The following is a 48,593-nucleotide window of genomic DNA, read 5'->3' on the forward strand; positions in this document are numbered from 1 at the left end:
AGGTTGCTGGGCCGCCGTCATGTAGTAGTTGGTGAGTTGTTCTGGGCTAGGCTTCGCGCAACCACGCGGCGTTGGCCAGGAACTCTGTCACATCGTCAATCGCTGAGTCACTGAAAGAAGCGCGGGGCGAGTGATTTGTCTCTGTTGCGTCGCCTTCTGGCTGGGCGCCTACCAAAGCGAAAGTTCCCGGGACTTCAGCCAGAACGTGAGAGAAGTCTTCCGACCCGGACATCGGTTCGTCGAGCTCGCGAAGTCTGTCGTCTCCGAACACAGATGCGATGACTGACTTCGAGTAGACTATTTCCTTCTCGTCATTGACCGTGACTGGGTAGTCGGGCATGATCTCGATTTCTGCAGTCATGCCGTATGCCTCAGCAATCGACCGTGCCATTTGTTGGACCGCGTCGAGAAGGCGATGCTTCACTTCGACAGAGAAGCTGCGCAGAGAGATCCGCATTTCCGCCGTCTCCGGAATGATCACTGAGTTGTTTCCTGCTTGAATCGATCCCAAAGTGGCGACAACCGGTTCGAAAGGACCGAACTTTCGGGCGACGAGGGTATTGAGACCCAGCCCTATCTCACAAGCAACCGGCACCGGATCAAGCGTCTGGTGAGGGACAGAACCATGGCCACCGATTCCGCGAATGACAATCCTCACTTCATCGCATCCAGCCATCACCGTACCTGGTCGGAGATGCCACACTCCTGGTTCAAGCATTCCGGAGAACACATGCACTCCAAAAGCCGCAGTCACCGGGCGGCCCGCGCTCTCCAGCACGCCATCTTCAACCATCCATTTCGCACCGACGAATTCCTCCTCAGCCGGTTGAAACATGAACACGATGTCGCAAGCCAGTTCGTGTCGGTGCGAATGCAGGAGATGTGCCGCACCGACTAGCCCAGCGGTATGCACGTCGTGACCACAAGCATGCATCTTTCCGGGTACTTTGGACGCATAATCAACCTCGACCTTTTCCTCTACAGGCAGCGCGTCCATATCGGCTCTCAACAGGATGACAGGTGAATCCGGAGTCGAATGCGGGGACCGTAGGACTGCGACGACTGAGGACTGGCGAGTCCCAGTCGAAATCTCCAGCTGTTCGAGACCTTCGAGGGACTTGAGGACTTGAGCCTGAGTTCGGGGCAGATCGGTGCCGGTTTCAGGGTGTCGATGAAGATCACGGCGAAGCTCGCGGGTGAGCTCTTTAACGTCGGGGGTTACATGAAGCGGTTTGCGCAATTCGGCTCCTTCGAATTCAAAGTACGGATCATTGGTGCCAATTCATCACTAGCCGTCGTGACCTGGCAGACGATGACTGGTGAAACGAAAGCCGGATCAAAGCGTGCTCATGAGTATCGACGCAACCACAACAGATCCCGTTGTGACTGTCGTGAAGCCACCGATCAACAGCGGCGGGAAAATATGGTTGAGAACGGCTTTTCGTTCAGCTTCGTTCTGCGCAACTCCTCCGGCAACTTCCTGACAGATGATGAAATCTCCAGGGAAGCCGAACAGTGCGGTCAGAGCAACCGGTGTTGCCAGTCTCTTATCCAAACGAAGCAGCTTCGCAGTGATGGAGCCGCCGATCATGATGCCGATCGGGCCAAGAACCAGGATCACGAGAGTCGGAACCAGTGCTTCGAGCAGATTCTGAGGAGTCACGGCGCCGACGGCAACGATGACAACCAATGTCACGGTCGTGGTCGCGAAACCGAAACTGCCTGCGTGATCGAGTGACCGGGCAGGAAGCAGACGGCAGGCCCGAAGCACAAAACCGATGACCAGGCACCACAGGGTGTAGCTGACGCCGGTGGTTTCGCCGATCCACATCGCTGCCAATGTGCCTGCTGTCAGGATGACGAGGATGACTGCAGGGGAATAGATCTGTACAGGTAGAAAAGGCGGAGGGCCGTCGTGCTCCGGCTCAAACTCATCTGCAGATGTGCCGGCGGAAGCAGGTGCAAGGCCGTCTTCTGCAGCTCTCGCGCCAACGGACGCACCGACGGGTACGGACTTAGACTGCGCGTTAGCGACCCATTTGAGTGCGTATCTGCGAAGGAAGAGCATTGCGATTGGAAGTCCGATCAGCTGCTGAAGACCGAGAATGAGCGCAGGAATCGGCACCAAGTTGTCCATTCCGATTTCTGTCAGCTTGTTTGTCGAAATCAGTGTGGCAATGAAGCCGCCGGCGATCGGACCTGCTCCGGCAACAGAAGCGTGATAGCCGATGACGAAGGACCCGACTCCGACGACCAATGCAACGGCGCCGACCATTCCTGCCAGCGCTACCAGCACGTATTTGTATTGGACCTTGAGAGTCCGCAGAGGCATCATCGTCCCAAGATGCATAACAAGCAGCCCTGTGAGCAGGTTTCCAACAGCAACCAGTGTGTGCTGGTCGACCGCGTCTTGGCTGAATAGGCCGGACCAGACAGCAGCAAGGTATAGAGCCATGCTGATCAGCAGGGACGGCACCCGTGCGCGGGTGATAGTGGCGAGGACTTCTCCGACTGCCATGCATGCGAGCAGGCCGAGGGCGAGAACGACAGGTTCGTACATGGCACTCCTTTGTGGTGGTACTCTCTCAAAGGCCAATCATGTGGTCGGCTTTCCCGGGTGCTCAAATGCAATTCTCAGCGCGTGGGAACGCCCTGGTTTGCTCGAGGGTGGGGGAGTGATGGCGGTTGGAACCATCGGGGTATCCGGCGTTCAGAAACGCAGCCCTCGTCTTCGGTGCCGCAGTCGTCCACGTGCACTCGCAGGAGGCCATCAACACCGTGGCACGCAATGAAATGCCCGAGGCCTTGAGGTGATGCTGCGTTAGGCTCACAAACATGTGCCGCCGCATCGTCATCACCACTGACTACCTGGGTCCCGGCGACAGTATCGACCACCTGTTGCGGGAGCATGGACTCGACCCCGTATACTCCCCGGCCGCCGGCCCGCGCACTAAGGCGGAGCAGCGACAGCTGCTTGCCGGTGCGGTCGGTGCGATCGTCTCCAGCGAACCGATCACCCGCAACATGCTCACCGAGGCGGCCGACCTCCGGAGCGTCGCCCGCAGCGGTGTCGGATACGACTCCGTCGACACCTCCGCAGCCCGGGAGCTGGGTATCCGTGTGGCGAATACTCCCGGGGTGAATCACCATGCCGTCGCCGAGCTCACCCTCGCACTCATGCTCAGCTGCGCAAAGCATTTGAGCGACGTCATCAACGGTGTCAATGCAGGTCAGTGGCCACGCACCGCTGGCACGGAGCTGCGCGGAAAAACACTCGGCGTCATCGTCTACGGTCCCAGCGGCAAGGCGACCGCGCAGATCAGTGCAGCCTTGGGCATGAACGTCATCGTCGGCACATCCCACCCCGACACCGAGGCGGGACGGACCATCGAATTCGCTGACCTCGATGACGTCGTTAGGTCTGCTGACTTCCTCACCCTCCATGCGCGAGCAACCGGCACTCCGATCATCGACGCCGAACGACTCGCTGCGATGAAGGAGACTGCGTTCCTCATCGACACCGCGCGGGGATCACTCGTCGACGAAGCAGCTCTCGTCACTGCGCTCGAACAGCGGCAGATCGCGGGCGCCGCCCTCGACGTCCTCGAGACCGAACCGATGCAGGCGGACAGCCCGCCGCGCAACTTCGACAACGTCTGGATCACCTCGCACCTGGCCGGCCAGACAGTCGAGGCCCGCGAACGCGCAGGTCTCGCCGCAGCTCAAGCGGTCATCGATGAGCTCGAGGGGCGGCAACCTGTCGGGCTGATCGTCTGACTATGACAGCAAATGGCTATGATCGCTGTAGTAGCGGGCGCAGAACCTGAACGCTCACTGAAGACATGAGGTCCCGATGCCAGAGCCGCCAAATAACGACAAGAGGGCGAATACAACAAGAAATCCTCAAGCAGCTCACGACGATGCTGGACGCGATACGTCGCTGGAACGTGGTCTGCGGATCCTCTCCGCCGTCGCCGAAACCGGGGAGACCAACGCCAAGAGCCTTGCCGCCGCTCTGGGGCTGCCTCTGTCAACGACATACCGCTATCTCAAGACTCTGCGCAGCTTCGATCTCGTCGAAGAATATGACGGGCGGTATCAGCCCAGTTCCCGGCTGAGTTCGTGGTCGGGTGGTGCGACCACTCGGTCGCACTTGCTTGATGTCGGCAATAAATTTCTCAGAGAACTGAGCGCCCGCAGTGGCCGCACATCGGTGCTCGCGGTGCGCGAAGGGCGGAACGCCGTGTGCTTGCGCCAGGTCGCCCCGGATGAAGACGCGGAGATCGCTTTCCGAACCTACGAGGTCCTGCCCCTGGATAGGGGAGCGGGGCAGAGAGTTCTGCTCGCTCATGCTCCAGCCCAAGTGATCGCCGAGGTGATCGCCGAGTCCCGGCTTTCAGAAGAGACTCTGTTAGCGTCGCTGCACAGGATCCGTGTGGACGGGTTCGCCTATTCGCAATCCGAGCTTGGCACTGGCGCAAATGCACTGTCCTACCCGGTCACTGTGCGCGGCGAGGTTCTGTGCTCCCTCACGTTGGCGGGTCGATCTGAACGCTTCGGAAACGCGACCGCGGCCTCACTCAAGCCGGTTCTTCTCAAAGCTGTCGAGGCACTCCGCGCTGAACTGCTTGAAGTCTGCTGAAGTTCGACCGACCGATTCCCGCAGGCTGAGAATTCGATTCGCCGGATGTCACCGGAGTTCCTAGTCTGCAGAGAAAGCACCCGTACGTGCCGAGGCCGCTCGCAGACGAGCGACACTGGTGCGGTGCGGTTCGCCCCAGAAAGAGCAACGGAGGTCATTCATGGTGAACTCAGCAACGGACTCTGTCACTGCCGGGACCGACACCTCGGCCAGTCAGATCCCAGGTATCCCCGTCCTTGAAGAAGACCCGTACTCACTGGAAAACCTCTCGGACCCCTACCCATTCATGAACAGACTGCGAGCTGCTGGTCCCGCTGCCTGGCTGAAACAGTATGGCGTGCCCGCTTTCGGTCGAGATGCCGAAGTGCGCGAGATTCTAGAGGACTATCGCACCTTCATCTCCGGAGCAGGCGTCGGCAGTGTCAACATCCATCACAACCCGCCACTGAGGCAGCCGGGGATCCTCGAGGTCGACCCGCCGCTGCATACACGGATGCGATCCGCCATGGACGGTGTCATCACCCCGCGGCGTCTGCGTCCGAGAAGGAAAGACTTCGCTACCTACGCAAAGACCGTCATCGATGAGATCCTTTCGACTGCTGATGGGGAATTTGATGCTGCACGTTTGGCAGAGCAGTACGTGCTGCGTGTATTTGGCGACGCAGTCGGTATTCCTCGCGAAGGACGAGCCGAGAATCTCATCGTTCAGGGAGCAGCGAATTTCGCGACCTTCGGTCCGCAGAACGAAATAGCCAAACGATGGATAGAAGAATCCGCCGGTACCTACGACTGGGTGCTGGCCAACTGTGCTCGCGAAGTCCTCGATCCTTCAGGCATGGGCGCCCAGCTTTGGGAGTTCGCCGACTCTGGCGAAATCAGCCCCGAGGAGGCGACTCTGCTGGTCAGAGCGCTTCTGTCTGCAGGACTGGACACAACGATCTTTGCGATTACCAATACTCTCAATACGTTGGCTCGTCACCCGGAGCAATATGCGAAGGTCCACGCCGACCCGCGGCTGGTCCGATTCGCCATTGACGAATCCTTCCGACTGGAGAGCCCTTTCTACGCGTTCTACCGGACCACGTCGAAGGACACGGTTCTCTCCGGCGTCGAGATCCCGGCCGAAACGAAAGTGCTTGTGTTCCCCGGCAGTGCCAACCGGGACGAAGGCAAATGGGGCGACGATGCCGATGTCTATCGGTTCGACAGGGACTCAAGCGGACACCTGACATTCGGGATGGGGATCCACCAGTGCGTCGGCCAGCCGATCTCGCGAATGGAGATGGACGCCTTCCTCTCCGCCTTTGTCACCCGCATCGCACGACTCGAGCCGACAGGGCCTTCAGAACGACTCATTCATACAACGCTGCAGAGCTATGCCAAGGTACCGCTGAAAGCACACGCCGCCTGACATCCTGCCGTCAAAACGGCAGCAGCTCTGAATGCCGCCACCGATGATTCACCACTACAACAGACACGCACGGACACCAGTGCCGCCAAACCGAGAGGACTCAATGTGATCGATACCGCCACGGCCTGCACACGGGAGGAATTCCCCGGAGAGGACCTCGTCATCGGCCTTGAACCTGCCACACTGGATCAGCTCATCGACGTAGCGAGGTTCCGCCGACGCATTCGTCTGGCCCCCGAGGTCGAAAGCCATTGTGCAAAATCGCGTGCATGGCTCGACGACGTCATTGCCCGGATGCGCGCAGGTGAACCCGTCGAAGCGATCTACTCCGTCAACACAGGTTTCGGCTCACTGGCCGGACGCCAGGCCTTCCCCTCGGCCGATGATGCCGCCGAACTCTCCCGGCGCCTCATCCTCGCTGATGCTTCCGGCGTTGGCCGAATCGTCGATGAAGAGGTCGTGCGAGCGACGATGTTCATCCGCATCGTCTCGCTCACTCAGGGCTATTCGGCCATTCAATGGGCACTCGTCGAAGGCTTCGTCGCTATGCTCAACGCCGATGTATGGCCAGCCGTGCCCGAATACGGATCGCTCGGCGCCTCAGGAGACCTCATCCCTCTGGCTCATATCGCACTCGTGCTCACGACCGCCCCTGACGGCAGTGACGAACCGGAGAACTCCGGAGAAGCGATCCTCGACGGCCGCGTCGTGTCTGGGCATGAGGCAATGGCCGCAGCGGGAGTCGCGCGCATCCCCGTCGGAGCCAAAGACGGGCTCGCACTTCTCAACGGCACCTCCTTCTCGCTGGCCCAAACCGCGCTCGCCGCGTGGGATGTGCAAGGTGCTCTCCACACTGCCGAAGTGACTGCCAGCCTGTCGATCGAAGCACTGCTTGGCTTCGGGGACGCCTTCATCGCCGAACTCCACGAAGCACGTGGACAGAAGGGACAGATCCAAGTCGCCGAAAGGATGCGCGAGTACATGAGCGACTCGCAGCTGACGACGGGGGACAGGGACAGCGACCCGCAGCGCCAGCCTCCCCAAGACGCGTACTCATTGCGATGCGTTCCGCAGGTATTCGGACCGATCGCTGACACCCTCGATTTCGCCTTCGGGATCATTGAGCGGGAGATCAACGCGGCGACCGACAACCCGCTGGTCTTCCCTGACCTCAACCGTGACCTCAAAGCGGTCTCGGGCGGGAACTTCCACGCCGAATACGTGGCCTTCGCTGCGGACTTCCTGTCGATCGCGGCCACCGAGATCGGAAACATCACCGAGCGTCGGATCTTCCGCCTCGATGACGGCACACTCAGTCGGGGGTTGCCGGACATGTTGGTCGACTCTGAGCAGGTCGGTCTCGACTGTGGCTTCATGCTCCCGCAGTATCTCGCTGCTGCGCTGGTCTCTGACTGCAAGACTCTGGCCCACCCGGACTCGGTCGATTCGATTCCCACATCAGCGAATCAGGAGGACCACGTGTCGATGGCGAACAACGCCGGCCGGCACCTGCGTCAGATCGTGGCCAACGTGGAAGTTGTTGTCGGCGTTGAGCTCCTCATGTCGGTGCAGGCGCTCGAGCTGAGGGTGCAGGCAGGCCGACCTGATGGCACTGCGGTCTCGGAATCCGAGCTGTCGACCACGGCGCAGAAGGTCTCGAAGGTGCTGCGGTCGACTTCTGATGAGCAGGGCAAGACGATTGCCCATCTCACTCGCGATGTCGTTCTCTATCCGCAGGTGCGCACCGCTGCATCGTTGGTCAAACAGCGTGCGGTCCTGACTGCTGCTCGCAGCTGAGACACGCACAGTGCCCGGTGACGGCTGATGATCACAGCCATCACCGGGCACTTTTCTGTGCAGAAACCCGGTCCACAGTCTCAGAGGTCCAGCGCGATGCGTTTGCCGCAGGCGCGGGAGACACAGATCATCATCGTCTCTTGCGCCGCGTGTTCTTCGGCTGAGAGCACGGAATCACGGTGGTCAGCCTGTCCATCGAGGATGACGGTTTCGCAGGTGCCGCAGGTGCCCTTCTGACACGAACTCAAGGTGCGGATCCCTGCCTTGTTGAGCGCATCGATGATCGTGCAGCCCGCTGGCACATCGATCTGGGAACCGTCCCCGAGCTCGACGACGAAGTCCTTGTCATTTCCCGACGTCGCAGTTTCGGCTGTGACATCCGAGGCCGAGCTCAACCCCTTTAACCCCGCCGAAGTGGTGCCACCGGAACGAGAGATGGAGCGAGTCGGTACAGCCGCCTCGTCGTCGAATTGCTCACTGACCACGGAGACGTTGGGGTGGTGTTCGAAGCCGACCTCGAGAGCTCGCATCAGCGGATTCGGACCGCATGTGTACACGGTGGTCGGCTCTGTGCGGACAGACGCCCAGTCGTCGACGACGGACACCACATCGGGCCGTCCGGCAGTCTCCGTGATGTGGATCGTCACCTTTTCTGGTCCGTACTCTACGACGAGAGCTTCCGCGAATGCCATCGATTCCTGCCGACGCCCGATATAGAGCAGATGCCAGTCCCGATTCGAGGCGACGGCCGCTGCGATCATCGCGGTCAGCGGGGTGATGCCGATGCCGCCAGCGACAAAATACGCGGGGCCGTCTCCGTCATAGCCGAAGGTGTCACGAGGGCCGCGGACGAGGAGGGAGGTGCAAGAGGCGAGGTTGTCGTGCAGCCAGGCGGACCCGCCTCTGCCTTGGCTCTCCCGCAGAATCGCCACTCGCATATTGCGCGCAGGGTCAGCCAGAATCGAGTAGTGACGGATCGCAGGACCGCTCGGCAGAGGGATGGCCACCTCGATATGTGAACCCGGAACGAAGGCTTCATCTGACTCGGCAGGAGCCAGATCGATTCCGATGACCTCGGCAGTCAGTGAACTGATGCCGCTGACAGGCACGGGACGAAAACCTTGACGGATGAGCATGTCGAGGTCGACGCCGTCGAAATCACCGAGCGCCGGGCTGCCGTTCATGGTCACCGTCATTGGTCCTCCAGACGTCTAGGGGCCTAGAGCATCTCCGCTCGAGCCAGATCTGGTTCCAGTGTGGACAAGGCGATGGGTGACACGCGATCTTCATTCTCAGTCGCTGGGAATCGCAGTTGAGGGAACTGCGGCGACGACAGAACAGTAGTCCTCAACCGTAGCGGCGAATGTAGTGAAGCGAAGAAGCGGCTGCATTTCGTTTCACGGTGAAAGAACTGTCTGCGGAAGGAAACAATGATGTCTCCCCTTTGGCTCATAGGCGCTCTCGCCGCCTACTTTCTCATCCTCCTCGGCGTATCGGTGTACAAGCGACGGACCAACACCGAAACCGACTACTTCCTCGGCGGAAACTCAATGCCGGCATGGATGCTCGCCATGGCGTTCGTCGCAACGTGGTACGGCGGAAATTCAGCGCTGATCTCTGTCGATGAGGCGAACACCCAAGGCATGGGCTCATGGTGGGTCCTCGGCGGTCCGACTGTCATTGCTGTCATCGCGCTCTTCTTCTTGGGCCCGATCATCCGTCGTGCAGGAATGCTGTCCCAAGACGGAATCATGACGTCTCGATACAACAAAGTCGCCGGAACCGTCCTCTCCATCGTCACCGCGATCTACCTCATCGTGTGGGGTGCAAGCCAGATGGTGGCCCTCGGACTATTCTTCATGGTCTTCTTTGAGATCAGCTTCATCTGGGGCGTCGTGGTGGCGATTGCGTTCTCACTGGCGTATGCGATGATCGGCGGTTTCCGAGCGGTTGTGCTCACCGAGACAGCACAGTTCGGATTCTTTATGCTGGGTCTCATCGTCACCTTCGTCGGTGCCGTGATCGTCTCCGGTGGTCCTGACGCGATCATCCAGACGATCGAAGCCAAGCGTGACGCGGCCTTCCTCAACCTGTGGGAAGGATTCGGCCCGAACCTCGGCTACATCATCGCCTTCGGCCTGGCGTTCACCATTGACCCCGCCGCTTGGCAGCGTCTGCAGGCGACGAAGTCTCCACGGGAAGCCCGCAACGTCACGGTGCACGCGATGATCTACTTCCTGCCCCTGTACTTCCTTGTGGTCTTTGCCGGTATTGCTTCGATCGCAGCGTTCAATGAGCCACCGGAACAGGGCCTGGTTGCGACCTTGGCCACCAGCCACTTCCTGCCGATCTTCGGCGTGATCGTCTTCATCGGCATCGCTGCCGCGATCATGTCGACGATCTGCACGACGCTCAACCTGTCATCGCTTTACCTCACCGAGCTGACGACTAAGGCTCTGCACCGTGACTTCGAAGAGAAGCAGAAGGTGTGGATCGCTCGCGCAGCCACTCTGCTCGCTGCCCTTATCGGATTCATCGTCGCAGTCCAACTGCCGAGTGCCTTGAAACTGCTCGCTCTGGCCTCTGAGATGTTGGCGGCAGGAGTGTTCTTCCCCTTGGTTCTCGGATTCTTCTGGCGGCGAGGAAATTCGGCAGGTGCTATTGCTTCGATCATCGGCGGCGGAGGATTCATCATCTATGGATTCCTCATCGAACTGGGAATTGCTCTGCCGTCGTTCTGGGGCGAAGGATCGGTGACTCGAGTGCTGATCGGTCTGGGTATCAGTCTGGTGCTCTACCTCGGAGTCTCACTGGCCACTCCGGCTGAGTATGAGAAAGCGAATGCGTTAGTCGGCCGCAGCCGCAATCGCTTCGCTGATTCTGGAACCGGAGTGGCCGGCACGAATGAAAATCCGAACCCAACCGAATCGGATGAGTCTGGTGCAGTGAACCTCAACTGACGATCCTGCACTAGCTGAATCGCGTCTGGCCCAATCGAATGAACCGATTGGGCCAGACGCGTATTTCCGTCTCGTGCCACCCCACCACGGCGTACCGTTGACTCATGGCGCATCCGCAGATGTTCGATGATGACGATCCGATGCTCGAGCGGGTCCGCGCGGTCGCGCTGGGCCTGCCCGAAGCCGCCGAGAAGATCTCGCACGGCAGACCGGCCTTCTTCACGAAGAAGATCTTCGCTCACTACGGCGGCACCGAGAAGCACAACTCGGGAGAGATGGTGCAGCACCCGCAAGCGCTGCTCGTCCTGCTCGACCCCATGGACGCCGAGGTGGTGCTCGAGCGCCCGGACTCCTTCGTTCCCATGTACCTCGGCCCCTCCGGCTGGGTGGGTCTCGCCCTCGACGATATCGACGACGAGGAGCTGCGCGAACTGATCATCGATTCGTACCGCAGCACCGCCTCGGCGAGGTTGGTCAAGGCCCTCGACGTTCAGGAATGAGCGCTCGATGTTCCCGCTTGGCGATCAGTCTCGAGCGGTCCACGGACGCTGCTGGTCAGCTTCGACCCGTGGGCGCCGTTTCCTCGCGATGATGAGCAGGACCAGTCCCGCAACGGCGACGATCACTCCACCGAGGAACCCATAGAAGGGGAACCCGTACTGCGTCACCGAGAACTCCTGACCGGTGACGGAGTCCCCGCTGCAGGTCAGGGCCGGCGGCAGATAGTCGGCCGTGACCGAGAAACCCAGCACATCGTCACCGCCGACGGATTCCGGGCAGATCTCAAAGCCGTCCGATTTCGAGTACCACTGAAAATACTGGCCGAGCATCATCACCGGCAGCATGAAGACCCCGATCCCGATGAGCCGCAGCGGCCACCGATCTCGACGCGGTTCGGCCAGCGGCGACCGGTACAGCCCGAGCAACCGGGTCTCCATGAACGCGATCAGCACCCCGAGTAGCACCGCAACGCTGAGAGCGGCGAGTGCCATCGAGACCATAAACAGCGCCGAGGTGGCTCCGGGGTACTCGACCATCGCCGAACCGCTATCGACCGAAGCGCGGCAGACGAACCCGGACGGTGCGCGATCCTCGATGGCGATCGCATCGGGGTCGACGCCAAGGGTATCGACCAGATCGGAACAGGCATCGGCGGCACCCTGCGTACGGGCGACCGCTGTTGAAATCCACGACGTCACCCACTGGGCGGCGTGGAGCAGCGCGGCGACCACCAATCCGGCGCTCGGCAGGAGAAAGGCCACCCGCCACCGCGAAAGCCTGCGAATACGGCGAAGGAATCCCCGCTCCGCAGCTCGCGCGTTCGTCTCCATGCGTCCACGCTAGACCAAGCCGCATTGTGAGAATCCCGCGTCAGTGCTTCCTCGGAGGATCTCACAGGAAGAGTTCACCCACGACATCCTGCTCGAACTCAAGGAGAATGCTCTGGCCAGCAATGCCTCGGCGGTCATAGGGTGAAAACATGACGACCCCAGCGAACACCCCCGCACAGAACTCACCGATCCCCACCCTCGACCTCAACGACGGACGCGCGTTCCCGCAGCTCGGGCTCGGCATCTACGCGATGAAGGGCGACGAGGGCGTCGATGCCATCGTGGGCGCCGTCGACGACGTCGGCTACCGCCTGCTCGACACCGCGGTGAATTACGAGAACGAACACGAGGTCGGTCAGGCCATCGCCGACTGCTCCGTCGCTCGCGAGGACCTGTTCGTCACGAGCAAGATCCCCGGCCGTCACCACGGATTCGACGAGGCGATCGCGAGCACCGAGGAGTCCCTGGCCCGGCTCGGCCTCGACTACCTCGACCTCCACCTCATCCACTGGCCCAATCCCAGCGTCGGCAAGTACGTCGACACCTGGCGCGGGCTCATCGAACTGCGCGAGCGCGGGCTCGTGAAGTCCATCGGAGTCTCGAACTTCACCGAGGACATGCTCACCGAACTCATCGACGAAACCGGGGTCACCCCCGCCGTCAACCAGGTCGAGCTCCACCCGTACTTCCCGCAGGCCGATCTCATCGCCTTCCACCGCTCCATCGGCGTGCAGACCGAGAGCTGGTCCCCGCTCTACCGTGACCAGGGCCTGTTCGACGAAGCCCCCATCGCCGAGGCGGCCGCCGCCCATGGCGTGACCCCGGCCCAGGTCATCCTGCGCTGGCATGTCGAGATCGGCAGCATCCCGATCCCGAAATCCGCGAACCCCGAACGTCAGCGGTCCAATGCCGATGTTTTCGACTTCGAACTCACCCCCGCCGAGGTGGCCGCGATCTCCGGACTCGAGCGCGGTCGCATGAAGGACCGGGAGCCGCTCACCCACGAGGAGATGTGAGTGCCATTTGCAATGAAATGGCGGTGTCGTTGGGCTGATTAGGGCATCGGCAGGCGGATAGCATCAATTCACATCGCGCGAGTTTCATCCATGCCCAAAGTGCGGTTGCGTATGCTTGGGTAAGGTGTTCATATGGCGAATTCCAAAGATGTGGCCTTGGCCGCGGGGACGTCTCAATCGACTGTGTCGAGGGTCTTTCGTGGCGAACCGAACGTTGGCCCTGAGCTCATCGCTCGGGTAAAGGCCGCGGCCAAATCGCTAAACTACGTACCGAATGATGCTGCGCGTTCGCTACTTCAAGGAAAGACTCGGCGAATCGCGCTTGTCGTCGAAAAGCTCACCCAGCCAGCATTCGCCCTGATGGCCGATATCACACACGATGAGTTACTGAAGAGGAACTATCGGGTGGTTGTACTTGAGGCCGATTCGCCCGGCGGCGGCGTCCGTGATGGTTCGAGAGAAATCTTCTCAGCCGTTGACGGTGTCCTCTACTGTTCTGCGGACAGAACGACTGACCTTACTGGGTTCGTTGAGGAGGTGAGCAAGCCAATTGTTCTGGCGTTGCGCGCTGGCCATCCTGAAACTTCAAACCTCGTCAATCACGGTGTTTACCCAGACCACCGGCAGGGTGTGCAGTTGGCAGTGGACCACTTCCGAAGCAATGGGCATTCTCGGATTTCGTTAATAGGTGCGACCCCCAGAGTGACCGGCGGCTACTCGACAGAACTTGCGTTCGTTGACTATATGAGAAATATGCAGCTCGATGCGTCCGACTTGCAGATTGGACGCAATGAAATGACGTACGTCGGCGGCTGGGACTCTGCCCATGAGTTCCTATGTGGTCCGCATCCGCCTACCGCGTTCTTCGCGACTGAGGACAGGAGCGCATACGGTGCGATCGACGCAGTCCGTAGCCTCGGACTGCGGGTGCCCGATGATATCGGGGTCATCGGATTCGATGATTTCGATACATCTGCGTGGAAAGCATACGACTTGACGACCATACGGATTCCTTATGACCGCATCATTCAGAAGGCAGTCGACCTGCTAATTGCCGAGATCGATGGACAACAGCCGCCACCAGGCCATGAGTTCGTTCCTGTGGAGCTGATTGATAGAGGGTCCGTCGGGAAGCTAAAGGTCTAAGCAAAACCGCATCGCCGCCATTGTGTTCCGGATCACTCTCGTGGTACAAATTACTCATGACTACGTAGTCGTGGTTATCTGATTTCAATTGCTCTCACTGCGGGTGGTTGTGTCTGTCGGGTTTGACTACGTAGTCAAATTTCACCGATATGGGAGCACTTATATGTATCAGATTTCCGTCGACACTGGTGGAACATTCACTGATGTCGTCGTTGCCACTAGTGACGGTCGTGTCTTGATGTCAAAGGCATTGACGACAAACGAGCGAGCATTCGATGCCATCGCCGAGGCGTTGGCAGATATCTCCGACTCGATCGGAGTTTCCACCTCTGAGCTGATAAGGGATTCCTCGCAGCTGAATTACGGCACTACGAGGTCGACAAACCTGGTGGTCACGAGGAACACGGCTCGTACCGCATTATTGACGACCAAAGGCTTCCCGGACGTCCTGTTGCTTCGAGAAGGCGGCAAGCCCGACCCATTCAAGAAGATGGACTATGGGCAGCCTTATGTCCCCCGATATCTGACGTTCGAAGTCGATGAGCGAATGACCAGCACCGGAGCGGTCCACCGGCCACTCGATGAAGACAGCGTACTCGAAGCCCTTGACCAGTGTGCGCGCGCCGAGGTGGAAGCTATCGCTGTGTCGTTGCTGTGGTCGGTGGCGAATCCGGCACACGAGCGACGGGTCGCCGAACTTATCGAATCCCGACTTCCGGGAGTCCCCTGGACGTTATCCCACGAGGTCAATCCGAGCGTGAGAGAGTACCGACGAGCATCCTCGGCGGTCATCGACGCATCGTTGAAGCCGTCGATGTCCCAGTTCTTCGTCGACCTCGATGAGGACCTCCGCGAAGCCGGATTCTTGGGCAGCCTGCTCATCTCGACGGCTTACGGCGGAGGCTGGGACGCTAATCGGATCTCCCAGCAGCCGATATATTCGATCGGGTCGGGTCCTTCGATGGCCCCGGTCGCTGCTATCCACGAGGCGGAGCTGGAGACCGAGCGATCACTCGAAGAATCGACTCTCTTGGTGACTGACATGGGTGGCACGACCTTCGACCTGTCATTGGTTCAGGGCGGCCGCGTGGCTCAGACTTCCGAAACCTGGCTGCGCGGCAAGTGGGTTGGAGATATTACGGGCACTCGATCGGTCGACATCGAGAGCATCGGTGCCGGCGGTGGGTCCATCGTCTGGATCGACGCTGGTGGACTGCTCAAGGTGGGTCCGCAAAGCGCTGGATCCGCCCCAGGCCCGGCGTGCTACGGGCGCGGGGGAACACAACCGACGATCACCGACGCAGCGCTCATTCTCGGCTACCTCGATTCCTCGAACTTTGTCAGCGGGCGGCTCGAACTGCGCACAGATCTGGCGGAGGACGCCTTCCGGCCGATCGCGGACGCGCTCGGTCGTACAGTGGAGGAAGCTGCCTATGGCGCGATGCTCATCTCCGTCGACAACATCGTCACAGCTATCCGCGAGAAGACCGTCACGAACGGCATCGACCTACGCGAGGTGACACTGGTCGCGGGAGGCGGAGCATCGGGGCTCAACGTCGGACACATTGCGCGTTCCCTCGGACTGACTAACGTACTCGTCCCCAAAACCGCCGGGGCGATGAGCGCCTACGGTGCCCTGCACTCTCCCGCGAAGTCGGAATTCGAGACCGTGGCCTTCAGCTCGACGCGGGAGAAGGGTTTCTCCATCGATTCACGCATCGTGTCGAATCTGCTCGCTGACAGTGGCACCTTCTTCGAAGGACTGCACCCTGCCACTCAGAAGGCGGCAGACCAGACCACAGAGTTCTACGCGATGGCGCGGTACCCAATGCAGGCGTGGGAGCTCATGATCGAACTCGGTTCGGAGAGCGCAGCTAGTGAACTCACGGCTTCTGCGATCGAAGAGATCTTCCATCGTGAGCACGAGAGAGTCTTCGGCGTGCGTGAGGAGGATTCGGCTATCGAGATCCTCGCGCTGGGCGCTCGGGCAATCTCTGCAAAGCCGAAGGGTGACGGCAGTCGACGCTTTCCTGCAGGCGACGAGCGCGGAGATGACTCGCGAAGGAGCAAGATGGCCTATTTCGCCGAAGAGGGCTGGCTCGACGTCCCCGTCTATCTGCCGCAGGACGTGACGACCCAGAGCGGCGTGGATGGGCCAGCAATCGTCCTCGAGCCGACGACGACAATAGTCGTCTACCCGGGGCAGTCCTTGAGATGCAGTGACTCGTCCAATTACCAGCTTACGTTGTGATCGGAGGACACAATGACCGGTAACACCTATCAGACAGACGTCATCGACATGTCGGTGATCTCGAACCGATTCGACGGAATCGTACGAGAGATGGAGAACACCCTGCTTCGCGCGGGTCGGTCTGCAGTGCTCAATATGGCGCGTGACTTCTCCTGCAGCATCATCACTGGAGACAACCGACTTCTGGCCAGTGCCGAAGGACTGCCGGTCCATGTCATCGGCGGTGACGAACTCGGACGTGCCCTCAACAGATACCACCCGGACGCGAAGGAGGGCGACGCCTACCTGCACAACGACCCATACGAAGGCAACACGCACGCCGCGGACCACACTCTGATGGTGCCGGTGTTCGTCGACGGTGAGCACCTGTTCACGGCCTTAGCGAAGGCTCACCAGGCCGATATCGGAAACTCCAAACCGACCACGTATATGCCGTTTGCTGAGGATGTCTATGAGGAAGGTGCTCTCATCTTCACTGCGACAAAGGTGCAGGAAGACTACCGGGACATCGACGACATCATCCGAATGTGCAAGAAGAGGATTCGTGTGCCCAACCAGTGGCACGGAGACTATTTGGCGATGGTGGGCGCCGCTCGCATTGGCGAGCGTGCTCTTAAGGAACTGTGCGACCAGTATGGGAGGGATGTCATCAAGACGTTCATCGATGACTGGTTCGACTACTCCGAGGAGCTGATGCGCGATGCAATCGGTCAGTTGGCACCCGGGCGTGTGACTGGCACGGGGCGCCACGACCCGGTCGGTGATCTAGCGCCGTCAGGCGTCGAACTCACGGTCACGATCGAAGCTGATCCGACTGCCGGCAAGGTCACCGTCGATCTGCGGGACAACATTGACTGCCTCCCCGGAGGAATCAATGAATCCGAGACATGTGCGATCAATAATGCGATGACGGGAATTCTCAACTGCCTCGACGGTGCGATCCCGCGCAACGCCGGTAGCTTTCGGTGCATCGAGGTCAAGATCAGGGACAACTGCATCGTCGGGCGCCCAACGTTTCCTCACTCCACATCGGTTGCGACGACCAATATCGGCGAACGGCTCGTAGCCACCACCCAGCGGCTCATCGCCGAAGGCTGGCCGGAACAGGGGATGGCCGAGGGCGCATGCGGAATCGGAGCCGGATTCGCGGTGATCTCCGGCAAGGACACTCGAACGGGGGCTCAGAGCGACTATGTCAATCAGGTATTCCTCGGCAGTCAGGGAGGAGCGGCCAGTCCTGGCTACGACGGCTGGATCACCTTCGGGAATTCGGTGACCAACGGACTGATGTTGCGCGACAGCGTCGAGGTCGATGAGCAGAAGTATCCGATTCTCGTCGACGAACTCAAGATTCGGCAGGATTCGGGCGGGGCCGGTCAATGGCGCGGTGCCCCGGGGACCGTCCTCAGATACGGTCCCATTGCAGGAGAGATGACCGCTTATTATGTAACCGATGGCAAGGACAACCCGCCCCGCGGCGTCGCCGAAGGCCACAACGGAGCGGCATCACAGCAGTACATCGTGTCATCGGCAGCGCCGGACCGGGAGGCCGTGACGATTGGGAACGAGAGTCTCAGAGTCGGTGAGTACCTCGTTCACGAACTCAGCGGAGGCGGAGGGTACGGCTCTCCGCTCCGGCGTGAACCCGGGCTGGTTCGCACCGACGTGCTGGCCGGCCTAGTCTCACTGACCGCAGCACGCGATCTCTATGGCGTCGTCTTCACTGGAGAACGAGCTACGGGAACGTTGAAGGTCGACCAGGCCGCCACCGACGAGCTTAGGGCTGGCCTCCTCATCGAGGCCTGAGAAGTAGGGATGAAGGTGTCTGATCATGGAATCTGCTGACGCGAGAGCCACGAAGAACCAAGAACGCAATGACTACGCCGATGAAAGGGTCCCTGTCGCCTTTCGCACTTGGTCGACCTCGTCGATCTTCGGCGTGATGTTCGGGGTAACGACCGCGATGATCTTCCTGTCCTGGGGAGGAGTCCTCGTCATGCAGTTCGGGACCGTCCCGTTGGCCATCGGTATGGTGATATCGACGTTGCTCATCGGAGGATGCGCCGTCGTCTTCTCCCTCAGGGCATCGAAGACGGGTCTCGGTGCCGAAATGTTGTCACGAAGCTCTGGGTTCGGGCATCTCGGCTCAATTCCTGTCGCGCTGATCTTCGCTCTGGCAATGATCATGTACTTCGCGTTCGAAGGCGGAATCATGGTCAACGCTATCCACGCCTACTTCACGGCGATCCCCAAATGGGCGATCATCCTGATCTTCGCGGCACTCATTCTGCCATTGACGATCTACGGGATGAAAGCGATGAACATCATCATGTGGGTGACCTTGCCCGTTTACGTCGTATTCATGATTGTGACTGTCGTTATTGCCCTCGGCCAGGGAGGATCCGGTGTCGAGTTCTGGTCGTTCGCACCCGACCATGTCGACACCACAGCCGGCCCACCTGTTCTGCAGATCTTGGCCGCGTCTCTCGGGTATGCCACTCAGGTCGCCCTATCGGCGGACACGGGCAGACTCATCGATCCGGCGAAGGCAGTGCGCGGTTCGTTCCTCGTGGGTGGGCTCTCGCAGCTGCTCGTATTCATGGTGTGCACCCTCCTCGGTGCCTGGCTGGCCCTGCAGTTTAAGGAGGCCGACCCAGGCATCTATCTCCCAGCCGTCATGGGGATCTGGGGCGTCCTCTTTGTTGTCGTCACACAGTTGCGAATCAATGTCGTCAACATCTACTCCTCGTCCATCTCGCTGACCACGATCGGCAAGCGGATCTCGAACCGGGCGCCGAACCGCAGCTTCTGGGTCGTCATCGCCATCGTCGTCGGCACCATCGCGATGCTCACCGATCTGTATGGGCGGATCACGTCGGTGATGGCGTTCGCAGCGATTTTCCTTCTCGCTTGGGTGATGACGGTGATTGCTGACCTGCTCATCGTGCGAAAGATCCTCAAGATAGTGCCCGAGGACGACTCTCCCTACCGGAAGGGGGAACTTCCCGAGTTCAATCCGGTCGGTCTGACTTCGGTGGGCATCGCCGTCGTGGTCGGGGTCCCACTCGGCCTCGGGATGGCAGGGCCGTTCGGCGTCACTCTGGCCCCGTTCTTATCGGGGCTGCTGCCGTTGCTCGTGGTGCCCATTGCCGCAATGTTGACGCGCGGCAGGTTCTATCGGAGGAGCGAAGTTAATGCGGAGAAGGAGACTCAGAGAAGTTGATCAAAGAATTCCTGGAACAGACCCGAGAGCGTGTTCTCGGCGGCACCTACCGGACCTTCTACTCATCACCGCTGGTCGTGGGTTCCGCTTCTGGCTGCACAATCACCGACGTGGAAGGTGCTGAGTATTTAGACGCGTATAACAACGTGCCCGTCATCGGACATTCATCCCCCGAGATCGCTGAAGCGGTGAATCGACAGCTGCTGCGGGCCAACACGCATACGCGATACCTCGACCGGCCCGTCATTGACTACGCTGACCAGCTGGTATCTGTATTTCCCGACCGCCTGGAGTCGGTGGTGTTCGCTTGCAGCGGTTCGGAGGCCAATGACCTGGCGCTGCGGGTCGCGGCACATGCAGCGGGTCGGGACGGGGTAATCGTGACTCGCCACGCTTACCACGGCACAACGCGGTCTGTTGCAGAGATCTCGCCCAGTCTAGTCGGACTCGATGAGATCGGCGAACACGTCGAAGCAATCGATGTTCCCGGATGGGACGAGCCAGAATTTGACGCTCAGTTCGCCGCAGCTATTCGACAGGGTGGCATCCGGCTCGAACGACGTGGACATCCCTGCGGAGCGGTCGTTCTGGACTCGGCGTTGACGAGCGACGGAATCGTGCAACCGCGGTCACTGGTGGCGACGGTCGAGGCCATTCACAAATTGGGTGCGATGTACATTGCTGATGAGGTGCAGTCCGGATTCGGTCGCACCGGATCAGCGTGGGGCTTCGAAAGGCTGCATGTCGTTCCTGACCTCGTCACCCTCGGTAAGCCGATGGCCAACGGCATGCCGATGTCTGCGGTGATTGGCCCCCGAGACGTCTTCGCGGCTTTCGGGGAATCCCAACGTTACTTCAACACATTCGCGGGGACGGCAGCGTCTGCTGCCGCCGCCGGGGTTGTCCTGTCTGCTCTTGAGTCCGGAGCGTTGACCGAGCGCGCTAGGAGCGGTGGAGCGAGGCTGACGGCTCAACTTGCAGAAATTATCGGTGAGAGCGAGGTGCCGGCCAGAGTTCGGCACAACGGTCTGATGCTCGGTGTCGATTTCCTTGATCGCAGTGAGTCGAACACTGCCCGACGCCGCGCTTCGTTCATCGTCGAGGAGCTTTACCGAGAGCGCGTTCTGGTGAGTACTACCGGTCCGTGCGCCAATGTCGTCAAGCTCCGGCCCCCGTTGACCATCTCGGACGAGGAGCTCGACAGCATTGCCCGCGGGTTCGGCGTGGCGCTGCAGCGACTCGAAATCGCCGAAAGGAGCCACGGTGAGTGAGCCCCCAGTTCTTGACGTCCTCGGCGTTCGCGGAGACGAGAACCGATTTCCGACGACGGATCTGAGAAAGGTAATCCGAGCGGTGGGGCAGGTCTTCTCGGTCCGGCCGCAGAACCTTAAAATATACAAGGGAGAGTTCGACCGGAACATCAGATTCGACGATCCTGATCGGGGGACCTGGCTGATTAAGGTGAGCACGGCGGACGTCGGGATGACGTCGATCCGATGGCAGGCGAGCCTGCTCGCTGCCGCCGAGGCGGATAGGCGAATCCCATTCCTGACTCCGAACCTCCTGTCGGGCACGGACGGGCGCACACACATCACGGTCGAGGGAGACGAAGGTACTTATATAGCTCGGGTCGTCCGCTGGATTGACGGTTCGCTCATGTCCGACGAGACCTTCTCCGGACTGGACCTGCCCTATTCGCTGGGAGCGGCTTCGGCCCATCTGACGCGTGCGCTCGGAGGGCTTGCCGAGCCGGTGGGAATCACCGGTCATCGGTGGCTGATCCAGCGTGGACCGGAGGTGGTGGACGAATCATTGAGGGGGCTGCCCGACGACAGTCGAACTCACGTCGTCGCCGGGATCTCACGACGTTTCGGCGCGGCTGTTCTCCCCCTGCTCGACGCCCTGCCGTGGTCGATCATCCATCACGATCTTCACGACGGCAATGTAATCGTCGACGCTGCCGGGAAGTCAGTTGCTGGTGTCATCGACTTCAACGACGCCGCATTCGCCCCCAGGGTCGCCGACCTGGCCATCGCGGGAGCCTACGCCATGTTGCGGCAGTCTGAGCCCGAACGGGTCTTTCGCACTGTCGTCGAAGGATACCGATCGGTTCTCGAGCTGTCACAGGCCGAACTCGACATCGTCGGTGAGATGGCGCTCATGCGCCTATGCATGAATTGGGCCCAATGGCAGTCACGGGCTCAGGGGGCAGGGGACAAGGAGTACGCCCTGAGCCGGTCTCGACACACCTGGCCGCTGATCGAACATCTCGCCCAGGTGGGGCCTCCGGTAGTGAGTTATTGAATTCCACTGCCCTCTTTAGCGAATAGAAGGGGGAGGTCGCCGGCGTTTTCGCGGAAGGGATGTATCGCTGGCGAAGATCGTTGAAGTGATCTTTAGTCGGCTTATCTCAGGTAGGAGTACATTCCCTAAGGTCTGCTCACAATCTGGGTGCCCACCGTCGTAGTGGTCGTAAAATTGAAATGCCCGGAGTGCTCGAAAGTGCTGGCTAAGTGGCTAAAACTGTTCCTTAAAGTAACTACGCCGAGGTGGCCGCCATCTCCGCACTCGAGCGCGGTCGGATGAAGGACCGGGATCCCCTGACGCACGAAGAGATGTGAGGCAGCACGGCAGCAGTTGACGCCGATCGCGAGGACACATGGAATTCTGACGGACGACGAGGTCTGACTTTCCGCTGCTCGCGCGGTGGCTCGGCTCGCCCCACGTCGCCCGATTCTGGAATCACGAGACCACTCCGGGAGCGATCGAACGAGACTTCGGCGGCAACGTCGACGACACGGAGCCGTCATTCGACTGCATCGTCGAGGATGTTGGGGTACCGGTCGGGTTCATCCAACGCAGCGCAATCTGGGACTACGCGGACGAGCAGAGGGAACTCATCGCGCTCGCTGATGTTCCTCGAGGTGCGCTGACGATCGACTACTTCATCGGAGAGGTCGGTAAGGCGGGCATGGGCGTCGGCACACGGATGATCCAGGAGTTCACCGAGCTCTGCTTCACTGACTGCCCGGCCGCCTCGGCGATCTTCGTGCCCGTGATCGCGGGGAATCCGGCATCGTGGAAAGCTCTCGAGGCTGCCGGATATGGATCGCCGAAGGCCACATCCCGCCCGACAACCCGGTCGATGACGGGTGGCACGTCCTCTATCACCGGACTCGGCAGTGAGAAACCGATTTCCCTCTGCTGCGCAAATGCAATATTTCAGCGCATCGGTGGTGCCGTAGACTTCCGCGGAATGAGGACCGGCGTTGCTCTGCGAATCGTATTGCCGTCATCTTCGTCGAACAGGAGCTCAACCCCCGCTTCAGCGATCTGATCAAACGGGACCCTGATAGTGGTCAGCGGAACCGGAAGCTTTTCGGCCAGAGGTATGTCGTTGTAGCCGACGATCGACAGGTCGCGCCCGAGCGTCTTCCCTGCATGCGCGGCCACCGTGGAAATCCCAATTGCAAGGTTATCGTTGGCAGCGAAGATCGCAGTCGGTGGAGTTGCCGTTTCCAGCAGCCTCTTCCCGCTTTCGATCCCGGAATCGATGCCGTACCCGGCGAAGATGACTCTGTCGGAAGGAAGCTCAACCCCGGCCTCTGCGGCGGCTGCACGAGCTCCAGCAACTCGGTCATTCGCACTCGAAGTGAAGTCCGGGCCGGTGACAACGGCGATGCTTCTGTGCCCAAGGTCGAGAAGATGGCGGACCGCGAAGTACCCGCCCTGGAAATCATCGCCCAACGAGCTCGGGCTCATCCCATCAGTGCGCAGGACGAGTGAGTGTCGCACCTTCTGGGACCTCAACATCGCTGGAAGAGAGTCATCGATCCGCGCGTTAGCGAGGATGAGCCCGTCGACATTGCGGTCGAGCAGCCGTTCGACCGCCTGACGCTCATCGTCGGGAGCATCGCCGCTGGTGGCAACCACCGCATAGTGCCCTCGCTTGCGCGACGCTCGTTCGATGGCCTCGAACATCAGAGCCATCACCGCATCGGTCAGTCTCGGAACCACGACACCGAGCATCGCGGTCTCCCCGCGGCGCAGGCTCGAAGCGAAGACATTACGACGGTAGCCGATCTGCTGCGCGATCTCGCGGATCCGAGCTGCCGACGCCGACTTCGACGTCGGCATCCTCTCGTCCAGTGCTCGGCTCACGGTCGATACGCTCACTCCGGCGCGTTCCGCCACGTCGCGCAGGGTCACGACCGAAGAGTCTCGTGCGCTCATGTGGGCTCCGATCCAAGGTATCCGAATCGCCTGATCCGATGCCGTGACCAAAGCGATCCAAAACTGATGCTTGACATTCTTTTCGCCACCACAGCATACTTGAAATCGTTCCTGCAAACGTTCCCGCGAACGTTTGCAACATCAATCAAGGAGGATGAAATGTCACTGGATCTGCGCGGACTGAGCCCTGCTCCCGTCACCCCGTTCACCGAAGATGGTGAGATCGATTTTGCGGCGATCAAACGCCTCGGCGGATGGCTCGGCTCCATCGAAGGAGTCAAGAGCCTCGTTGTTCTCGGACATGCCGGAGAAGGCACGTTCCTGACCCAGAAGGAGCAGGCCGATGTCATCACGGCCTTCCGGGATTCCGTTAATGGAGAGATTCCGATCATTGCGGGCATCACTCAAGAGGGGAATGCTGTTGCGGCCGAAGAGGCGAAGCGCGCAGTAGACGCCGGTGCCAGTGCCGGGCTCATCTACCCCTCGCATGGATGGCTTCGCTTCGGATACCAGCAGGGCGCGCCCCAGACCCGCTACCGTGCGATCTATGAGGAAAGCGGTCTGCCGATGATCCTCTTCCAATACCCCGACAATACAAAGGCCACATACGACCTGGATACCCAGCTCGATATCGCCGGTCAGGAGGGGGTCTTCGCGACGAAGAACGGAGTGCGCAACATGCGCCGCTGGTACACCGAGATTCCCGCGCTGCGTGCTGCCTATCCCGAGCTTCAAGTTCTCTCCTGCCACGACGAGTACCTGCTGCCGACGATGTTCGATGTTGACGGCCTGCTCGTTGGGTACGGCAATATCGCCCCCGAGCTGCTCGTCGAACTCATCGATGCGGGTAAGGCACATGATTACGATCGGGCCCATGCCATCCACGAGAAGCTGCTGCCGGTGACGAAGAATGTCTACCACCGTGGCTCGCATATGGAGGGGACTGTGGCCCTCAAATGGGGTCTCGTAGCAAGAGGTATTCTCGACCACGCGAAGGTCCGCGAGCCGCTGTTGCCGCTCCAGAGCGGAGCTGACAAGGAGATTGCCGCAGCGTTTGCTTCGGCCGGACTCGGACAGGTCGCTGTTCCTGCCTGAGGCTCTCCCGAGCGGAGGTCACGTCTCCGGCGCGCAGAGTGGATAGGGCTTGATTGACATAAGCCGATCCTCAAGCGGCTGGGCGTGGCCTCCGGACCCAGTGGTTCCCGACCGGGAAAACCGCAATCCATTCAGCGATGCGACGAGTGCCCCATCGCACTGACGCGACAATTGAGACAATGAAGTCCGGCTCCAAAGGAGGAGCGAACAATGACTGAGCAAACCATCCGGAAGGGCGCTGTCCAGCCCACGGCCACTGAACCCTCTGCCGCAGCCCGCCATCCGCGCCGGTTCTGGCGGACCCTGGCGCTCATCGGACCGGCTTTCGTTGCTGGCGCCTGGCAGTTCGGGCCCGGCAATCTGGCCTCGGCCGTCCAAGCGGGAAGCGCGTATCAATACACCCTGATCTGGGTGATCGTCGTGTCAACGGTACTCATGATCTTCCTGACCGACATGAGCGTGCGGCTCGGAATCCAGTCCCCTGTATCCCTGATCTCATCGATCAAGAAGAGGCTGGGTTCCGCAGCAGGGATGGTCGCGGGAATCGGCGTCTTCCTCATCACTCTCTGCTTTTCCGTCGGCAACGCCGTCGGCGCTGGACTCGGATTGTCCCTGCTGGTGCCAGGTACGGCGCCGGTGATGTGGTCGCTTATCTGCACCCTGTTCGTGGCGTCCATCCTGTTCATCAGAAGCACCTATGCCGTGGTCGAGAAGATACTTGTCGTGATGATCGCTGTGATGGCCATCTGCTTCGTGGTCAGCGCGTTCGTCTCGGGTGCAGATTGGGCACAAGCCGCCTCGTCTCTCGTTCCGTCCGTGCCCAGTGGCGCATGGATCCTGGTGATTGCGCTGGTCGGCACGAACTTCTCGATCAATGCTGCTTTCTACGCCTCGTATGCGACCAGAGAGAGAAAGCGGACTGCTGAGGAGTACAAGACCGTCACGCTGGTCGACACGATTCCCGGAATCGTGGCTCCGGGCATCATGACCATCCTCGTTATCGTCGTTGCCGCTGCCGTACTCGGCCAGACCGGAAGTCCGCTCGATTCCTTCGCCGGGCTGGCCAAGGTGTTCGAGCCTTTGGCCGGCCCGGTCGGCGGGTTCATTTTCGCTCTCGGCTTCTGCGGTTCCGCTCTCTCGTCAATGATTCCGAACGCGATTGCTGGCGGAACGATGCTCTCGGACGCCTTCGGTCGGGGCGCGTCGGCGGGCACGGTGACTGCTCGAGTGACCAGCGGATGTGTTCTTGCGTTCGGGCTGATGGTCACTCTGCTGTTCCAGGGGTCTCCGGTCCAACTCATCATCCTGGCTCAGGCTCTGACGGTTTTGGTGGCGCCGATACTCGCGATCTTGATCGTCTTCATGGCCAATGACAAGGGGCTGATGGGGCCCCTGCGCAACAAGTGGTGGCAGAACGTGTTCGGCATCATCGGTGTCGTCTCGGTATGTGCCCTATCGATTCGACTGCTCATCAATTTCTTCGTCTGAGAATTCTGATGGGGCGGCTCCTTCGTGGGGTCGCCGCGTCGCGTTGCTTTGCTGCCGGTCTGGGCTCCCGGTGCTGTCATTCCTCCTCCGACACCTCGACGAGGTGGCCCCGGATGCCCGTCAGATAGCTCGCTCCCAACGGAGTGAGCGAGAGCATCTTGCGTTTCGCGCCGGTCCGCGGCACATCGACCGCCGTGCCCTGCAGGAACCCGGAATCCTGCAGACGCTTGATCGTGCGGTAGAGGCCGCGTTCGGTGATCTGCCAGCCGGTGGCGGCGGTGACCGCCTCGGCAATGGTCGAGATCTCGGCCGGCTGATACTTTGCGACCAGGGAAAGCGTGACCGGGGTGAGCATCGACTTCTTGTAGGTCTCGACCCACGAGTCCACGCGGTGATCAAGCCATTCGCGCTCTTCCGGGGTGACTGCGGCCGGGCTGCCGTTCGCCTCAGTCGTAATATCGATTGCCTCGTTCGTGCCGTCATGAGACTGTGCCGCCACCTCAGTCCTCCCAGCCGCGGCCGAGGACTGAGCCGAGGAGGTGGACCAGCAGTCCAAGCCCCCACAGGGCGCTCATCACGAGGGTGGCTCCGAACCACGAGCTCTCGAGCAGGGTGCGGGCCGCGTCTCCGGCGCCGTCGACTTCGAAGCCGAGGAACATCACCCGGAGGATCGCGTGCAGATTGAAGGAGGTGGTGACGGTGACGAAGGCAATGGCATGGGCGATGACCACGCCGAAGCGGACACGTTTGAGCGCGGTCAGGTTCCGCCACAGCCACACCGCGATTCCGATGGCGACGAGTGCTGTGAGTCCACCGGCGAGGATCGTGACCTCGCCGCCGGTGGCAGCGACGACGATCTGCACGATGGCCATGGCGATGATGAGACCGAGCGTGTACGGGAGCAGAAGGGTCCGTGCGTTGGTGGGCGATGACGTCTGCGGGGTTGTAGTCATATTGGTACTGTACCTATGGTTCAGTGCGTGTTGCAAGGATCGATTTCGCACGATCTCTCGGGTGGGGCCCACCTGTGTGAGAATGTCACCGTGGAGATGGACGTCAGGCACCGGCGCGCTCTGCGCGGCACCCTCGCCGCAGCATTCGCGACGTTCGTCGCACTGACGTCGCACATCCTCGGCGGGGGAGCCTTTCCGACCACGATGGGTCTCATCGTGCCGCTGTCACTGTCGATCCTCGTCTGCGTTGCGCTCGCCGGGCGCCGACTGTCTCTGCCGCGCCTGACGGTCTCCGTCGGGATCAGCCAGACGCTCTTCCACCTCCTGTTCTCCCTTTTCACTCCGCGCGGTTCCGCATCGCCGAACACGATGGCGCGCTCCGACAACGGACTCGCCGCGCTCCTCGGCTCGCACTCTCACCACTCGCCGGCGCATGGAGCCCATCACGCGTCGATGCACTCGACGCCCGGCGGCTTGGTGCAGACGACTCATGATTCCGCAGTCATGCCTGCCATGGACGGTTCTGTGGGTGCAGCAGCCGAGATGCATTCGCACTCGTCACCGGGGATGCTGCTGGCCCACTGCGTTGCCGGGATCGTGACGATCGCGATGATCTATTGGGCCGAGCGACTGCAGGTCATGCTCGGCGACTTCGCCCGCTTGATCATCCGGGCGGTCGTCCCACGCCTCGTCGCCCTGCGGGCGCAGATCGAGAAGCCGCGGTCGTTGATCGGCTTCGAGCCCGAACTGCCGCGCAGCCTCGGTGTGTGCCGATCCCCGGTGCTGCGGCGAGGGCCACCGCAGCCTGCTTTCTGACACTCATCACATCCGCGCATCGGCTCTCGTGAGCCGGTGCGATCACTGCTGACCGTATCTGGTCGTCGACCGCGACTGCGTGTCGTGCGCAACCACTGCCGACCGCAACTGCCCGTCGACCGCATCTGCTCGGCGAAGGCATCAGGCCGCCCCGATACGGCTCAGCGCAACTGAGAGAAAGCATCATCATGACCACACCTTCATCAACCGTGCCCGAAAGTTCGGGTCCGGAACCGATCAGCCACCGTAACCACCCCGTCCACCCCGACCGCCCTATTCAGTGGTTCGGCCCGCTCCTGCGCCGCCTCCACTTCTACGCGGGCATCCTCGTCGGCCCGTTCATCCTCATCGCCGCGCTCACCGGGGCGGCCTATGCGATCAGCCCGACGCTCGAGAAGCTGGTCTATGCCGACCAGCTCAGCGTCCCCGCCACCGACGATCCGCTGCCACTGGCGGACCAGATCGACGCCGCGAACACTGTCATCGCAGGCAGCGATTCGACGCTGTCCGCCGTGCGGCCGGCCCCCGAGCCGGGCGATACCACGCGAGTGATGTATTCCGATCCCAGCCTCGGCGAGAGCGAATCCCGGGCGATCTTCGTCGACCCTGCCACCGCCGAGGTGGTCGGTGACCTCACCGTCTACGGCACCTCGGGTGCCCTGCCGCTGCGGACCTGGATCGATCAGATGCACCGCAGCCTCCACCTCGGCGACGTCGGACGGTTCTACAGCGAACTCGCCGCCTCATGGATGGGAATCGTCGCCGCCCCAGGGATCGCGCTCTGGATCCTCCGCGCTCGGCGGACGAGGAAACCGCTGGCCATGCTGCGACCGAGCCGGAAGCACAAGGGGCTGAGGCGCATCTTCTCCTGGCACGCCTCGGTGGGGATCTGGGCGGCGATCGGGATGCTGTTCCTCTCGGCCACCGGGATCACCTGGTCGCAGCTGGGCGGGGACAACGTGACGAAGCTGCGCGCTGCGCTGAGCTGGGAGACCCCGGCGGTGTCGACGGAACTCGGCGGCGCCTCAACGACCGGCGAGCACGCCCATCATGGTGGCAGCTCGTCCGCCGAGGCGGCCGGCAGTGCCGCTGATCATGCCGCAATCGACCCGGCCGACTTCGACATGATGCTGTCGATGGGACACGACGTCAACATCGACACCGGGCTCGTCGAGATCCGGCCACCTGCCGATGACCACTCGGCGTGGGTGGTCCAGGAGATCCAGCGCAGCTTCCCCACGAAGGTCGACGCTGTGGCCTTCGACCCGACGACGATGGAGGTCACCGATCGCGTCGACTTCGCCGACTACAGCGTGCCTGCAAAGCTCGCCCGCTGGGGCATCGACGTGCACATGGGATCGATGTTCGGGCTGACCAACCAGATCGTGCTCGTCGCGCCGCCCTGGGCATCGCGTCGATGGTGGTCTGGGGCTACGTGATGTGGTGGCAGCGTCGGCCGAAGCGCGGACCGGTGACATGGTTCGGAGCCGCGAGGGTCGGGAGTGCCCCGGCACGAGGTGCGCTGAATGAGGCGCCGTGGTGGGGGATGGCCGCGGTCGCGCTCGGCGCCATCGCGATCGGTCTCTTCCTGCCGTTGGTGGGCATCAGCCTCGCGGTCTTCGTCGTCATCGACGTGCTGCTCGGGGTGAAAGCCCGGCGGCGTGAGCGGCTGACGGTCACGAGCTGAGGTCCACCGCACCCGGGCGGCGCCCGGACGCCTCGCGTCCGGTACACGTCGTCACCGCATTCAGTGAGGGTCGTCATCACCTTTTGGACAGTTCATCGAGATGCGAACCGATGAACTGTCCGAAAAGCGATTTGGCCAGACGCCAATCGTGAGCATTGGCCGGCAGGCGCGAGGTCGAGCCGCGCGAGCTCGAGCTGCGCGAAGTCGAGCGGGGCGAGGTCGAGCGGGTCGAGCGGCGTCGAAGAGGTCAAAGGGCGTAGCCTGAGACCATGCCACGTCACCTCCTGACCTCGACGCCGCCGAATCCCGACTCCCGCCGAGGCGGCCCTCCGGGTGGTGACGAAAACGACGACGGCACGGTTGCCACGACCCAGCGACACTCCACGGGCCCCATCCGCGGGCGCAAGTCGCTCATCGCCCTCTTTGCCGTCCTCCTCGTGGCCTGGGTCGGCATCTCCGGAGTCGGAGGTCCGTACTTCGGCAAGATCTCCGAGGTCGCCACGAACGATCGTTCCTCATTCCTCCCCGAGTCCGCCGAATCGACCCGAGCACAGGACCAGATCGAGAAGTTCAGCGACCTCGACTACGTTCCGGCCATCGTCGTTCTCGAGAACACGGACGGCCTCACCGACGACGACTCCGTGGCCCTCGACGACGTGGCGAAGGAACTCGACGACGGCGGTCTGCTTGCCGCCGACGCCTCACCGGTCATCCCCTCGGACGACGGCGACGCCCTCCAACTCATCCTCCCCGTCTCCTCCGACACCACCGCCGATGACGTCGAGAAGATCAGAGACGTCATCGCCAACACCTTCCCGACCGCGAATGCCGCCGATGCGACGCCGGATGAGTCCGGCAACGTCGCCACCCCCACCACGGTTGCCGATGTCTACGTCACCGGCCCCGCCGGGTTCGCCGCCGACCTCACCGAAGCCTTCGCCGGCATCGACGGGATCCTGCTGCTCGTCGCGCTCATCGCCGTCTTCGTCATCCTCGTCATCGTCTACCGCTCGCCGCTGCTGCCGATCATCGTCCTCTTCACCTCCCTGGCCGCACTGTCCGCCTCGATCTTCGTCATCTGGCACCTCGCCGATGCCGGCATCCTCCTCATCAACGGGCAGGTCCAGGGGATCCTCTTCATCCTCGTCGTCGGTGCCACCACCGACTACTCCCTCCTCGTCGTGGCCCGCTTCCGCGACGCCCTGCGCGCCGAACCCGACCGTGTCCGTGCGGGGCTGAGCGCCCTCAAGGGTGTGCTCGAACCGATCGCCGCCTCGGGCGGAACCGTCATCGCCGGACTCCTCGTCCTCCTCCTCACCGACCTCGCCTCGACGCGCGCCCTCGGCCCGGTCGCGGCGATCGGCATCGTCGTGGCGATGCTCGCGGCACTGACCTTCCTGCCCGCCGCACTCATGACCATCGGCCGCGCCGTCTTCTGGCCCTTCCCGCCGCGTCCGTCGAATCCGACCAAGCGTGGGCTGTGGGCGAGGATCGCCGAGGCGGTCGCGAAGCGTCCGCGCACGATCTGGATCGGGCTCGTCATCGTCCTCGCTCTGCCGCTGCTCGCCGCCCCGCAGTTCAAGGCCTCCGGAGTCGCCCAGTCCGAATTCGTCCTCGGCCAGTCCGAAGCCCGCGACGGTCAGGACGTGCTCGCCGAGCACTTCCCCGGCGGCTCCGGCTCACCGACGCAGATCGTCGTCGCCGCCGACGACCTCGAAGACGCCGCACGGGCCATCGGGGACCTCGACGGGGTCGAATCCCTGTCGGTCACTGCCGCGGACTCCCCGAGCGGAACCCTGGCCATCAACGCCGACGGCGAACTCGAAGCCCCCCGCGGCGGCCCGCCGCAGGCAACCGGCGGGTCTCAGGCCACCCCCGCACCCACCGAGGTCGACGGTGCCGTCCTCCTCGAGGCCACGCTCACCGACGCCGCCGACTCCCTGGCCGCCGAGACCACCGTGACCGACATCCGCGAGGCCGTCCACGACATCGACGCCGGGGCCCTCGTCGGCGGCGAGACCGCCGTCGACCTCGACACGAACACCACCGCCGAGGCGGACCGGACCCTGGCGATCCCGCTCATCCTCCTCGTCATCACCGTCATCCTCATCCTCCTGCTGCGCTCCCTGCTGGCCCCGCTCCTGCTCGTGGCGCTGACGGTGCTGTCCTTCGGCACGGCGCTCGGGGTCTCGGCGCTCGTCTTCAACCACCTCATCGGCTTCGACGGCGCCGACCCTTCGGTACCGTTGTACGCGTTCGTCTTCCTCGTGGCGCTGGGCATCGACTACAACATCTTCCTCATGTCCCGGGTGCGGGAGGAATCCCTGCACCTGGGCACCCGACAGGGAGTGCTGTCCGGACTCGTCGCCACGGGCGGGGTGATCACCTCGGCGGGGATCGTGCTCGCGGCGACCTTCGCCGCTCTCGCCGTCATCCCGGTGATGTTCCTCTTCCAGCTCGCCTTCATCGTCACCTTCGGCGTCCTCCTCGACGCGATCCTCGTCCGTTCGCTCGTCGTCCCGGCCCTCGTCCACGACATCGGACGAGCCGTGTGGTGGCCGTGGCGGAAACGGATCCCGCGGGACTGAACGCCAGGCCGCCTCGGCGGGGACGGCATCCGTCGCGGCTGGCAGATCCCGGCGGCCGGGCAGCGAGCGTCGGCATCCGCCTCGGCGGTGGAAAACGGATTGATCACAATCCGTCCTGCGCAGTGGTCGGCTGTGGCGATGGTCACGGTGTTCCTCTAGGGTGCAGTACGTAGGTATTGCTCACGCAACACTCACCTGATCATCAGGTTTCGAAGGAGAACACAATGACGCGCACTCTTCGCCGACCCCGCACCCTCGCCGCAGCCGCCGGAATCGCGGCCCTGACACTGCTCGCCACCGCCTGCGGAGGCGGCGGAGGTGGAGGCGGTGAGGAAGGCGAACAGAGCGCCGACTTCATCACGATCGCCACCGGCGGCTCCTCGGGCGTGTACTACCAGGTCGGAGCCACGATGTCGGAGATCCTCGCCGACGAACTCGGCGCCGACACCTCCGTGCAGTCGACGGGTGCCTCGGTGGAGAACCTCACCCTCATCCAGGACGGTGGAGCGGAACTCGCCTTCACCCAGGGCGACGCGGTCGACCAGGCCCTGGCCGGTGAGGGAGCCTTCGACGGCAAGCAGATCGACTCCCTGCCCGTCGTCGCCAACCTCTACGACCAGTACGTCCAGCTTGTGACCATCGAAGGCTCGGGCATCGACTCGATCGAGGACATCAAGGGCAAATCGGTCTCCGTCGGCGATCAGAACTCCGGCGTCGAACTCAACGCCCGCACCGTCGTCGACGCCTACGGGCTCAGCTACGACGACTTCAGCGCCGACTACCTGCCCTACGCCGAGGCGATCGACCAGATGCGCAACGGTCAGCTCGATGCCGCATTCGTCACCAGCGGTCTGCCGAACTCCGCGGTCACCGACTTGGCGACCAGCGACGACGTCAAGGTCGTCCCGTTCACCGGGGACGGACGGGAGAAGCTGCTGTCCGAACACGACTACTTCGGCGAAGGCGAGATCCCGGCCGGCACCTACGGTGACAGCAAGGCGGCCGAGACCCTGACGATTCCCAACCTGCTGGTCGTCAGCCCCTCGCTCAGTGACGACGCCGTCTACGACATCACGAAGACCCTGTTCGACAACATCGACAAGGTCCAGAGCTCCCACAACGCAGCCAAGGACATCACCGTCGACAGCGCGCAGGACGTGCCCGTGAGCGAACTCGCCCCCGGAGCGAAGAAGTACTTCGACGAACAGGGCTGAGCCATCACGAGCCTGACCCGCAGGGCGGCTCTCACGCTCGCCACCACGGTGGGGCTGGGCATCGCCGTTCCGCCGGCGGTGTCCGGTCCCGCACCGAGGCGGCTGGTCATCCGACAGCAGGCGCCGGGTGACCGGGTGTACCGGTCAATGCCGATCGACGGCGACGACGAGGTGGCGATGACGTGGATGCACTCGGTCGACAAGACCCCCTGGTGGGAGTACTACCGGGCCGTCGGCGACGAACTCGTCCTCGACTGCACGGAACTGTCGCTGATGGGAGCGGGCACCCCGTTCGAGGCCCCGCGGACCGAACTCGACGGTGACATGGTCAGGCTCTGCGGCCTCGACGAGCACTTTGAGGCCGTGCGCTGGATCCACTCCCACCGCGTCCACCACCGGATCTACGTCAACGGCGAGCTCCTGCTGCCGACCCGGGCCATCGACCACCACGTCCACGCCGAGATGATCGTGATCGGAGACTGAAGACCATGACGAACGCACTGCCCGCCGAGGCTCCGGGCCCGGAGTCGATCGACACAGTCGAGAAGTACGACCGCGAATCGCGCACACGCGACATCTGGTCGACGAAATGGGCGCTGCCGCTGACGGTCTTCGCCGTCGGGCTCTCCCTCTACCAGATCTACTACGCCCTCTTCGGGGGACCGCCGACCCTGGTCCACCGCGGCATCCACGTCGGCGCGATCCTCGTCCTCTGCTTCGCCGTCCAGCGCTTCCGCCTCCGCGAGACGCGTTCGACCCCGCCCTGGTTCGACTGGCTGGCCATCGCCGGTTCCGTGGCCATCGCCGTCTACCTCGCGGTCGTCTTCGATCGGCTGACCGTCAGCGGCGGCCGGTTCGAGACCATCGACGTCGTCTTCTCCGTGCTCTGCCTCGTCCTCGTCCTCGAGGCGGCCCGGCGGGTCACCGGCCTCGTGCTGCCGATACTGGCCGTGCTCTTCATCGTCTACGACTACTACGGGCGGTCGATGCCCGGTCTCTTCCGGCACCGCGGCTATGACCTCGACCGGATCGTGACCTTCATGTACGAGTCCACCGAGGGCATCTTCTCCACGGCCATCGGCGTGTCCTCGACCTACATCTTCCTGTTCATCCTCTTCGGCGCCATCCTGCAGAAGTCGGGGATGGGGCAGTTCTTCAACGACATCGCCATGGCCCTGGCCGGACAGGCGCGCGGCGGTCCGGCGAAGGTCGCGGTGCTCGCCTCGGGATTCCTCGGGTCGATCAACGGTTCGGCGATCGCCAACGTCGTCACCACCGGCGCCTTCACGATCCCGATGATGAAGCGGGTGGGCTACCAGCGCAACTTCGCCGGAGCCGTCGAGTCGGCCGCCTCGGTGGGTGGTCAGATCATGCCGCCGATCATGGGCGCCGCGGCCTTCATCATGGCCGAGACTCTCGGGGTTCCCTATACGCAGATCGTCCTCGTCGCCATCATCCCGGCCGTGCTCTACTACCTCGGCATCCTCATCCAGGTCCACCTGCGGGCGACGAGTCAGGGTCTGCGCGGCATCAGCCGGGAGAACCTGCCGGCGGTCATGGACGTGATGAAGGAACGCGGGCACCTGCTGCTGCCGCTGCTGTTCCTGCTCTACATGCTCTTCTTCTCCGGGACGACGATCCTCTTCGCCGCGGTGACGACGATCTTCGTCACGATCGCGGCGGCGATGGTGCGCAAGAGCACCCGGATGTCGCTGCTCGACATCGTCCACGCCCTGCGCGATGGGGCGCTGACCGCGGTGTCCGTGGCGGTTGCCTGTGCCTGTGTGGGCATCATCGTCGGCGTTGCCACGCAGACCGGCTTCGGCGTCAAGCTGGCCGGGACCATCGTCACCATCGGCGGCGGGTTCCTTCTGCCGACGCTGCTGATGACCGCGGTCGCCTGCATCATCCTGGGCATGGGGCTGCCGTCGATCCCGGCCTACATCATCGTCGCCACGATGGCCGCCCCCGCCCTCGTCCAGCTCGACGTGGCGCCCCTGGCCGCTCATCTCTTCGTCTTCTACTTCGGGCTCTTCGCCAATATCACCCCGCCCGTGGCCTTGGCGGCCTTCGCCGCGGCCGGTCTGTCGGGTGGATCTCCGATGCGCACCGGGTTCCTCGCGATGCGTCTGGCCCTGGGCGGGATCATCGTGCCCTTCGTCTTCGTCTATCAGCCCGAGCTGCTCATGCTCGACGGCTCGGCGGTGGACACGATCCGGGCTGCGGTCATCCTGCTCATCGGGGTCACTCTGCTCGCGGTTGCGGCCGAAGGGCACCTGTTCTTGCCGTTGCCGATCTGGCTGCGCATCGTTCTGGCGCTCGGGGCGATCGGTCTGGTCACGCCCAACCATGTGCTCGACCTCGTCGGTGCCATCGTGGCTCTTGCGGCACTCGGTGCGGCGATGTTCATGGCCAAGCGGCAGGAGCGGCTGCACTGGCGAGAGATCTGAGCGACCGGCGTTCGGGTGATCACGGCGCCGCTCGTCCGGGGATCGAGGCAGACCCTGGCTGGGCGGGGTGCGTGGGAAGTGCGGGGCGTGAGGCAATACGATACCCCCGGAGTGAGATCGGAGCTGTGGGGCGGCTCTGCTCGACCTCTGCCAACCGGGGGCATGTTGGGGATCTGCCGGGTACAGTCGTCGAGGGGTGGTCGACGGGCCCCGAATCTGAGGCCAGTTATATCATTGAACTACTATTCTGTTGACTATGCAACAAAAGTGTGGCATGACACATCGACGAGCAGGGGCGGACCGATGGACAAGACGACTCCGGTGAGCAGCATGATCAGGCAGAACGGCCCGATCAAGATTGCGGCCTGGCGTCTGATGATGGAGAAGTATCAGGACTTCTATACGAGGTTCGAAGCCGAGTTCCGGACCCGGCACGGACTGACCGTGAACGAGTTCGACGTCCTCATCAATGCCCGACCTGCAGCTCAGGTCAGGCCGCGGGATCTGCTGCGCAGCCTCGTGATCAGCCGCAGCGCGCTCAGTCGACTGCTCGGCAAGCTCGAGGATCGTGGCCTGGTCACGCAGGAGCCCGACCGCGAGGACCAGCGGGGTGTGCTCGTGGCGCTGACCGCAGAAGGGCAGAGGCTGTGCGACGAGGCGGCCGCGACGAATGCGGAGATCATCCTCGCCGGATTCGCCGGGCTCACGGATGCCGAGGCGGACGAGATCTTCGAGCTCGTCTCGAAGGTCCGCCCGGTCGAGTAGGGGAGCGGGCGAGCGGCATTCCCGCGGAACTGTCCCCCTCCCCGCCCGCCGCGTAGAGGGCTACGATGTGGCCATGAGCAACGTCGAGACTCGCCCCGATCAAGTGGTCTGCAAGGCCGGGGGACTGCCCGGGCCGGCCTGTGACCAGCAGGGACGTTCCCCGGTTGAGATCATCACCTCCCGTGAGGTTCCGCTCGGCGGGCCGCGGGCGATGATCGTGCGCCGCACCCTGCCGCAGCGGCAGCGCTCCCTCATCGGACCCTGGTGCTTCGTCGACCACTACGGGCCAGCCGATGTCTCGGTCACCGGCGGCATGGACGTCGCCCCGCACCCGCACACCGGACTGCAGACCGTGAGCTGGCTGTTCGAAGGCGCCATCCAGCACATCGACTCCGGCGGCAACGCCGGCCTCGTCCTGCCCGGCGAGGTCAACCTCATGACTGCAGGCCGAGGCATCTGCCACTCCGAGGTCTCGACCGAGGAGACCACGACCCTCCACGGCGTGCAGCTGTGGCTGGCCCTGCCCGGGGCCACCCGCCACCAGCTCGAACGCGAATTCGAGCACTTCGAACCCGCCCCTGTCTCCTTCGCCGGCGGAGAGATGCTCGTCTTCCTCGGAAAACTCTGGGGAACGGAGTCTCCGGTGCAGACTCATTCGCCGCTGCTCGGCGCCGAGATCCGCCTCGACCCCGGTGCGAGCATCGACCTGCCCGTGAATCCGGGATTCGAGCACGGCGTCCTCGTCGACTCCGGCGATATCGCCCTGGAGAACGTCGACCTGCCCGTTGCGGCGGTCGGCTACACGGGCACCGGTGTTGAAGAGCTGCGCATCGCCAACCGCAGCGACGAACCCGCCCGACTCGTCCTCCTCGGCGGCGAACCGTTCCCCGAAGAGATCGTCATGTGGTGGAACTTCGTCGGCCGCACCCATGAGGAGATCGCGGCCTACCGCGAGGAATGGCAGGCCGAAGGTGACCGCTTCGGCGTCGTCGACGGCTACGTCGGCAAGGGCGGGCCCGGTCGCAATGCCGATGGCATGTGGAGGCTCCCCGCGCCGAGGCTGCCCGACGTCACGATCAGACCGCGGAAGAATCCGCCGCCCCAGGTCCAAGGTGGACCCGCGGAATAGAGCGGTGACGAATTCCGCTCCACCGAGTACCAGCAGAGCACGACGAAAGGGTTATAGCCATGGTGAAGACATTCGAGGACAAGACCGGCGCCGAGGTGACCGTGTCGATCAACGAGACCACCCGGTCCTATGACATCGCCGTCGCCGACGGCACCGTCGCCGGCCACGCGTATTTCCTGCCCGGACCCGACGCGGAGACCGAACGCATCTTCCACCACACTGTCGTCGACGAGGAGTTCGGCGGTCGTGGGTTATCGAAGATCCTCGTCGCCGAGGCGCTCGATGATTCCCGCGAACGCGGAATCACGGTGGTGCCCGTGTGCCCGCTCTTCGTCAAGAGGCTCCAGGAGGCCGGCGACGACTACACGGCACAGGGCGGGAAGTTCCGCAATGCCACGGAAGCCGACATGGACATCGTTGAGCGGCACAGTTGAGTTCGGGCACGCGTGGACTCGACCACGGGTGGGACGGTGTCGTCGTGACCGGTCAGCTGCCTCGGCGAAATCAGTTGATGATCTCTTTGTCGTCGTCTGCACGGATGGCGTCGAGGCGCTCGCGCCACATCTGCAGGTCCTGCTCGCTCAGGCGCTTCCAGTCGGTGACCTCGCGGACGATGCGCAGGGGTTCGCTGCTGCGGAAGGACCGTGTGGGGTTGCCGGGGAACTTCTTGTCCGTGACGTTCGGGTCGTCGACGAAGTCGCCGAGGGGTTCGACCTCGTAGACGTGCGGAGCTCCGGAGTTGAGGGCGGCCACCTCGGCGGCGAGCCCTGCCCCGTCGACGAGCGAGGTGAAGTAGATATGGTTCATCGTCACTTCGGGCCGGTAGTTCGAGGCGAAGCCTGCGGTCAGCAGGTCTCCCGGTGAGAGTTCGGCACGGGTGCCGTGGAAGAAGGGTCCTTCATCGAGTGCTGCAGCCATGGCGTCGAATATACGCTCGCAGACTGCGAATCGGCCTGAGGATCGGCGACTAGAATGGGCCGTGAGCGGGTGGTGAACAGCCCTGCGGCATGGGTTGAAACTGCGGCGCTTCCCGGTTGTTGAGACTTCCGTTCCGGAATGTGACGACCTCGGCCATACTCTCCTGAGCGAACGATGCCCCGTGCGAACGATTCCGGCGGCGTCGACGAACCCACGTGAAGGAGCCCACCCCGCCAATGTCCGCCGAAACGACATCGCAGACGAAGAACGCCGCCTCGGCGCCGACATCATGGACCGGACGCCTCCGCCTCATCGGACCCGGGATCGTGCTCGCGCTCGCCAGCGTCGGAGCTTCGGACATGATCACGACGATGAACTCCGGCGCCGAATACGGTCTGGCGCTCATCTGGGTGTTCACCGTCGGCATCATCCTCAAGTTCGTCCTCTCCGAGGCGGTCGCGCGGCTGCAGATGAGCGGCGACCGGTCCCTGATCTCCCATCTCACTCGGTTCGGCGGGCGGACGTTCCCGATCCTGTTCCTCATCGCCGAACTGCTCGTCGGGCTCTTCTTCGGCGCCGGCGTCATCGCGGTGACGACGAACATCATCCAGGCGATCTTCCCGGTGCTTCCGTTCTGGCCGACGGCCGTCGTCGTGCTGCTCTCGGCCTCGGTGCTGGTGGGCATCGGCCGCTACGGTCTCGTCGAAAAGGCGATGATGGGCTTCGGGATCATCATGTTCTTCGGCATCATCGCGCTCGCAATCTCCGTATTCCAAGGTGACGGCGCCCAACAGGTCGCCGCCGAGACCGTGGTCCCGACGTTCCCGAACACGTCCATCATCACGGTCATGTCGCTCATCGGCGGCGTCGGGGGAGCGACCGGAATCCTCGCCTACTCGTTCTGGATCCGGGAGAAGTCCTGGCGGAGCCCGAACTGGAAACCCGTCGTCCGCCTCGACCTGGTCATCAGCTACGGCCTCGTCTTCGTCTTCGCCGTGGCGATGAGCGCGGTAGGGGCCTTCATCCTCTACGGCCAGGGCTTCACGATCGCGGACAACGACTCACTGTTCGCGATCGCCGACAGTCTGGTCAGCCGCATCGGTGACGTCGGACGGATGGTCTTCCTCATCAGCTTCCTCGCCGTGGTGTACACGAGCGTGCTCGGCGGATTCTCCGGCATCGCCTACGTCACCGCCGACTGCCTGCGAGTGCTCAGGCGTTACCCGCACCAGGACGAGGCCCGCTTCGACATGTCGGCGAAGTCGGTCGAGTTCCGCGGCGCGCTCGTCTACCTGTCGGTGGCGACGCTGGTGATCATGGGACTCGGCAAACCCGTCACCCTCGTCCTCGTCTACGCTGCGATCAGCGCGTTCATCCTGCCGGTGCTCGCGCTCGCCCTGCTCGTCATCCTCAACCGCGAATCCGTGCCGACCGGTCTGCGCAATACGAAGTGGTCGAACGTGCTTCTCGGCGTGTGCCTGGCACTGTTCGGGTTCTTGGCGATCCTCCAGGTCAAGGAGTCGGTGATGGGGTTCATCGGGTGAAGTGAGGCGCACCCGACAACTGTCGGGTGACTGCACGAAAAGCACGATGGTCTGGCGGTAGTGCCGCGGCGCCGGGGTCGGCATACTTGGTGACATGACACAACGACGGTCACGATTCGACGCGGAGCTCGCCGCGAGTCTGTCCGTCATCGGCGGGGTCTTTCCGCCGACCATCACTCCTTCGCTCATCGACTTCATGCGGGTCTCGTACGCCTCGGAGCCGCTGGCGGAGACTCTCAGCAGCCGTCGGGTCGAACATTCCGAATATCAGGTGCCGGGCCACCTCGGCGAGGACATCACCGTCTCCGTCTTCAGACGGTCCGGGGACACCGGACGACGACCGACGATCGTCTACGCCCACTCCGGCGGGCTGATGTTCGGCGATCGCTTCAGCGCGCTCGGCCTCAACCTCGACTGGGTCGAGAAGATCGGTGCGATCCTCATCTGCCCCGAATACCGTCTGGCGCCCGAGTTCCAAGACCCGTATGCGCGTGAGGACATGTACGCCGCACTCCTGTGGACGGCAGAGAACTCCGACACCCTCGGCGTCGACCCCGCCCGACTCATCGTCGCCGGAGCCAGCTCCGGAGGGGGACTGGCCGCCGGAATGGCGCTGGCGGCCCGTGACCGGCACGGACCGAAGCTCAAGGGCCAACTGCTCATCTACCCGATGCTCGACGACCGAGGCATCACACCGTCGATCCATCAGTTCGACGGCATCGGCGTCTGGGATCGGGTGAGCAACGAAACCGGATGGCAGGCGATGCTCGGCGATGACTACCGCACCGAGGCGGTCTCGCCCTACATCGCACCATCGCGTGCCAACGACCTCACCGATCTGCCGCCCGCGTACATCGACGTGGGTTCGGCCGAGATCTTCCGGGACGAAGCCGTCGCCTACGCCTCGGCCCTCTGGAACGACGGCAGCGAAGCGGAGCTGCACGTGTGGCCCGGAGGCTTCCACGCCTTCGACATCTTCGCCGCCCATACACACCTTGCGCAAGGAATGATCAGCACCCGAATGGCCTGGATCGAGAAGCTCCTGGCCGACTGAAAGGAACATCATGTCTGAGAACACAGCTGTCAACGACGCAGTTGTCCGCGTGGCCACGAAGACCGTCGACAGCGGCGGCGTCCCAGGCGTCGTCGCCGGAGTGACCACCGACAAGGAGACCATCAGTCTCACTGCTGCAGGAGTCCGCTCCCTCGACGATCCGCAGCCGATGACCACGGACTCCGTGTTCATGATCTTCTCCACGACGAAGGCCCTGACCGGCACCGTGGCACTGCAGCTGGTGGAGTCGGGAGAGCTCGACCTCGACGCCCCGGCGAAGGACTATGCCCCAGGACTGGCCGACGTACAGGTCATCGACGGTTTCGACGACGGCGGAGAACCGATCCTCCGGGCACCTGCCAGCGAACCGACCACCAAACAGCTGCTGCTGCACACCGCCGGCTTCGGCTATGACTTCTTCAACGAGAAGTACGAACGACTCGCCCGCGAACACGGCCAGCCGAGCATCGTCACCGCCACCAGGAAGGCGTTGGAGACTCCGCTGCTGTTCGATCCCGGCACCCAATGGGAGTACGGGTCGAACATAGATTGGGCCGGCCAGGTCATCGAAGGCATCACCGGAAAGACTCTGGGTGAGGCGATGCGCACCCGAGTCCTCGAACCGCTGGGCATGGACGACAGCACCTTCCGTCCGACCGCGTCAATGCAGGAGCGGCAGGCCACGATGCACCAGCGCACCGACGGCGAACTCGCGGCGACCGACTTCATGCTGCCCGATCCGGAGGTGGAGATGGGCGGCCACGGACTCTTCTCGACCGTCGATGACTACCTGAAGTTCATCAGGATGTGGCTCAACGACGGAGCAGCCGACGACGGAACCGTCGTCCTCCGCCCCGAAACGGTGGACATGGCCACGCAGAATCACCTCGGCGATCTTCGGGTGAAACTGCTGCCCGGAGTCATTCCGAGCTTGTCCAACGATGCGGAGTTCTTCCCCGGCATGCCGAAGACCTGGGGATACACGTTCATGATCAACGAGGAGGACGCCCCGACCGGACGCCCGGCCGGCGCCGCCGCATGGGCGGGTCTTGCCAACCTCTTCTACTGGTTCGACCGACAGAACAAGATCGGCGGGTACTGGGCCACACAGATCTTCCCCTTCGCCGACCCGGAATCGGTTGGGGGCTACCTCGAGATGGAGACGGCAGTCTACGATGCTCTGAAAGGCTGATTCGCGACTGAGGCGAATGGCGACCGTCGGTCGACAATCGTGGACTGCCAATCGTCGACCGACGGACGAACGAGGAGGTGGTGACGTGCAGGAGCTGCTCGGCAGGATTGCCAAGCTCGATCCCGAGGCGAGCCTGGGTCTGCGCGTCATCGCCTGCTTCGACGAACTCATGGCCGGCGAGGTCAATTCCCATGCCCTCGCCTCCGCGGCCGCGGCTCTGGCCGGTTGCCCGGCCGGCTTTCGCAGTGGGGACGGGAGCAGGCGGCTGAGGGTCGATTCAGGCGGAGTCTCGATTCCGGGAGACCGGCCCGCCGAGGTGGCCGCCCTGTCCCTGCCGAACGATTCCGAGGTCTGGCTCGAGCGGGAGGACGGTGCCTTGCCCAACGATGAACTCATCCTTGAGAGATTCGGCCTGGCCATCGGCGTGAGATTCGGTCTCGAACGGCAGCAGCTGGAGACCCCGCGGGACGTGGCGGTCGCCCTCGATCCTGCCGCGACGCCCGAAGACCGGAGTGCTGCCGCGGTTCGCCTCGGGTTGACGCCTGGTTCGGGATATCGAGTCCTCGCGGCCCCGCTGTTCGCCGTCTTCGAGAAGCGACCCGCCGGTCCCACCGATGTCATCACCAGCGAACATGGCACTCTGCAGGTGGTCATCGTGACCGACGACACCGAGGACATCGCCGTGACACCGGCCGGACTGGGGCCGTCCGGGTCGATCGGAGAACTGCCGCGGTCACTGCGGGCAGCCGTGGTGGCACTGCGACTCAGCCGCCCGCCCGAGGAAGGGCTGGTGCGGTCGGAAAACTTCGGTGGGCTCGTCGAACTGCTCGCCGAATCATCTGACACAACCGATCCGGACGCTGCGCTGATCGACGAGATCATGGACTCGCCGTGGGCGGAGTCCACGGTGCGCGTGCTCCTCGAAGCACCGACGATCAGACAGGCGGCCCGCGACCTCGGTCTGCACCACAGCACGGTGCAGAGCCGGGCCGAGCAGATCGAACGCTGCCTCGGCTACGACCCGCTGTCGGGCTACAACCGCACCAGGTTGGGCATCAGCGTGCTCCGGTGGCGGCTTCGCAATTCCCGAGTGCTTGAACTTCCGGGGCCCGTGGGGTGAGGGGTTCTTGGCCGCCACTTGCCCGCGGTACTCGCATCGTGCTTACTCCCGGCAGAACGGATCCCTGCCGATCGCGATCGCCGTGAGCTGCTCGGCCGACCGGCAGATCATCGCCCGCATCAACGCAGACGGTGTATTCATCGAAGAGCTCGAACACGATCCGGCGAGGTTCCTGCCCGCGATGGGCCGCGTCGAGGAGATCGAATCCGGCAATGTCACCGCCATCGACCTCGACCGACCGATGCAGAGGCTGCAGGAATAGCTGTCCGAACTGTCCGTCGGTGACCGTGTGTCGCTGACGGGAACGGTCGTCGTCGCCCGCGACATCGTGCACGCGGAGCTGCGCGACCGCCTCGATGCCGGTGGGGAACTTCCCGAGTATTTCAAAGACCATCCGATCTACTATGCGGGGCCGGCGAAGACGCCCGAGGGAATGCCCTCGGGGTCGTTCGGTCCGACAACCTCATCGCGGATGGACACCTATGTGCGGCGGTTCCAGGAGGCCGGCGGGTCGATGATCATGCTCGGCAAGGGCAACCGGTCCGCGCAGGTGAAGAGCTCCTGCGCTGAATTCGGGGGCTTCTGCCTCGGATCGATCGGCGGCCCTGCCGCCCGGCTGGCTCAGGACTGCATCACCTCGGTCGAGGTCCTCGATATGGAGGAGCTCGGGATGGAGGCAGTGTGGAAGATCCACGTCGGAGACTTCCCGGCGTTCATCATCACCGACGACAAGGGCAATGACTTCTTCGACAGCACCGGTCCGCCGACGCTCGGCCTCGGCCGAACCCGCACGGTGCGCGACGGCACCCGACTGGACTGAACTTTCCAAATGACGAACGAGCAGAGGATTTCACCATGGCCGTGAGCAATGAAGAGCAGATGATGATCGACCTGGTCGCCGAATTCATCGACGAACAGGTCAAACCCAGCGTCAACAAGGTCGAGCACGCCAACGAATACCCCCGAGGCATGGATCCAGACGATGAAGGACATGGGCATCTACGGGCTCGCCATCGACGAGCCGTGGGGGATGGGCAAGGTCTCGACCGAGGCATATGCGCTCATCACTCAGGAGCTCTCGCGCGGGTGGATGTCCCTGGCCGGTGCCATGGGCGGGCACACCGTCGTCGCGAAGCTCCTCCAGGAATACGGTACGCAGGAACAGAAGGACAAGTACCTGCCGCGGATGGCCACGGGTGAGCTGCGCGCGACAATGGCGCTGACCGAACCCGGCGGCGGATCCGACCTTCAGGCCATGCGCACAACAGCTGCCAAGGACGGCGATGACTACGTCATCAACGGGTCGAAGACGTGGATCACGAACGCCCGGAAATCCGACCTCATCGCTTTGCTGTGCAAGACCGATCCCGAGGCGGAACCCCGTCACAAGGGCATCTCGATCATCCTCGTGGAGAAGGGGGAGGGGTTTACCGTCTCCCAGGATCTGTCGAAGCTCGGGTACAAGGGCGTCGAGACGTGCGAGCTGTCCTTCGACGGTCTCCGGCAGCCGCAGTCGCAGCTGCTCGGTGAGGCCGAGGGCGTCGGGTTCAAGCAGATGATGAAGGGCCTCGAGATCGGCCGCATTCAGGTCGCCTCCCGGTCACTCGGCGTCGCGCAGGCCGCGCTTGATGATGCAGTGAAGTACTCGCAGGAGCGTGAGTCGATGGGCAAGCCGATCTGGAAGCACCAGGCCGTGGGCAACAAGCTCGCGATGATGGCGACGAAGCTCGAGGCCGCCAGGCAGCTCGTCCTCCACGCCGCACGCACCTGTGATTCCGGCGCCCGCGTGGACATGGAGGCAGGAATGGCGAAGCTCTATGCCTCGGAGATGGCCGCCGAGGTGGCCATCGACGCCATCCGCGTCCATGGCGGTTACGGATATTCGACTGAGTATGACGTCGAGTGCTACTACCGTGACGCTCCTCTGATGATCGTCGGCGAAGGCACGAACGAGATCCAGATGAACGTCATCGCCAAACAGCTCATCGGTAGGAACAGGGCCTGAGCGGCCCTGGCAGGCCCCCACAGTTGCGCAATCAGCCCACCCGCGTCTGACGAATCCGCACGATTAGCCTCTGGCCATCTGGCCAGGCACTCCACCCGAGGGAAGAACATGACTCATAAGCCGCGTCCGCGTCCGGATACTCCGCACATGATGGCCGAGGAGCGCCTCGAGATCCAGGCGCTCGCCCGCGAGTTCGCCCGTGATGTCGTCCTGCCGATCGCCAATGAGCTTGATCCGGTCGAGGGGCAGTTCCCGGATTCGATGGTCAAGCAGATGGCGGAGATGGGATTCTTCGGCATCCTCTTCCCCGAGGAATACGGCGGGCTGGGGCTCGGTGTGTTCGAGTACTGCCTCGTGGCTGAGGAACTCTCCCGTGCCTGGATGTCCGTGGCCGGCCTGTTGGCTCGCGGCAACGGCATGGGCGGTGGATTCTCGCCCGAACAGGAGGCACGTCTGCTGCCGAAGGTTGCCAGTGGTGAGTACCTCGGCGCCTTCGCCCTGTCTGAGGCCGAGGCCGGGTCGGATGTGGCGAACCTGCGGTGCAAGGCCGAACGCAATGCTGATGGTGACTGGGTCATCAACGGCACGAAGATGTGGTGCACTTATGCCGATCAGGCCGACTACATCATCCTCTTTGCTCGCACTTCGGTGGAGGAGAAGCGACATCGGGGGATTTCGGTGTTCCTGGTTGAGAAGGAGCGCGGCACGTTCCCCGAAGGCATCTCCGGGGCGCCGGCGAAGAAGATCGGCTACCACGGGTGGAAGACCTGGGAGCTGTCCTTCGACAACTTCATCCTCCCCGCCGATGCTCTCCTCGGGGAGGAGGGGCGCGGGTTCTATCAAGCGGTGTCCGGGCTTGAGGTTGGGCGTGCGCACACGGCGGCGCGGTCGATCGGACTGGCGCAGGCGGCACTCGAGGACTCGGTGAAATACCTCAAGGAACGCGAACAGTTCGGGCACCCGCTCGCGGACTTCCAGCATCTGAGATTCAAGGTCGCGGACATGGCCGCTCAGATCGAGGCGTGCCGGCAGCTGATGTACCACGTGTGCACGGAGATCGATTCGGGTCGTCGCTGTGATAAGGAAGCGGCGATGGTGAAGTACCTGGCCGGAGAGATGAGCGAGAAAGTCACGTCCGAGGCGCTGCAGATCCATGGTGGTGCCGGGTACACGAAGGACTTCGCGGTCGAGCGCCACTGGCGGGATGCGCGGTTGACGAAGATCTTCGAGAGCTCGTCGGAGATTCAGATGCGCATCATCTCCGACGAACTCCTCGGCCGCTGACCCCAATTGCTACCTGACGGCGGCCCAGCAACCTGGCGCCAGGTATCTGCGCCGCCGTCAGGTAGTAATTGGGCACTTGTGGGCGCCAATTACGAACTACCGATAGGAACTTGACTGCGATGAGTGAGACGAACCTCCAGGACTGGGTCGGCCGCAGCGCCGCCGCCACCGAGACCGATGATGGGGAATGGGCCACACGGCTGGCGACGCTGCTCGGCCATGACGGGGACAAGGCTGCACCGCTGTTCCCATTGGGGCATTGGTTGCATTTCTCCGAAGACGATGTGCCGATGAGCGAACTCGGAGCCGACGGGCACGCGGCGCTTGGTGGGTTCATGCCTCCGGTGCCTCTGCCCAGGCGCATGTGGGCAGGCAGTGATCTGACTTTCCACGCCCCGATCCTGCCTGGTCATGCGATCGAACGCACGACGACGATCGAGTCGATCACGGAAAAGACCGGCAGCACCGGGCCCCTGTGCTTCGTGAAGCTGCGCCATGAGATAACGGCAGACGGAATCCTGGCGACGACGGATCGGCACACGATCGTCTACCGGGAAGCCAACCCGGCGCCGGAAGGGTCGGCAGCACGGCCCCCGCGAACGGACAGTGCAGTCCCGGAGGGGCGGGACTGGCCGCGTTCGGTCAGGCCGAATGAAGTCATGCTCTTCCGCTATTCGGCGCTGACGTTCAACTCCCACCGCATCCACTACGATCACACGTATGTCACCGAGGTCGAAGGCTATCCCGGGCTCGTCACGCATGGACCGTTGACCGCGACGCTACTTCTCGATGCGTTCATATCCACCCACCCCGAGGCGGCTGTGACCGAATACCGGTTCACCGCGAAGTCCCCGTTGTTCGCGAACGAACAGATTCATCTCGTCGGTCGGGAGACCGAGCCCGGGGTCCACGACCTGCAGGCCGTCGCCCCGGATGGGAAGACGGCCATCGCCGCGACCGTGAGTACGAACAACTGAGGAGAACGACCATGACCGACACTCGCCCCGCACCCCTGACTGGCCTCAAAGTCGTTGAGATCTCTGCATTCGTCGCGGCCCCGTTGGGTGCGATGACGCTCGCGCAGCTCGGTGCCGATGTGATTCGCATCGATCCGGTCGGTGGGAATATCGATGCGAATCGGTGGCCGATCAGCGATGACGGCACCTCAATCTATTGGGCGTCTCTGAATAAGGGGAAGCGCTCGGTCACGCTCGACCTCAAGTCTGAGGAAGGGCAGAAGATCGCTACCCAGCTGATTGCTGAGGCGGGCACGCTCATCAC

General features: G+C 62.8%; 42 protein-coding genes and 2 pseudogenes. 36 read left to right on the forward strand and 8 right to left on the reverse strand.

What is annotated here, in order from left to right:
* Positions 1 to 46: 46 nt before the first annotated feature.
* Entirely contained in the window at positions 47 to 1,240 is a 1,194-nt protein-coding gene (locus AD89_RS0116475) for a M20 metallopeptidase family protein (protein ID WP_025780617.1), read from the reverse strand.
* 96 nt (positions 1,241 to 1,336) lie between these two features.
* On the reverse strand, positions 1,337 to 2,560 hold the full coding sequence (locus AD89_RS0116480; protein WP_025780618.1) for a hypothetical protein: 1,224 nt from the start codon (positions 2,558 to 2,560) through the stop codon (positions 1,337 to 1,339).
* 275 nt (positions 2,561 to 2,835) lie between these two features.
* On the opposite strand from AD89_RS0116480, the gene AD89_RS0116490 reads away from it, so the two are divergent.
* The 4 genes from AD89_RS0116490 to AD89_RS0116505 all read left to right on the forward strand — a co-directional run bounded on the left by AD89_RS0116490 (position 2,836) and on the right by AD89_RS0116505 (position 7,850).
* Positions 2,836 to 3,777 (forward strand): phosphoglycerate dehydrogenase, encoded by a 942-nt coding sequence (locus AD89_RS0116490; protein ID WP_025780620.1) that lies wholly within the window; start codon positions 2,836 to 2,838, stop codon positions 3,775 to 3,777.
* A gap of 76 nt (positions 3,778 to 3,853) precedes the next feature.
* A complete protein-coding gene (locus AD89_RS18925) occupies positions 3,854 to 4,642 on the forward strand; it encodes an IclR family transcriptional regulator (protein ID WP_025780621.1) in 789 nt (262 codons plus the stop codon).
* 160 nt (positions 4,643 to 4,802) lie between these two features.
* Positions 4,803 to 6,053, forward strand: coding sequence for a cytochrome P450 (locus AD89_RS0116500; RefSeq protein WP_025780623.1), 1,251 nt, complete (start codon positions 4,803 to 4,805; stop codon positions 6,051 to 6,053).
* A 105-nt stretch (positions 6,054 to 6,158) separates the two neighbouring features.
* The gene (locus AD89_RS0116505) at positions 6,159 to 7,850 is read left to right on the forward strand and encodes an HAL/PAL/TAL family ammonia-lyase (protein ID WP_025780624.1); all 1,692 of its coding nucleotides are present in this window, start codon (positions 6,159 to 6,161) and stop codon (positions 7,848 to 7,850) included.
* 80 nt (positions 7,851 to 7,930) lie between these two features.
* On the opposite strand, the gene AD89_RS0116510 is transcribed toward AD89_RS0116505, so the two are convergent.
* The gene (locus tag AD89_RS0116510) at positions 7,931 to 9,046 is read right to left on the reverse strand and encodes a PDR/VanB family oxidoreductase (protein WP_025780626.1); all 1,116 of its coding nucleotides are present in this window, start codon (positions 9,044 to 9,046) and stop codon (positions 7,931 to 7,933) included.
* Between the two features lie 234 nt (positions 9,047 to 9,280).
* Between AD89_RS0116510 and AD89_RS0116515 the strand changes: the two genes are divergently transcribed.
* On the forward strand, positions 9,281 to 10,810 hold the full coding sequence (locus tag AD89_RS0116515) for a sodium:solute symporter family protein (RefSeq protein ID WP_025780627.1): 1,530 nt from the start codon (positions 9,281 to 9,283) through the stop codon (positions 10,808 to 10,810).
* A 104-nt stretch (positions 10,811 to 10,914) separates the two neighbouring features.
* The gene (locus tag AD89_RS0116520) at positions 10,915 to 11,310 is read left to right on the forward strand and encodes an MmcQ/YjbR family DNA-binding protein (RefSeq protein WP_025780628.1); all 396 of its coding nucleotides are present in this window, start codon (positions 10,915 to 10,917) and stop codon (positions 11,308 to 11,310) included.
* Between the two features lie 24 nt (positions 11,311 to 11,334).
* Here AD89_RS0116520 and AD89_RS0116525 read toward each other — a convergent pair whose 3' ends face one another.
* Positions 11,335 to 12,141 carry a hypothetical protein gene (locus AD89_RS0116525; RefSeq protein WP_155807500.1) on the reverse strand — a complete coding sequence of 269 codons (807 nt, stop codon included), beginning with the start codon at positions 12,139 to 12,141 and terminating at the stop codon, positions 11,335 to 11,337.
* A gap of 149 nt (positions 12,142 to 12,290) precedes the next feature.
* Here AD89_RS0116525 and AD89_RS0116535 point away from each other — a divergent pair, with 149 nt between their 5' ends.
* From AD89_RS0116535 to AD89_RS20665, 8 genes are all read left to right on the forward strand, one after another.
* The gene (locus AD89_RS0116535; RefSeq protein WP_035321302.1) at positions 12,291 to 13,157 is read left to right on the forward strand and encodes an aldo/keto reductase; all 867 of its coding nucleotides are present in this window, start codon (positions 12,291 to 12,293) and stop codon (positions 13,155 to 13,157) included.
* Between the two features lie 132 nt (positions 13,158 to 13,289).
* Positions 13,290 to 14,303, forward strand: coding sequence for a LacI family DNA-binding transcriptional regulator (locus AD89_RS0116540; RefSeq protein ID WP_025780632.1), 1,014 nt, complete (start codon positions 13,290 to 13,292; stop codon positions 14,301 to 14,303).
* A gap of 88 nt (positions 14,304 to 14,391) precedes the next feature.
* Positions 14,392 to 16,554: a hydantoinase/oxoprolinase family protein gene (locus AD89_RS0116545; protein WP_155807501.1), complete on the forward strand. Its 2,163-nt coding sequence runs from the start codon at positions 14,392 to 14,394 to the stop codon at positions 16,552 to 16,554.
* 48 nt (positions 16,555 to 16,602) lie between these two features.
* Positions 16,603 to 18,360, forward strand: a complete 1,758-nt coding sequence (locus AD89_RS0116550; RefSeq protein ID WP_155807504.1) for a hydantoinase B/oxoprolinase family protein — start codon at positions 16,603 to 16,605, stop codon at positions 18,358 to 18,360.
* 25 nt (positions 18,361 to 18,385) lie between these two features.
* On the forward strand, positions 18,386 to 19,777 hold the full coding sequence (locus AD89_RS0116555; protein ID WP_025780639.1) for a purine-cytosine permease family protein: 1,392 nt from the start codon (positions 18,386 to 18,388) through the stop codon (positions 19,775 to 19,777).
* The gene (locus AD89_RS0116560; protein WP_025780641.1) at positions 19,774 to 21,048 is read left to right on the forward strand and encodes an aspartate aminotransferase family protein; all 1,275 of its coding nucleotides are present in this window, start codon (positions 19,774 to 19,776) and stop codon (positions 21,046 to 21,048) included. Before AD89_RS0116555 ends, AD89_RS0116560 begins: the two co-directional genes overlap by 4 nt.
* Positions 21,049 to 21,130: 82 nt before the next feature.
* Entirely contained in the window at positions 21,131 to 22,081 is a 951-nt protein-coding gene (locus tag AD89_RS0116565; RefSeq protein ID WP_269320694.1) for a phosphotransferase, read from the forward strand.
* A gap of 391 nt (positions 22,082 to 22,472) precedes the next feature.
* Positions 22,473 to 23,114, forward strand: coding sequence for a GNAT family N-acetyltransferase (locus AD89_RS20665; protein ID WP_197021789.1), 642 nt, complete (start codon positions 22,473 to 22,475; stop codon positions 23,112 to 23,114).
* Here AD89_RS20665 and AD89_RS0116575 read toward each other — a convergent pair.
* Positions 23,000 to 24,010 (reverse strand): LacI family DNA-binding transcriptional regulator, encoded by a 1,011-nt coding sequence (locus AD89_RS0116575; protein WP_025780645.1) that lies wholly within the window; start codon positions 24,008 to 24,010, stop codon positions 23,000 to 23,002. The two genes, AD89_RS20665 and AD89_RS0116575, sit on opposite strands and share 115 nt — an antisense overlap.
* 159 nt (positions 24,011 to 24,169) lie before the next feature.
* Here AD89_RS0116575 and AD89_RS0116580 point away from each other — a divergent pair, with 159 nt between their 5' ends.
* Complete coding sequence (locus tag AD89_RS0116580) at positions 24,170 to 25,105, forward strand: dihydrodipicolinate synthase family protein (RefSeq protein ID WP_025780646.1); 936 nt, start codon at positions 24,170 to 24,172, stop codon at positions 25,103 to 25,105.
* A gap of 210 nt (positions 25,106 to 25,315) precedes the next feature.
* Complete coding sequence (locus tag AD89_RS0116585) at positions 25,316 to 26,593, forward strand: Nramp family divalent metal transporter (RefSeq protein ID WP_025780648.1); 1,278 nt, start codon at positions 25,316 to 25,318, stop codon at positions 26,591 to 26,593.
* A gap of 76 nt (positions 26,594 to 26,669) precedes the next feature.
* Here the strand turns inward: AD89_RS0116585 and AD89_RS18930 are convergent, their stop codons facing one another.
* On the reverse strand, positions 26,670 to 27,092 hold the full coding sequence (locus AD89_RS18930) for a PadR family transcriptional regulator (protein WP_025780650.1): 423 nt from the start codon (positions 27,090 to 27,092) through the stop codon (positions 26,670 to 26,672).
* Between the two features lies 1 nt (position 27,093).
* Complete coding sequence (locus AD89_RS0116595; RefSeq protein WP_025780651.1) at positions 27,094 to 27,546, reverse strand: hypothetical protein; 453 nt, start codon at positions 27,544 to 27,546, stop codon at positions 27,094 to 27,096.
* 96 nt (positions 27,547 to 27,642) lie between these two features.
* Between AD89_RS0116595 and AD89_RS0116600 the strand changes: the two genes are divergently transcribed.
* The 10 genes from AD89_RS0116600 (at position 27,643) to AD89_RS0116640 (ending at position 38,629) form a co-directional block, all read left to right on the forward strand.
* Entirely contained in the window at positions 27,643 to 28,362 is a 720-nt protein-coding gene (locus AD89_RS0116600) for a hypothetical protein (protein ID WP_025780653.1), read from the forward strand.
* 188 nt (positions 28,363 to 28,550) lie between these two features.
* Entirely contained in the window at positions 28,551 to 29,801 is a 1,251-nt protein-coding gene (locus AD89_RS18935) for a PepSY-associated TM helix domain-containing protein (RefSeq protein WP_331279743.1), read from the forward strand.
* A gap of 107 nt (positions 29,802 to 29,908) precedes the next feature.
* Positions 29,909 to 30,049: a hypothetical protein gene (locus AD89_RS20590; RefSeq protein WP_331279744.1), complete on the forward strand. Its 141-nt coding sequence runs from the start codon at positions 29,909 to 29,911 to the stop codon at positions 30,047 to 30,049.
* Between the two features lie 269 nt (positions 30,050 to 30,318).
* The gene (locus AD89_RS0116610) at positions 30,319 to 32,637 is read left to right on the forward strand and encodes an MMPL family transporter (RefSeq protein WP_025780655.1); all 2,319 of its coding nucleotides are present in this window, start codon (positions 30,319 to 30,321) and stop codon (positions 32,635 to 32,637) included.
* A 224-nt stretch (positions 32,638 to 32,861) separates the two neighbouring features.
* Complete coding sequence (locus tag AD89_RS0116615) at positions 32,862 to 33,851, forward strand: TAXI family TRAP transporter solute-binding subunit (RefSeq protein WP_025780657.1); 990 nt, start codon at positions 32,862 to 32,864, stop codon at positions 33,849 to 33,851.
* A 147-nt stretch (positions 33,852 to 33,998) separates the two neighbouring features.
* Positions 33,999 to 34,334 (forward strand): DUF1850 domain-containing protein, encoded by a 336-nt coding sequence (locus AD89_RS0116620; protein WP_155807502.1) that lies wholly within the window; start codon positions 33,999 to 34,001, stop codon positions 34,332 to 34,334.
* A gap of 5 nt (positions 34,335 to 34,339) precedes the next feature.
* Positions 34,340 to 36,301 (forward strand): TRAP transporter permease, encoded by a 1,962-nt coding sequence (locus AD89_RS0116625; RefSeq protein ID WP_025780660.1) that lies wholly within the window; start codon positions 34,340 to 34,342, stop codon positions 36,299 to 36,301.
* 303 nt (positions 36,302 to 36,604) lie between these two features.
* Positions 36,605 to 37,066: a MarR family winged helix-turn-helix transcriptional regulator gene (locus AD89_RS19755; protein WP_025780661.1), complete on the forward strand. Its 462-nt coding sequence runs from the start codon at positions 36,605 to 36,607 to the stop codon at positions 37,064 to 37,066.
* A gap of 73 nt (positions 37,067 to 37,139) precedes the next feature.
* On the forward strand, positions 37,140 to 38,195 hold the full coding sequence (locus tag AD89_RS0116635; RefSeq protein WP_025780662.1) for a pirin family protein: 1,056 nt from the start codon (positions 37,140 to 37,142) through the stop codon (positions 38,193 to 38,195).
* A 59-nt stretch (positions 38,196 to 38,254) separates the two neighbouring features.
* Complete coding sequence (locus AD89_RS0116640) at positions 38,255 to 38,629, forward strand: GNAT family N-acetyltransferase (protein WP_025780663.1); 375 nt, start codon at positions 38,255 to 38,257, stop codon at positions 38,627 to 38,629.
* Positions 38,630 to 38,699: 70 nt separating this feature from the next.
* On the opposite strand, the gene arr is transcribed toward AD89_RS0116640, so the two are convergent.
* Positions 38,700 to 39,113, reverse strand: coding sequence for an NAD(+)--rifampin ADP-ribosyltransferase (arr, locus tag AD89_RS0116645; protein WP_025780664.1), 414 nt, complete (start codon positions 39,111 to 39,113; stop codon positions 38,700 to 38,702).
* A 236-nt stretch (positions 39,114 to 39,349) separates the two neighbouring features.
* Between arr and AD89_RS0116650 the strand changes: the two genes are divergently transcribed.
* The 10 genes and pseudogenes from AD89_RS0116650 to AD89_RS18955 form a co-directional block, all read left to right on the forward strand.
* The gene (locus tag AD89_RS0116650; RefSeq protein WP_025780665.1) at positions 39,350 to 40,657 is read left to right on the forward strand and encodes an Nramp family divalent metal transporter; all 1,308 of its coding nucleotides are present in this window, start codon (positions 39,350 to 39,352) and stop codon (positions 40,655 to 40,657) included.
* A gap of 94 nt (positions 40,658 to 40,751) precedes the next feature.
* Entirely contained in the window at positions 40,752 to 41,711 is a 960-nt protein-coding gene (locus AD89_RS0116655) for an alpha/beta hydrolase (protein WP_025780667.1), read from the forward strand.
* Positions 41,712 to 41,721: 10 nt separating this feature from the next.
* On the forward strand, positions 41,722 to 42,903 hold the full coding sequence (locus AD89_RS0116660) for a serine hydrolase domain-containing protein (RefSeq protein ID WP_025780668.1): 1,182 nt from the start codon (positions 41,722 to 41,724) through the stop codon (positions 42,901 to 42,903).
* Between the two features lie 85 nt (positions 42,904 to 42,988).
* On the forward strand, positions 42,989 to 44,023 hold the full coding sequence (locus AD89_RS0116665; RefSeq protein WP_035321330.1) for a helix-turn-helix domain-containing protein: 1,035 nt from the start codon (positions 42,989 to 42,991) through the stop codon (positions 44,021 to 44,023).
* A gap of 49 nt (positions 44,024 to 44,072) precedes the next feature.
* Positions 44,073 to 44,843, forward strand: a pseudogene (locus tag AD89_RS18945) (FumA C-terminus/TtdB family hydratase beta subunit); the annotation flags it as partial.
* A gap of 59 nt (positions 44,844 to 44,902) precedes the next feature.
* Positions 44,903 to 44,966: pseudogene (locus AD89_RS20520) on the forward strand (hypothetical protein); the annotation flags it as partial.
* 39 nt (positions 44,967 to 45,005) lie between these two features.
* Positions 45,006 to 46,028, forward strand: a complete 1,023-nt coding sequence (locus tag AD89_RS18950) for an acyl-CoA dehydrogenase family protein (protein WP_231488745.1) — start codon at positions 45,006 to 45,008, stop codon at positions 46,026 to 46,028.
* 108 nt (positions 46,029 to 46,136) lie between these two features.
* A complete protein-coding gene (locus tag AD89_RS0116685) occupies positions 46,137 to 47,312 on the forward strand; it encodes an acyl-CoA dehydrogenase family protein (protein ID WP_025780675.1) in 1,176 nt (391 codons plus the stop codon).
* 119 nt (positions 47,313 to 47,431) lie between these two features.
* Positions 47,432 to 48,289: an FAS1-like dehydratase domain-containing protein gene (locus AD89_RS0116690; RefSeq protein WP_025780677.1), complete on the forward strand. Its 858-nt coding sequence runs from the start codon at positions 47,432 to 47,434 to the stop codon at positions 48,287 to 48,289.
* An 11-nt stretch (positions 48,290 to 48,300) separates the two neighbouring features.
* A partial coding sequence (locus AD89_RS18955; protein ID WP_035321308.1) for a CoA transferase occupies positions 48,301 to 48,593 on the forward strand: 293 nt, incomplete at its 3' end.

The organism is Brevibacterium sp. VCM10, assembly GCF_000583215.1.
Lineage (GTDB): Bacteria > Actinomycetota > Actinomycetes > Actinomycetales > Brevibacteriaceae > Brevibacterium > Brevibacterium linens.

Coding starts and splice junctions, on each gene's coding strand:
- AD89_RS0116610 (WP_025780655.1), top strand. CDS start 30,319: ATGCCACGTCACCTCCTGACCTCGACGCCGCCGAATCCCGACTCCCGC.
- AD89_RS0116575 (WP_025780645.1), bottom strand. CDS start 24,010: ATGAGCGCACGAGACTCTTCGGTCGTGACCCTGCGCGACGTGGCGGAA.
- AD89_RS0116555 (WP_025780639.1), top strand. CDS start 18,386: ATGGAATCTGCTGACGCGAGAGCCACGAAGAACCAAGAACGCAATGAC.
- AD89_RS0116525 (WP_155807500.1), bottom strand. CDS start 12,141: ATGGAGACGAACGCGCGAGCTGCGGAGCGGGGATTCCTTCGCCGTATT.
- AD89_RS20590 (WP_331279744.1), top strand. CDS start 29,909: ATGGCCGCGGTCGCGCTCGGCGCCATCGCGATCGGTCTCTTCCTGCCG.
- arr (WP_025780664.1), bottom strand. CDS start 39,113: ATGGCTGCAGCACTCGATGAAGGACCCTTCTTCCACGGCACCCGTGCC.
- AD89_RS18925 (WP_025780621.1), top strand. CDS start 3,854: ATGCCAGAGCCGCCAAATAACGACAAGAGGGCGAATACAACAAGAAAT.
- AD89_RS0116480 (WP_025780618.1), bottom strand. CDS start 2,560: ATGTACGAACCTGTCGTTCTCGCCCTCGGCCTGCTCGCATGCATGGCA.
- AD89_RS0116635 (WP_025780662.1), top strand. CDS start 37,140: ATGAGCAACGTCGAGACTCGCCCCGATCAAGTGGTCTGCAAGGCCGGG.
- AD89_RS0116625 (WP_025780660.1), top strand. CDS start 34,340: ATGACGAACGCACTGCCCGCCGAGGCTCCGGGCCCGGAGTCGATCGAC.
- AD89_RS0116550 (WP_155807504.1), top strand. CDS start 16,603: ATGTCGGTGATCTCGAACCGATTCGACGGAATCGTACGAGAGATGGAG.
- AD89_RS0116650 (WP_025780665.1), top strand. CDS start 39,350: ATGTCCGCCGAAACGACATCGCAGACGAAGAACGCCGCCTCGGCGCCG.
- AD89_RS0116660 (WP_025780668.1), top strand. CDS start 41,722: ATGTCTGAGAACACAGCTGTCAACGACGCAGTTGTCCGCGTGGCCACG.
- AD89_RS0116510 (WP_025780626.1), bottom strand. CDS start 9,046: ATGACGGTGACCATGAACGGCAGCCCGGCGCTCGGTGATTTCGACGGC.
- AD89_RS18935 (WP_331279743.1), top strand. CDS start 28,551: ATGACCACACCTTCATCAACCGTGCCCGAAAGTTCGGGTCCGGAACCG.
- AD89_RS0116585 (WP_025780648.1), top strand. CDS start 25,316: ATGACTGAGCAAACCATCCGGAAGGGCGCTGTCCAGCCCACGGCCACT.
- AD89_RS0116640 (WP_025780663.1), top strand. CDS start 38,255: ATGGTGAAGACATTCGAGGACAAGACCGGCGCCGAGGTGACCGTGTCG.
- AD89_RS0116520 (WP_025780628.1), top strand. CDS start 10,915: ATGGCGCATCCGCAGATGTTCGATGATGACGATCCGATGCTCGAGCGG.
- AD89_RS0116515 (WP_025780627.1), top strand. CDS start 9,281: ATGATGTCTCCCCTTTGGCTCATAGGCGCTCTCGCCGCCTACTTTCTC.
- AD89_RS0116580 (WP_025780646.1), top strand. CDS start 24,170: ATGTCACTGGATCTGCGCGGACTGAGCCCTGCTCCCGTCACCCCGTTC.
- AD89_RS0116690 (WP_025780677.1), top strand. CDS start 47,432: ATGAGTGAGACGAACCTCCAGGACTGGGTCGGCCGCAGCGCCGCCGCC.
- AD89_RS0116490 (WP_025780620.1), top strand. CDS start 2,836: ATGTGCCGCCGCATCGTCATCACCACTGACTACCTGGGTCCCGGCGAC.
- AD89_RS0116500 (WP_025780623.1), top strand. CDS start 4,803: ATGGTGAACTCAGCAACGGACTCTGTCACTGCCGGGACCGACACCTCG.
- AD89_RS0116595 (WP_025780651.1), bottom strand. CDS start 27,546: ATGACTACAACCCCGCAGACGTCATCGCCCACCAACGCACGGACCCTT.
- AD89_RS0116535 (WP_035321302.1), top strand. CDS start 12,291: ATGACGACCCCAGCGAACACCCCCGCACAGAACTCACCGATCCCCACC.
- AD89_RS0116655 (WP_025780667.1), top strand. CDS start 40,752: ATGACACAACGACGGTCACGATTCGACGCGGAGCTCGCCGCGAGTCTG.
- AD89_RS18950 (WP_231488745.1), top strand. CDS start 45,006: ATGAAGGACATGGGCATCTACGGGCTCGCCATCGACGAGCCGTGGGGG.
- AD89_RS19755 (WP_025780661.1), top strand. CDS start 36,605: ATGGACAAGACGACTCCGGTGAGCAGCATGATCAGGCAGAACGGCCCG.
- AD89_RS0116540 (WP_025780632.1), top strand. CDS start 13,290: ATGGCGAATTCCAAAGATGTGGCCTTGGCCGCGGGGACGTCTCAATCG.
- AD89_RS0116600 (WP_025780653.1), top strand. CDS start 27,643: ATGGACGTCAGGCACCGGCGCGCTCTGCGCGGCACCCTCGCCGCAGCA.
- AD89_RS0116685 (WP_025780675.1), top strand. CDS start 46,137: ATGACTCATAAGCCGCGTCCGCGTCCGGATACTCCGCACATGATGGCC.
- AD89_RS0116620 (WP_155807502.1), top strand. CDS start 33,999: ATGCCGATCGACGGCGACGACGAGGTGGCGATGACGTGGATGCACTCG.
- AD89_RS0116615 (WP_025780657.1), top strand. CDS start 32,862: ATGACGCGCACTCTTCGCCGACCCCGCACCCTCGCCGCAGCCGCCGGA.